This window comes from Pontibacter diazotrophicus (assembly GCF_003367245.1).
Classification (GTDB): domain Bacteria; phylum Bacteroidota; class Bacteroidia; order Cytophagales; family Hymenobacteraceae; genus Pontibacter; species Pontibacter diazotrophicus.
Genome location: NZ_QRGR01000043.1, coordinates 1 through 43,577, shown reverse-complemented (window position 1 = coordinate 43,577; position 43,577 = coordinate 1). Strand labels below are relative to the sequence as shown.

Annotated in this window: 40 protein-coding genes and 2 riboswitches; of the genes, 11 read left to right on the top strand and 29 right to left on the bottom strand. The window is 47.0% G+C overall.

Going from position 1 to position 43,577, the window contains the following annotated elements; translation table 11 throughout:
* Positions 1 to 92 precede the first annotated feature (92 nt).
* The 6 genes from DXT99_RS24960 to DXT99_RS24935 all read right to left on the bottom strand — a co-directional run bounded on the left by DXT99_RS24960 (position 93) and on the right by DXT99_RS24935 (position 5,016).
* On the bottom strand, positions 93 to 308 hold the full coding sequence (locus tag DXT99_RS24960) for a hypothetical protein (protein WP_147294306.1): 216 nt from the start codon (positions 306 to 308) through the stop codon (positions 93 to 95).
* Between the two features lie 139 nt (positions 309 to 447).
* On the bottom strand, positions 448 to 1,284 hold the full coding sequence (locus DXT99_RS24955; protein WP_115568319.1) for a hypothetical protein: 837 nt from the start codon (positions 1,282 to 1,284) through the stop codon (positions 448 to 450).
* 142 nt (positions 1,285 to 1,426) lie between these two features.
* Positions 1,427 to 1,984, bottom strand: a complete 558-nt coding sequence (gene cobC / locus DXT99_RS24950) for an alpha-ribazole phosphatase (protein WP_115568318.1) — start codon at positions 1,982 to 1,984, stop codon at positions 1,427 to 1,429.
* The gene (locus DXT99_RS24945) at positions 1,969 to 2,757 is read right to left on the bottom strand and encodes an adenosylcobinamide-GDP ribazoletransferase (RefSeq protein WP_115568317.1); all 789 of its coding nucleotides are present in this window, start codon (positions 2,755 to 2,757) and stop codon (positions 1,969 to 1,971) included. The genes cobC and DXT99_RS24945 overlap by 16 nt, the downstream gene beginning before the upstream one ends.
* 1 nt (position 2,758) lies before the next feature.
* The gene (cobT, locus tag DXT99_RS27900) at positions 2,759 to 4,453 is read right to left on the bottom strand and encodes a nicotinate-nucleotide--dimethylbenzimidazole phosphoribosyltransferase (RefSeq protein WP_220273450.1); all 1,695 of its coding nucleotides are present in this window, start codon (positions 4,451 to 4,453) and stop codon (positions 2,759 to 2,761) included.
* A 50-nt stretch (positions 4,454 to 4,503) separates the two neighbouring features.
* Entirely contained in the window at positions 4,504 to 5,016 is a 513-nt protein-coding gene (locus DXT99_RS24935; protein WP_115568323.1) for a bifunctional adenosylcobinamide kinase/adenosylcobinamide-phosphate guanylyltransferase, read from the bottom strand.
* 259 nt (positions 5,017 to 5,275) lie between these two features.
* Positions 5,276 to 5,462, top strand: a riboswitch (cobalamin riboswitch).
* A 148-nt stretch (positions 5,463 to 5,610) separates the two neighbouring features.
* Between DXT99_RS24935 and DXT99_RS24930 the strand changes: the two genes are divergently transcribed.
* The 6 genes from DXT99_RS24930 to DXT99_RS24905 all read left to right on the top strand — a co-directional run bounded on the left by DXT99_RS24930 (position 5,611) and on the right by DXT99_RS24905 (position 14,993).
* The gene (locus DXT99_RS24930) at positions 5,611 to 5,964 is read left to right on the top strand and encodes a (2Fe-2S) ferredoxin domain-containing protein (protein WP_115568316.1); all 354 of its coding nucleotides are present in this window, start codon (positions 5,611 to 5,613) and stop codon (positions 5,962 to 5,964) included.
* Between the two features lie 3 nt (positions 5,965 to 5,967).
* Complete coding sequence (locus tag DXT99_RS24925) at positions 5,968 to 6,621, top strand: hypothetical protein (RefSeq protein ID WP_115568315.1); 654 nt, start codon at positions 5,968 to 5,970, stop codon at positions 6,619 to 6,621.
* A 130-nt stretch (positions 6,622 to 6,751) separates the two neighbouring features.
* Positions 6,752 to 11,047, top strand: coding sequence for a cobaltochelatase subunit CobN (cobN, locus tag DXT99_RS24920; protein WP_115568314.1), 4,296 nt, complete (start codon positions 6,752 to 6,754; stop codon positions 11,045 to 11,047).
* A gap of 59 nt (positions 11,048 to 11,106) precedes the next feature.
* The gene (locus tag DXT99_RS24915) at positions 11,107 to 13,092 is read left to right on the top strand and encodes a putative cobaltochelatase (protein WP_115568313.1); all 1,986 of its coding nucleotides are present in this window, start codon (positions 11,107 to 11,109) and stop codon (positions 13,090 to 13,092) included.
* Positions 13,093 to 13,241: 149 nt separating this feature from the next.
* A complete protein-coding gene (cobA, locus tag DXT99_RS24910) occupies positions 13,242 to 14,006 on the top strand; it encodes a uroporphyrinogen-III C-methyltransferase (RefSeq protein WP_115568312.1) in 765 nt (254 codons plus the stop codon).
* A 45-nt stretch (positions 14,007 to 14,051) separates the two neighbouring features.
* Positions 14,052 to 14,993: a sirohydrochlorin chelatase gene (locus tag DXT99_RS24905; protein WP_115568311.1), complete on the top strand. Its 942-nt coding sequence runs from the start codon at positions 14,052 to 14,054 to the stop codon at positions 14,991 to 14,993.
* Positions 14,994 to 15,024: 31 nt separating this feature from the next.
* On the opposite strand, the gene DXT99_RS24900 is transcribed toward DXT99_RS24905, so the two are convergent.
* The 16 genes from DXT99_RS24900 to DXT99_RS24820 form a co-directional block, all read right to left on the bottom strand.
* Complete coding sequence (locus tag DXT99_RS24900) at positions 15,025 to 16,323, bottom strand: cobyrinate a,c-diamide synthase (protein WP_115568310.1); 1,299 nt, start codon at positions 16,321 to 16,323, stop codon at positions 15,025 to 15,027.
* Positions 16,324 to 16,366: 43 nt separating this feature from the next.
* The gene (locus DXT99_RS24895; RefSeq protein ID WP_115568309.1) at positions 16,367 to 17,077 is read right to left on the bottom strand and encodes a cytochrome c biogenesis protein CcdA; all 711 of its coding nucleotides are present in this window, start codon (positions 17,075 to 17,077) and stop codon (positions 16,367 to 16,369) included.
* On the bottom strand, positions 17,074 to 18,168 hold the full coding sequence (locus DXT99_RS24890) for a cobalt-precorrin-5B (C(1))-methyltransferase (protein ID WP_115568308.1): 1,095 nt from the start codon (positions 18,166 to 18,168) through the stop codon (positions 17,074 to 17,076). The genes DXT99_RS24895 and DXT99_RS24890 overlap by 4 nt, the downstream gene beginning before the upstream one ends.
* Positions 18,161 to 18,898, bottom strand: coding sequence for a precorrin-6A/cobalt-precorrin-6A reductase (locus DXT99_RS24885; RefSeq protein WP_115568307.1), 738 nt, complete (start codon positions 18,896 to 18,898; stop codon positions 18,161 to 18,163). Before DXT99_RS24885 ends, DXT99_RS24890 begins: the two co-directional genes overlap by 8 nt.
* Complete coding sequence (gene cobM, locus DXT99_RS24880; protein WP_220273449.1) at positions 18,895 to 20,751, bottom strand: precorrin-4 C(11)-methyltransferase; 1,857 nt, start codon at positions 20,749 to 20,751, stop codon at positions 18,895 to 18,897. Before cobM ends, DXT99_RS24885 begins: the two co-directional genes overlap by 4 nt.
* 3 nt (positions 20,752 to 20,754) lie before the next feature.
* Positions 20,755 to 21,939 (bottom strand): precorrin-6y C5,15-methyltransferase (decarboxylating) subunit CbiE, encoded by a 1,185-nt coding sequence (gene cbiE / locus DXT99_RS24875; RefSeq protein WP_115568306.1) that lies wholly within the window; start codon positions 21,937 to 21,939, stop codon positions 20,755 to 20,757.
* The gene (cobJ, locus tag DXT99_RS24870) at positions 21,936 to 23,330 is read right to left on the bottom strand and encodes a precorrin-3B C(17)-methyltransferase (protein ID WP_181885256.1); all 1,395 of its coding nucleotides are present in this window, start codon (positions 23,328 to 23,330) and stop codon (positions 21,936 to 21,938) included. The genes cbiE and cobJ overlap by 4 nt, the downstream gene beginning before the upstream one ends.
* A complete protein-coding gene (gene cobI / locus DXT99_RS24865; RefSeq protein WP_115568304.1) occupies positions 23,327 to 24,022 on the bottom strand; it encodes a precorrin-2 C(20)-methyltransferase in 696 nt (231 codons plus the stop codon). Before cobI ends, cobJ begins: the two co-directional genes overlap by 4 nt.
* A gap of 3 nt (positions 24,023 to 24,025) precedes the next feature.
* The gene (locus DXT99_RS24860; protein WP_115568303.1) at positions 24,026 to 24,616 is read right to left on the bottom strand and encodes a cob(I)yrinic acid a,c-diamide adenosyltransferase; all 591 of its coding nucleotides are present in this window, start codon (positions 24,614 to 24,616) and stop codon (positions 24,026 to 24,028) included.
* Positions 24,617 to 24,785: 169 nt separating this feature from the next.
* Complete coding sequence (locus tag DXT99_RS24855) at positions 24,786 to 25,646, bottom strand: Rossmann-fold NAD(P)-binding domain-containing protein (RefSeq protein WP_115568302.1); 861 nt, start codon at positions 25,644 to 25,646, stop codon at positions 24,786 to 24,788.
* Positions 25,643 to 27,886 carry a TonB-dependent receptor gene (locus tag DXT99_RS24850; protein WP_181885255.1) on the bottom strand — a complete coding sequence of 748 codons (2,244 nt, stop codon included), beginning with the start codon at positions 27,884 to 27,886 and terminating at the stop codon, positions 25,643 to 25,645. The genes DXT99_RS24855 and DXT99_RS24850 overlap by 4 nt, the downstream gene beginning before the upstream one ends.
* Before the next feature lie 160 nt (positions 27,887 to 28,046).
* Positions 28,047 to 28,227: riboswitch (cobalamin riboswitch) on the bottom strand.
* 103 nt (positions 28,228 to 28,330) lie between these two features.
* Positions 28,331 to 28,858 (bottom strand): AAA family ATPase, encoded by a 528-nt coding sequence (locus tag DXT99_RS24845; RefSeq protein WP_115568300.1) that lies wholly within the window; start codon positions 28,856 to 28,858, stop codon positions 28,331 to 28,333.
* A gap of 25 nt (positions 28,859 to 28,883) precedes the next feature.
* Entirely contained in the window at positions 28,884 to 29,822 is a 939-nt protein-coding gene (cbiB, locus tag DXT99_RS24840) for an adenosylcobinamide-phosphate synthase CbiB (protein WP_115568299.1), read from the bottom strand.
* A complete protein-coding gene (locus tag DXT99_RS24835; RefSeq protein ID WP_115568298.1) occupies positions 29,801 to 30,820 on the bottom strand; it encodes a pyridoxal phosphate-dependent aminotransferase in 1,020 nt (339 codons plus the stop codon). The genes cbiB and DXT99_RS24835 overlap by 22 nt, the downstream gene beginning before the upstream one ends.
* A gap of 4 nt (positions 30,821 to 30,824) precedes the next feature.
* The gene (locus DXT99_RS24830) at positions 30,825 to 32,312 is read right to left on the bottom strand and encodes a cobyric acid synthase (RefSeq protein ID WP_220273448.1); all 1,488 of its coding nucleotides are present in this window, start codon (positions 32,310 to 32,312) and stop codon (positions 30,825 to 30,827) included.
* A 692-nt stretch (positions 32,313 to 33,004) separates the two neighbouring features.
* Positions 33,005 to 33,793 (bottom strand): SDR family NAD(P)-dependent oxidoreductase, encoded by a 789-nt coding sequence (locus tag DXT99_RS24820; protein ID WP_115568297.1) that lies wholly within the window; start codon positions 33,791 to 33,793, stop codon positions 33,005 to 33,007.
* 211 nt (positions 33,794 to 34,004) lie between these two features.
* Between DXT99_RS24820 and DXT99_RS24815 the strand changes: the two genes are divergently transcribed.
* Together DXT99_RS24815 and DXT99_RS24810 are read left to right on the top strand one after the other, a co-directional pair.
* Positions 34,005 to 35,120, top strand: coding sequence for an oxidoreductase (locus tag DXT99_RS24815; protein WP_115568296.1), 1,116 nt, complete (start codon positions 34,005 to 34,007; stop codon positions 35,118 to 35,120).
* Positions 35,121 to 35,444: 324 nt separating this feature from the next.
* A complete protein-coding gene (locus DXT99_RS24810) occupies positions 35,445 to 35,711 on the top strand; it encodes a transposase (RefSeq protein ID WP_394851348.1) in 267 nt (88 codons plus the stop codon).
* A 66-nt stretch (positions 35,712 to 35,777) separates the two neighbouring features.
* On the opposite strand, the gene DXT99_RS24805 is transcribed toward DXT99_RS24810, so the two are convergent.
* A complete protein-coding gene (locus DXT99_RS24805) occupies positions 35,778 to 36,467 on the bottom strand; it encodes a recombinase family protein (protein WP_115568294.1) in 690 nt (229 codons plus the stop codon).
* A gap of 207 nt (positions 36,468 to 36,674) precedes the next feature.
* Between DXT99_RS24805 and DXT99_RS27230 the strand changes: the two genes are divergently transcribed.
* Both DXT99_RS27230 and DXT99_RS24795 read left to right on the top strand, forming a co-directional pair.
* A complete protein-coding gene (locus tag DXT99_RS27230) occupies positions 36,675 to 36,899 on the top strand; it encodes a hypothetical protein (RefSeq protein ID WP_181885254.1) in 225 nt (74 codons plus the stop codon).
* A gap of 6 nt (positions 36,900 to 36,905) precedes the next feature.
* Entirely contained in the window at positions 36,906 to 37,268 is a 363-nt protein-coding gene (locus tag DXT99_RS24795) for a hypothetical protein (RefSeq protein ID WP_115568292.1), read from the top strand.
* 111 nt (positions 37,269 to 37,379) lie between these two features.
* On the opposite strand, the gene istB is transcribed toward DXT99_RS24795, so the two are convergent.
* From istB to DXT99_RS24775, 4 genes are all read right to left on the bottom strand, one after another.
* The gene (gene istB, locus DXT99_RS24790) at positions 37,380 to 38,114 is read right to left on the bottom strand and encodes an IS21-like element helper ATPase IstB (RefSeq protein ID WP_115568291.1); all 735 of its coding nucleotides are present in this window, start codon (positions 38,112 to 38,114) and stop codon (positions 37,380 to 37,382) included.
* A gap of 44 nt (positions 38,115 to 38,158) precedes the next feature.
* Complete coding sequence (gene istA / locus DXT99_RS24785; protein ID WP_246001028.1) at positions 38,159 to 39,721, bottom strand: IS21 family transposase; 1,563 nt, start codon at positions 39,719 to 39,721, stop codon at positions 38,159 to 38,161.
* A gap of 504 nt (positions 39,722 to 40,225) precedes the next feature.
* Complete coding sequence (locus tag DXT99_RS24780) at positions 40,226 to 41,104, bottom strand: hypothetical protein (RefSeq protein ID WP_115568289.1); 879 nt, start codon at positions 41,102 to 41,104, stop codon at positions 40,226 to 40,228.
* A 3-nt stretch (positions 41,105 to 41,107) separates the two neighbouring features.
* Positions 41,108 to 41,929, bottom strand: a complete 822-nt coding sequence (locus tag DXT99_RS24775) for a HipA family kinase (protein WP_115568288.1) — start codon at positions 41,927 to 41,929, stop codon at positions 41,108 to 41,110.
* A gap of 146 nt (positions 41,930 to 42,075) precedes the next feature.
* On the opposite strand from DXT99_RS24775, the gene DXT99_RS27805 reads away from it, so the two are divergent.
* Complete coding sequence (locus tag DXT99_RS27805) at positions 42,076 to 42,198, top strand: hypothetical protein (RefSeq protein WP_262511383.1); 123 nt, start codon at positions 42,076 to 42,078, stop codon at positions 42,196 to 42,198.
* Positions 42,199 to 42,310: 112 nt separating this feature from the next.
* Here DXT99_RS27805 and DXT99_RS24770 read toward each other — a convergent pair whose 3' ends face one another.
* Both DXT99_RS24770 and DXT99_RS24765 read right to left on the bottom strand, forming a co-directional pair.
* The gene (locus DXT99_RS24770) at positions 42,311 to 42,955 is read right to left on the bottom strand and encodes a uracil phosphoribosyltransferase (protein WP_115568287.1); all 645 of its coding nucleotides are present in this window, start codon (positions 42,953 to 42,955) and stop codon (positions 42,311 to 42,313) included.
* Positions 42,955 to 43,464 carry a DUF4062 domain-containing protein gene (locus DXT99_RS24765; protein ID WP_115568286.1) on the bottom strand — a complete coding sequence of 170 codons (510 nt, stop codon included), beginning with the start codon at positions 43,462 to 43,464 and terminating at the stop codon, positions 42,955 to 42,957. The genes DXT99_RS24770 and DXT99_RS24765 overlap by 1 nt, the downstream gene beginning before the upstream one ends.
* Between the last annotated feature and the right edge of the window lie 113 nt (positions 43,465 to 43,577).

The following is a 43,577-nucleotide window of genomic DNA, read 5'->3' as shown; positions in this document are numbered from 1 at the left end:
CATCGAGATCTTCTACAACAGAGAAAGACTCCATTCAAGTCTGGGATACCGTACACCCAAACAAATGGAAGAAATGTTAAACATTTAGCAGCTTAATCCTTTGTCCAATTTATTGTTGCAAGTTCAGTAATAGCATCATCGCGGTAACCGACAGTGGCATAGGGCTGCCCGATAGTTTGTTGAACCAGTATCCCATCGGCGAGGATATGGTTGCCGGCACTCCCAATGCCCTGCCTTTGCAGTGTCTGGGCTTTGCTCTGGCTGCTGAAAGCAACAAAAGCGATCACAAGGGCAAGGCAGAGTTTCATTATGGGTAACTCTTTAATCATATGTTATTCGGTTAGGAGGAGGTAGTTGAAAGCATGTGTTGGGGAGTTCCTTGGCAGGCTTTCATAGCGCTAGCAGGAGCTCCCCTTGAAACACATCAGGTTACATGGTGGTAGTGGTTTATCTTCCACCTGGAGCCGGAACAGAAACTCCGACAGAGCCTGCTGTATGGCCGCTCCTGTTTCTGGAGCTGTTCATGAAGTTCTCTATGGCAGTGTTGAGTCCTGTCATAGCCTGCTCAGGGGTAAGTGCCTGGGAGTACTCCAGGGCGGCACCGCCTGACCTTCCGTCAAATACACCGTCGGAGAAATCCTCTGACATGTCCTGCACCAGCGTCAGAAGCTGCTCGGCAGAAATGTTGCTTTCCTTGATTGCCTGCGACAGGCCTGCCTGCACGGCACCGTATTTAACCTGTGCCATGGCCTTGCCAGTAGCGGCCTGGGAAAGGTCGGCAGGTATGTCACTGGCAATGTCAATGCCTGTAAGGCCGAAGGCCGCTGCCACCTCCTGGTTTGCGTTCGCGATGGCAGTCTCGATGCCTGCGGCCGCGTGTGCGTCCACGTGCTGTGCGGCGATGGTCGTCAGGGCCGTAACGGCAGCGGTTCTGTCATTTTTATCCAGTGTGATAACTGCTCTCAGCTCCCTGTTCTCCAGAGAGACTGCGGTTCCTGTCGCCTCATCGCTGTAGCTGCCCTGGGTTACGACAATTTCAGCAGGCCCTCTGTAACTGGTCTCAACGCTGAAGCTTCCTTTGGCGTCCGTGGCAGTGGAGGCTACCAAAGTGCCCCGCTCTCCATTGGCGCTGTACTCGTAGATGTCCACTCTGGCAGAGCCTACATAGCCCTTCACGGCCGCGCCGCTGACGGTGGAGCTTTCCATTGTTGCGTCAGACTCCTTGTCGCAGGAAACCAGTGCGCACATCCCGAGGGCAATGGCCAAAAGTTGAATGTTCTTCATAATACTTACCTGTTTATAATTATAGATTAATTTAAATATAGAGGTAATTGTATTATTCTTTTATGAAGAAATCATGAAGAATGGTGGAAAAGGATTAACTTTAATAGGATAATTAAAAGAACTTGTGTAAATCGTATCGATGCTATAACACCGTTATTTCCTCTTTCCTGCCGGATAGGTGCGGGCGCACTAAAATTACATCACTCAAACCTACCTTGATTTCGAAGGAAGATTGCAGTGCCATATTTCTGACAGCAGCAAGGATGATGCGGATCACCCCTCCATGCGTCACAACAGCTGCTTTGGCGGGGGAAAGCCGGAGCAACCCTTCCCAGAAGTGCATGACCCGCTTCTGCATTGCCAGCATGCTTTCTCCCTCCGGAGGGCAAACATGTACAAAGTCCTGCATCCAGGGGGCCGACTCTTGCTGATCAACTGTGTCCCATGTTTTACCCTCCCAGCGGCCAAAGTTGACCTCATAAAGCCGCTCGTCAGTTCTATAGTTTTTTGAAATATGGTCAGCCAACTGTGTGCAGCGGGTAGAAGGGCTGGAGTATACAACATCTAATTCTGATGGGAGCTTTTTCAGAATCTTTTCTCTCTCCTCTACAAATGTATCGGCTAAGGCCACATCCGTTCGCCCATAGATCATGCCTATGGCTACAGCCGGTGTTGTATGGCGAATCAGGTAAATTTCCATAGCACGATGAATGTCAGGTAAATAAGGACTTCGCAAACCTGTTGTGTGGCTCCAAGGCTGTCCCCGGTGTACCCGCCAATCCACTTGGTGAAATAGCGGCCCAGGTATAGCTTTAGGAGGTACAGTGGTAGCAGGACTGTGATCAGGAGTGGTTTACCCGTAAAATACAGAAGGGTAAGAAGTGGTATAAAAGCCAGTGCAGCCCCAATGAAAAAGTTGTGTTTCTCTCCCCCCTGGGCAACAGGTTTTACTTTACTGTCTTCGGAAAGGCGAACGTAGGTGTGCGTAAAAAGGAAGGTAGATGCCACAAAGCGGCTGAGTGCGTGGGCCGTCATGAATAAAAGAAGGAGCACAAGCGGCTGCATGCTGTTGCTGACCATCTGCTGCAGCGAAAAAAATTTAACGGCAAGTATGAGTATCAGCCCGACCACACCATAGGTGCCGACGCGGCTGTCTTTCATGATTTCCAGAATCCGTTCTTTTGTCCACCCACCGCCGAAGCCGTCGCAGGCATCGGCAAAACCATCCTCATGAAAAGCGCCTGTCAGCAGAATGGAACCAGCCATGGACAGTATAATGCCCAGTGCAGTGCCAAACAGGTAGGAGGCAGCAAGAAAAAGGAGGCCTGCAAAAAAACCTATTAACCAGCCTATAAAAGGGAAGTAACGTGTTGCCTGGTGAAGATAGCTCTCCTGATAAACTACCCAGCCGGGGCAGGGGATACGGGTATAGTACATTAGCGCTGTAAAGAATATGCTTATCTCCCGTTTCATGTCAGGCTTTGTTGCTTACACCGGCACGCTCAAAGCTGGCCATTTCATTTAAAAAAGCAGTCGCGCTTTTCAGGAGAGGGAAAGCTACGGCACATCCTGTCCCTTCCCCTAAGCGCATGCCCAGTTGAAGTAGTGGATTAACCCCTAACGTCTGAAGCAAGAGCCTGTGTCCTGCTTCATCGGACTGATGACAGAAAACAGCATTTTCTTTCACTTTCGGTTCAATTTTATAGGCACACAGAAAAGCGACACTGGAAATGAAACCATCTATCAGCAGCAGCATATCCTTTCTTTTTGCCTGCAGCATAGCGCCAGCCATCTGTAAAATTTCGAAGCCTCCAAAATGCGCCAGGATAGCGAAACTATCCTGCTCCCCCTGATAATTTTCGATCGCCTGTTTCAGTAGCTGCTGCTTTTTCTCAAGCTTCTCCTTTACGACACCGGTACCTTTGCCGATACACTGCTCAATAGGGATGTGGCACAGCAGGCTCATTAAAACGGCTGCGGTAGAGGTGTTCCCGATGCCCATCTCGCCAAACCCTATGGTGTTACACCCGGTCTGGTAGATGCTGGTTGTGACTTCACTGCCTTTCTGCAGGCAGGTGTGCACCTGGTTTCGTGTCATGGCCGGGCCATGTAAAAAGGAATGGGTACCCCTTCCCATTTTATGATGGAGGATGGGCAGGTTGGGGGGGAAGTCATAATTAACACCTGCATCCACTATGCTGAGTGTAATGTGGTGTTGCTGACAGAAGGCATTGATAGCAGCGCCGCCTTCAATGAAGTTCTTCACCATCTGGCTGGTCACTTCCTGGGGGTAGGCACTTACCCCATGTTGTGCAATGCCATGGTCAGCAGCGAACACCACCAGGTGGGGGTGTTTTACTTCAGGAGCAGTCGTGTTGAAGACTTTTCCTATTTGCAGGGCGAGGTCTTCCAATACTCCCAATGCCCCTGTCGGCTTTGTTTTATGGTCGATGATGTACTGCAGCCGTTCAGCCAGGAGTTCATTTTGCGGTGCATGAAGGTGTGGCGGTTCAAAGGCAGGAGTGACGGGTAGGTGCACTTTTTCTACTTCCATGACAGATGGGGCAGCGGACTTTTGTTTCCAGCCTTGCTGCTGGAGCATAGGTTGCTTGTCGTAGTCTGTAGCTGGCTTGCCAACACAGAAATAACTCAGCGGCTCAATGTCCTCGGGTAGCCCCAGCAAGTTTTTGAACTCGTAGTAGTCCAATATAGATACCCACCCCATCGAATAGCCCTGCTCCGTTAACGACAGCCATATATTCTGCACGGCACATACGGCGCTGAACCTGATGGTATCGTTACTGGCAACGGTGCCGATGGTAAAGGAATTCAGCACAGAGCGGTCATAGCAGACCACCAGCCCAAGGGGAGCGTCCACAATGGCTTCCAGTTTCAAAACGGCATAGGCCGTTTTCTGTGCCTCATCCTCGATTTGGTCAGCGGCTTTCCGGTTATACTTTTGGAATAGTTTCTTTATCTCCTGCTTTACCTCCTTACTTTTAACAACATAATACCTCGTAGCATCAGTCAGTCCAACTGAAGGAGCCATATGGCCAGCCCGTAGGGCTCTCTCTAACACCTCATCCGGTACAACCTCATCTGTGAAATGGCGTGTATCACGCCTAGCGGCTAATATTTCTTCTAGTTGTATAAGTTGTGGTGTCTGCACAGTAATGCTGGTAAAAGATAATAAAAATGGGCGGTAAAGCCGGTAAAAATTCAAAGTTGTTTCTTAAGATACAAAGGCAGTCCGGAAACTATAAAGATCGCTTCTTCTGCCACCGAGGCTACGTATTGGTTGGCCCAGCCTTGTAAGTCTGTGAACTTGCGGCCAACAGCCGTGTCGGCATGCAAACCCATTCCAAGTTCGTTGGAAATAATAATAAAAGTAGCATCTAAGTTGATAAGGTTACTTATTTCCTGTTGAAACATATGTAATGACTTTTCTAAATCATTGTCACAGTCCATAAAGAAATTGGTGAGCCATAAAGTGACGCAATCTATTACTACTACACGTCCCTGCAGGGGAAGTTGGTGCAAGTCTTTATATGCTTCGTAATTTGTCCATTCGGATCCCCTTTCTGCCTTGTGCCTGTTTACCCGCTCCTGAAAATCCTGATCCCAAATTTTTGCTGTGGCAAGATATACAGGCGCAGTACTTAATTTAAGAGCCATGTCCTGGGCAAAACGACTTTTCCCGCTGCGGGCTCCTCCGGTTATAAATACAATCATCTTTATAATTGATGGGGTAAATAAACCAGTTTCCTGGCCGAAAACGTCACAATTTACAACTTTATACCCGCTGAACAGGAATCTATAATCCTTGAGGTGAAAAAATTTGATCCCTCTGGTTTCCAAACCGGGATGATTGCACCTGAAATCTAAATTAATTGTGAATTTCAGATGCAACTTTTTGGTGCACTACGTTCTGACTAATAAACTTTTTGCTTTACTATTCCATCTGTAGTTAGTATGCCTCCGGTTTTATTTTATATTTTTGCAATGTATTGGTTTCCCGGGAGGGAATTAATAGGGAATCCGGTGTGAGTCCGGAACAGTTCCCGCTGCTGTAATCTCTTTAGTGCTTTGTTATTCCTCTAGCCACTGTCTGTACACCGGACGGGAAGGCCCGACAAAGTAGAGTAAGTCAGAAGACCTGCCCATACATACAATATCCAACACCTTCGGGTAAAAGGTTTGGGATAGTTAAACCGTGTTCCCTTTAACTATTTTATTGTATTAAATCTTCTTTCTGCGTCTACAGAAGGCGAATGCTTTCTATAGGATGTGGAAGGGATACTGTGTTTACTAACAATAATAAAAGCTATGGGTAAGGATCTGGCCAAAGTAGAGAAGATAATTTTTATGTGTAGCGGTTCTGCGTGCACGAAAAGGGGAGGAGCAGAGAGTATCTTATCTTTGAGAAGTTGTATCAAGGCCCTTGGCTTAAAGGAGCAGGTGCATACTATCAAAGCTGTATGTACCGACCAGTGTGAAAGTGGCCCCATCATGTTTGTTTACCCTGATGGCGTTTGGTATAAGGATGTAGATGTAAGCAGGGCTGTGCACCTTGTCTCCAACCACATTCTAAAGGGCCAGGTCCTGGATGGTATTCTTTATAGAGAAGGAGATGCTGCAATACAGCCCGTGCATATCTCTGCTGACAATATACAGGATTAAGCTATGGTTGCTCCTATACTAATCCAGTCTTTTGTGCTTGGCATGCAGCATTCCTTTGAGCCGGACCACGTGGCTGCTGTATCAGTGCTTACTTCTGAGAAAGACAGTAATGCAAAGCTGCGTAACGTGATGTGGAAGTCAAGCCAGTGGGCATTGGGGCACTCTATTACCCTGATTTTGCTGAGCATCGGGGCATTGCTTCTTAAGTCAGCCCTGCCCTTCAGCATCAGTACTGTAGCAGAATGGGCTATAGGGCCAATGATGATTTGGATTGGCATAAGTTCCTTGCTTCTTGCTTATAAACCGAATGTGCCTCGGGTAATACCTCTGGTAAATGCTGAAAAAAAGAAATCTATAATAAGCCGTTCTTTGGGAATAGGTATGTTACATGGCATGGCAGGAACAGGTGGTGCCTGTACGGTGGCGCTTACTGTGGCTGCTGATAATAGCTACACTGCCATATGGATTATCATCCTTCAGTCCGCAGGAATTTTACTGACCATGACGGCTTATGGTTACCTCCTTTCCTTGTCGTTCTCCCATATTGTGAAGCGAAGCAGGTTCTTTTTCAGGTATATTATTTCCGGAGCCGGTGTTTTCTCGATTTCTATTGGGTTGTGGGTACTGGCAGAGCAGGTTATGGCGATACGGTATTAGACTTTCTGATATTCAGGGATGTTGCTGATAGTTCCATAGTTCTTTATAAGAATTGATGGCTAAAGCGATAATGACTGTTAATCAGTCATGCAAATTTTATAGATCTTAAAAGGGAGGCAATAGAGGCCAAATGAGAGAGATAAAGCGCCAGCGGGTAATCAGAGCCGATGGGAAAGCCATTAACCTGGTGCAACGCCGGGGACATCTGTCATACTGCTACAATGCTTGCTGCTGTGGCAGAGTTGACAGGGGCTATGCTCCTGTACCAGTAGATTTATATAAAAGTGAATGGCTGCAACGCAAGCTTCGGAATGTGGTGCACATGACCAAAGGCGGCTGCCTGGGGCCATGCACGCTGGCTAACGTTGTTACCTTACTCTTTGACGGTAATTCTGTCTGGTTCCACTCTATAAACAGTGAATGGCAGGTAAAAGCCATATTTGACTACATTGAAATCATGATTGCGGCTGATGGCTTTCTGGTGCCACCAGCAGAGCTGAGCGAGTATGTTTTTCAGTTCTATACCTGGAAAGGTTCTGAAACTGCAACTCTATCAGGAGAGGTTGCTGCACCAGATGGCGGGATTGTCTTTCTCACACACGCCGATACAGATCTGCTTACGCTTCACAACACCCTGAAGCTGTTGCCCGAAGATTTCCCCAAAACAATGGGTATTAATCTGCTGGCTGTAAAAAGCGAGGCCCACATGGCGCAGTTACTGGATAGGGAAATTGCAGCTGCTCAGATTATCATTCTCCGTATTCTGGGGCGCCCAAGCAGCATACCAGGTTTCAGTGAATTAGTGCGCCGTGCTAAAGCTCAGGGGCAGCACTTGATCGTGTTAAGCGGTTCCGGGGAATTGAATCCTGAATTTGCAGCCACTTCTACGGTGTCACCCGCCATACTGCACGAGACATTAGCCTACCTGCAGGCCAGTGGCCACATCAATTTAGTGTCCCTCCTGCACTTTCTGTCTGATCATCTGCTCATGACAGGTTTTGGGTATGAGGCACCCATTATTTTACCGGATCATGGTATTTATCATCCTGACCTGCCTGAAAACGCAAGCATACAGGACTGGGTAAAAAGGCATAACCCTGCTTATCCCACAGTGGGTATGACCTTTTACCGCGCCCACTGGATCAGTGGCAATACTGCTTTTGTAGATTCCCTGGTCAGGGCTTTAGAAGATAAAGAGCTGAATGTACTGCCTGTTTATACGGCCTCCCTGAAAGCAACAGACCCTGATTCCGGGTGGCCTTATGCTTTTCGGTTCTTCAGAGAAGAAGAGGAAGGGATTAGAATAGATACGCTGGTCAATACGGTTTCTTTTTCTATGCGTGATGGGAGTGTGGATAGCACAGGTATGTCAGGAGATAAGGTGTTAAGCCAATTGGATGTTCCCATTCTCCAGGCTATAACAAGTGGCATGGGGCGGGGGCCCTGGGAATCATCCAGCAGGGGATTAAATCCGCTGGACACTGCCATGAACGTAGCAATTCCTGAATTTGACGGACGCATTATCACAGTGCCTGTTTCTTTTAAAGAGAAAGGCCGGGAAGCGAAAGGATACGAACCGCAGGAAGACCGGATTGAACGCGTTGCCGGCCTGGCTGCTCGCTTTGCCCGATTACGACATTTGCCCAACCCTGAAAAGCGGATTGCTTTTATTTTTACCAACTCCAGTAGCAAAGCTTCTCAGATAGGGAATGCCGTAGGCCTGGATGCACCAGCCTCTTTGTTAACTATACTGCATGCTATGCAGGCGGAGGGTTATCATATAGAGGATCTTCCTATTTCAGGTACTGAGCTTATTCATACCCTGATCAATCGTTGTTCCTACGATGAAACATACCTGACACCGGAACAGCTGGATAATGCCGTAGGCAGAGTGGCCTTCGACAAGTACGTGGACTGGTTTTCTCAGCTTCCGGAAGCTTTACAGCAAAAAATGCAGAAGCAATGGGGGCCACCGCCGGGAGAAACATACGTACACAACGGGCACATTTCACTTGCTGGGCTTGAATTAGGGAACGTAATGGTAGTCCTGCAACCGCCCCGTGGCTATGGCATGGATCCTGATGCCATTTACCACCAGCCTGACTTACCACCCACGCATCATTATTACGCCTTGTACCGCTGGCTTCGCGATGACTGGGGTGCCGACGCCATTGTGCATGTAGGAAAACACGGCACGTTGGAATGGTTGCCGGGAAAAGGTATTGGACTTTCAAAGAACTGTTTCCCGGATGCTTTTCTTGGAGACATGCCTTTGTTTTACCCCTTTATCATCAATGATCCCGGTGAAGGTTCTCAGGCTAAGCGCCGGGCGCATGCTGTGGTGGTTGACCATCTTACGCCGCCTATGACCTCTGCGGACAGTTACGGTGAGCTGGCGCAGCTTACACAGCTGGTGGATGAGTATTACCAGGTAGAAACTTTGGATCCCACTAAGCTTCCGTTGCTGCAAAGGCAGATATGGGACCTGATCAAGCAAACGAATTTAGATAAAGACCTTGCTGTTATGCTGCAGCGTGACCACGGGGACCACAAGCACGACTGGGACGAAGAAATGACACCCGAGGGTGTTCCTGTGAGTTTGGCCGAAATGGATGGTAAGGACATAGCGCATTTAATTGAAGATATTGACGGATATCTGTGTGAACTGGGAGCGGCTCAGATACGGCATGGACTGCATATATTAGGAGAGGCACCAGCCGGAGATGCTTTAATCGATATGCTCCAGTCACTGACCAGGCTTGCCAATATAGATGTGCCGGGCCTGCAGACAGCCATAGCTTCTCTGTTCGGATTTGATATAAATGAGTTGCTGAGTTACAAAGGGCAGCGTCTTGATGTCTTGCCTGCCCATTTCATTACATTAGCCGGACGACCTTTGGTAACAGGAGCGGATGTTCTGGAAGTAATAGATGAACTGAGTAATCATTTATTTCGTGTTCTGCAAAAGTATAACTACAGCACAGACGCCATTCCTGAAGTACTACAGGAAACATTTGACATGGAATTGACCACACCCGGTCTTGACGCTGTACGGCAGGTGCTGGAATTTGTGTCTGGTAAAGTCTTGCCTAATCTGGCGCATACGTACGATGAGATAACAAATCTTTTGCATGGGTTATCAGGTGGTTACGTACCGGCCGGACCTAGTGGGGCACCTACCCGTGGGATGGCCCACATATTACCTACCGGGCGTAATTTCTATACGGTTGATCCCCGCGCCTTACCTTCGCAGGCAGCCTGGGAGGTAGGCCAACAACTCGCCCGTGAAGTACTGGAACGTCATTTAAAAGAAACAGGGCTTTACCCTGAAAACGTCGGCATCAGCATCTGGGGAACAAGTGCCATGCGAACGCATGGTGATGACGTGGCTGAAATTCTGGCTTTATTAGGAGTACGGCCCATCTGGCAAACAGAAAGCCGACGTGTGGTAAAGCTTGACGTAATTCCGTTGCAGGAGCTGGGAAGGCCCCGTATAGATGTCACCACGCGCATCAGCGGTTTTTTCAGGGATGCCTTTCCTCATTTGATAGAGCTGATAGATAATGCAGTACAATTAATTATTTCCCTGGATGAACCGGAAGAGGAGAACTTCGTTCGCAAGCATTATCTGAGAGATCTGGCTGAATTGCAGTCACAGGAAGACATGCCTATTGAAGAAGCTGAACAGCGGGCTGGGTTCAGGATCTTTGGGTCCCCTCCCGGCAGTTACGGAGCAGGCATATTACCACTGATACAGGAAAAGAACTGGCACTCAGATGCCGATTTTGCCCAAACTTACATTAACTGGGGTGGCTACGCTTACACAGGAAGTGTGAGTGGCGTAGAAGCGCGTAGCGAGTTTGCGCAGAGGCTGTCAGTAGTGGAAGTCGCGCTTCATAACCAGGACAACCGCGAGCACGATATCTTTGACAGTGACGATTACCTGCAATACCATGGCGGCATGATTGCCACCATCCGCAGCCTGACAGGGCAACAACCCAAAAATTATTTTGGTGATACACAGGATCCGTCGAGACCAATTGTGCGTGACCTGAAAGAAGAGGTTAACCGTGTATTCCGTACCAGGGTGGTGAACCCAAAATGGCTGGACGGCATTAAACGACATGGCTATAAAGGTGGGTTAGAGTTAACGGCTACTGTCGATTATATTTTCGGATATGACGCAACGGCGCATGTGGTGGACGATTGGATGTATGAAAAAGTAGCTGAAACCTATGCGCTGGATAAAGGAATGCAGGAGTTCTTTGCTGACAATAATCCCTGGGCCTTGCATGCTGTTGCCGAGCGTCTGTTAGAGGCTGCCCAACGGGGCATGTGGGAAACACCATCCCCTGCAATGCTTCAGGCATTGCAAGACGTTTACCTGAGCAGCGAAACAATGTTAGAAGCAAGAAATGAAGTTTAAGAGCCGGAGTGATTTAAATCATCAGCAGTAAGATTCCGGTTGTGTTTACATCTATCCATATGAACTATCCCTTTACAGCCATAGTAGGGCAGGAAAAACTAAAGGTAGCTTTGCTTCTATGTGCCATCAATCCCGGTATAGGAGGTGTGCTCATCCGGGGAGACAAGGGTACGGCAAAAAGTACGGCTGCGCGCGCTTTAGCAGAGGTAGCGCCCTCTATACCAAAAGTGGCTGATTGCCCTTTCAACTGTCCACCAGGCTCACCTTTACAAACATGTGAGGCTTGTCAGCAACCTGATTTACAGGTAATAGATACACAGGTCCCATTCATCAATCTCCCCTTGGGTGCTACGGAAGACCGTGTAATCGGAAGCCTTGATCTGGAAGGCGTATTGGCAGAACGGAAAAAGAAATTACAGCCAGGCCTTTTAGCTGCTGCGCACCAGGGTATTCTTTACATCGATGAAGTGAATTTATTATCCGATCATTTAGTAGATGTGCTTTTGGATGTGTCTGCTATGGGGTTAAACACCATACAGCGGGAAGGACTATCTGTGAGCCATCCTGCCAGGTTTACGTTGATTGGAACAATGAACCCGGAGGAAGGAAACCTTCGCCCGCAGTTTCTGGATAGGTTTGGAATGATGGTCGATGTTGAAGCGCCGCGGGATGTAAAAGAGAGGACAGAGGTCGTGCGCCGCCGGATTGCCTTTGAAACCAATCCGCAAAATTTCGTGGCAGAATGGACGGCGCAACAGGAGGCCTTGCAGCGGCAACTTATAGCTGCTAAAGAGTTGCTGCCTTCTGTTACCATGCCTGAAGGCTTGCTTACGCTTATCAGTCAGCTTTGTACAGAATTAGGAGTCACTAGCCTGCGGGCAGATATTGTGATGTATAAAACGGCGCTTACCCTGGCCGCTTTATACAAACGTTCCGAGGTTACTGCAGAAGACATTCGCCAGTCTGCCGAATTGGTTTTAGCACATCGGAAACGTAAAAGCCCATTTTCAGAGAGTAAAATAAAGGAAGATAGGCTGGAGGAGTTGATGCAACAGGCGACCTCAGATTCAAAAGATAAGCCTGAAAATACACCTGCCCCTCCATCAGAGAATAACAAGTCCTCTCAACCGGAAAGTAGCCCAGGGGCATCATCAGACGCAGAACCCTCTTCGCCTGACAAGGCCCAGGAGGAAGAGGAAAAACCACAGCAGGACGCGCCGGTAGAAGAGCAGGTCTTTGGAGCTGCTCCGGCAATGGCTTTACCCCATTTAGAGGTGGAGTCCATCAAAAAGCAAACATTGCAGGCATCTGCTGGCCGTAGAAGCCAGTCCAATAATTCTCAGCGAGGCTTGTATGTCCGTGCTGAACCAAACAAAGATGCGACGGACATAGCCATAGATGCGACCGTTTACCATGCCTTGTTGCGTGACCCAGAACAGTTAACTGTATCTCGGGACGACCTTCATCAGAAGGTACGTAAGGGCAAAGTGGGTAACCTTATCTTGTTTGTGGTGGATGCTTCCGGATCGATGGCGGCAAGCCGCCGCATGGAAGCCGTTAAAGGTACCGTACTTAGTCTTCTGACGGATGCTTACCAAAGACGGGATACGGTGGGTGTGATTTCTTTTAGAGGTATAGAAGCACAGGTGCTGCTCTACCCAACGAACAGTGTAGAGCTGGCTGAACAGGCCATGAGAAATTTACCAACGGGAGGGCGTACACCGCTTCCGCATGCAATGCAAACTACTATTCAGGTGTTAAGCAAGCTCAACCCAGAAGAAGATTTACAACCCTTGCTGGTCATCCTCAGCGATGGTAAAGCGAATGTAGCGCTGCCGGGTGGAGGAGATGCCTGGAGTCAAATCCGTCTTTTAGCCACACAGCTAAAAGATATGAACGTTTCCTCTTTGGTCTTGAACACAGAAAATGACTATCTGCAATTAGGTAAGGCCGGGGAGTTGGCTAAGCTATTGGGAGGACAGTACATATCTATTAATGAGCTTACTTCTGAAAGTTTAACCCCGCTGGTCAATAAATTGTTGTAGGGCCTTCTGTCAACAGTGGTAAGATAGGTACGCTTCATTAATCAAACCAGGTTGTATGTTTACTACACACGCTAACTCACTTTAAAAGGAGTTGAGATAGAGGGCAGTTTTGCAGTATAATACGCTTGTTTCTGTAATTTTAGGTCATCATGAATGCAAATAAAGTATTAATCATAGGAGCAGGACCTGGCGACGTAGAGCTTCTCACTATAAAAGCCTACAACTGCATCAAAAATGCAGAGGTGATTCTCTATGATAACCTTATTTCGGACGAAATATTAAGCCTGAATACAGAGGCTGAAAAAGTATATGCCGGAAGGAAATATGGGGATGCCACAAACCAGACAGACAGGCAGGAGCACATCAATCAATTGCTGGAGCAGTATTGGAGAAAAGGGAAAAATGTGGTACGGCTTAAGTCTGGGGACCCTTATATCTACGGCCGTGCTGCAGAGGAAGCCCGCTACCTACTGCAGAAGAATATCCCTTTCGAGGTAGTGCCTGGAATTTCCGCGGCCTTGGGGGCTGCCGGTTTGCTGAACATCCCGTTGACAGAGCGGCATAGATCGAATGCTGTGCTCATCTGTACGGCACATACTGCAGATTATTCATTTGAACAGTTGAATGGAATTGCGGCCATGTTAAAGGCGGGAAATACCATAGCATTATACATGGGCCTGAAAAGCCTAGAGAAGATAGTGGAAAAACTCATTGAAGTTTGTGAAGACGGTTCTATTCCGGTCAGTGCAGTGTCCAACGTGTCCAGATCAAACCAAATGATCATCAGTGCAACACTGGCTACTATACAGAAGAAAATAGAGCAAAGCGCTATTCAGATGCCGGTTGTGTTTTTGATCGGAGCTGCGCCCATAACAAATGATTCGGTTTTATCAGCAAAAAGCTCCCAAGTATAAGAACTACGCTACTATTTATAATTAAGAGGCATTTAAGAAGATACAATGATGAAGAAAGGAGTTTTGCTTTGCGGCCATGGCAGTAGAAAAACCGCGGCAGTAGATTCATTTAAAACGCTGGTTGAAATCCTGAAAGACCGCTACAAAAATGACTATGAAGTAGATTACGGTTTTCTGGAATTTAATCACCCCCTTTATGATGCAGCCGTTGAACGCATGTATGCGAAGGGTGTACGGACTATCTATGCCTTACCTGTTATTCTTTTTGCAGGAGCACACGCCAAGAATGATATTCCCTACGAACTGAATACGATCCAGACCTACTATGATGACCTGAACATCAAAATGGGAAGCCCTATAGGAGTTAACGCTTTTCTCCTGGACCTGGCTAAAAAGCGAATAGAGGAAACGGAAGCGTCCTTATCGCCCCTTGACCGCAAAGAAACATGCCTTGTTGTAGTAGGAAGAGGCACAACAGACCCTGATGCGAACAGCGATGTACAAAAGCTGATGAGCATGCTCTGGGAAGGCATGGGATTTGGATTTGCTACCACCGCTTACAGTGGCACTGCTTATCCTTCTGTCCGGGAATCTTTGCAGTTAGTTGATAAATTAGGCTTTAAAAGAACGATCGTCATTCCGTTCTTTTTCTTCACCGGCATTCTGCTTGACAGGATATACGCAACAGTAGATGAACAGAACAACACATCATCCGCTGAGTATGTTTATACCGCTCCGTTCGGAACAGACGAGTTGATGTTGAAGGCTTTTGATGAACGCTTGGAGCAGGCGATTAACGGAGTGGGGAATATGAACTGCCAACTCTGTAAATACCGTAAGCAGATCATCGGTTTTGAGCAGGAGCAGGGGCAGGAGCAGGTGGGCCATCACCTGAATGTAAAAGGTATCCTTTTCGAGGAAGATGAAAAAGTAGGAGAGAAGAAGAACACGCTGGGTAGTAAGTTGAAGAAGGTATTGGGTATCTGAAAACGCAGAGCCTTGTATCTCTCAGGGGAGGTTATGCCAGGTGATCCAAGATTTGCTCTAACTGATTGCCTTCAGCCCAATAAAAATGTATGTAGCTGGCTATGACATTTTTATAGCGGTACAATCTGGTGTTTACTTCTATGCCACTTGCTGAATATACTTGAGCTACAGCAGGTGGTTCCTGATGATGTATAAGGGAAGAATAGCGAAATTCATGACCTGAGAGATTGAGCTTGTCAAAGGAAACCATCCGGTATCCTAAAGTAAGCTTCTTGTTTTCCATAGACGTACTGAAATCAAAGACTCCAGTCATTGCATAAGTGCCTCCCTGCTCGTTAGTTATGCTTTTGCCCAGATACATCATACCGCCGCACTCGGCTATTATCTTTCCTCCCTTTGCTGCGAAGGCCGCGATCGCTTCCTTCATGACTTTGTTACCGGAAAGAGCCTCTAGGTGCAGCTCCGGATAGCCACCGGCAAGGTACAGGATATCAGCTTCGGGCAAAGTGGTATCACGAAGCGGGCTAAACCATATAATCTCACCTAAGTCTTCGAATTTCTTTAAGTTCTGAAAATAAGTGAAGGAAAAGACTTCGTCTCGGGCAACTGCTATCCTGTATTTTTTTTGCAGAGTTGTTTTACGAGGCTTTGTTGCTACTGCTATATCTTTTCCACAGCTCAAGAGCTGTTCAACAGCAATATGAGCTTCCACATGCTTGGCAGCCCTATCAATTGTATGTTCAAAGCTGTCTTCTATAAACAAGCCCAGGTGCCGCGATGGTATTTTAATTTCCTCGTTGGGAGGCAGATACCCTAGCGCTTTAAGGCCCACATCCTCACATGCTTCTTTCAAAAAAGTATAGTGTGATTCGGTTCTGACGAAGTTGAAGACAACACCGGCAATCTTCACCTTTGGGTCGAACGTTTTCAGGCCGTGGAGGATGGGTGCAACGGAATAGGCCATAGAGCTGGCATTCATGACGAGGATAACAGGCAGGTCCAGTAATTTTGCTATTTCAGCCGAGCTTCCCTTCCCTTTGACAGCCCCATCAAACAAGCCCATCACACCCTCTACTATAGCCACATCAGCCCTTGAGGTATAGTCAGTAAAAAGCTCCTGGACATGTTCTTCCGACATCATGACGGTATCCAGGTTGATACTGGGAGTCCCAGCTGCCCTGCTGTGGTGCAGGGTGTCTATATAGTCAGGACCGCATTTGAAAGGCTGAACATTTAAACCCTGGCCTTTAAACAGGCGGCACAAAGCCAGGGTAAAGGTTGTTTTACCTGAGTTGCTCCAAGGTGCTGCTATCACAAACGCTTTTGCCATTTGTCTCGGGAAAACTGGTTCAGAATATTTAGGCAGTACTTAGTTAGAATGCACTATAAATCCACACCAGCCCAACAAGGATAGAAGCCAGTCCCGCCAGTCCGTTCATCCATTTAAAGATGATCATGTTACGCTCTATAAATCTGCTCATTGTGGAAATCAGCACATAGCTATAAACACCCATGGCCAGAATAATTCCGGCAGACTCTATTACCAGTATCATGATAGCTTCACTGATGGTGGAGGCACTAATCACCAGGGCAGAGGTTAGCACACCGCCTGTACCGGCTAGTCCATGGAGCATACCGATCCAAAAGGAGCGGTTCAGAGGGTTCATAGCAATTTCTTCTCCACCTTTGCCATGAAGGTGGATGGGGTTGCTGTTTAAATGATCATGTTCCTCTAGCTTCTTATGGTCACGCATCATTTCATTTAGCTTATGGTTTCTTTTTATTGCCTGCATTCCCAACAAGATCATAATAGGGCCTACAGCAAGTTCGGCCCAATAAGAAATATCTTCGACTATTGTTTGTACAGTGGATTTAAAGAGCAGGGCAATCATCCCAAAAAGCAATAGCGTGACGGAATGTCCCATAGCCCATTGAGATGCTCTGAATATAACAGAGAAGGATGTTTTTCTTTTTTTTATAGCGTTGTCGGCTGCTAATACCGACACCGCCGTAACATGATCAGGTTCGAAGGAGTGTAATACACCTGCCAATAGTGGGCGACTGATACTAATTATGTTTATCATCTTGTGTATTTTATGTAGGCTCCGTCTTTGTTGATAAGGTAAAGAACCAGGTCAACATTCGGAGCTATATGCAAGCTTTTTTCCAAGCAGGATTCCAACAGTGCCTGGTAAAATTTCTCCGTGGAAGTAAAATTAAATAATTCCGTTAATCTTCCTGCCATGTTCAGCTCTAAAACCTGGTTTAAAACAGCTTCAGGATAATGATTTGATTTTGCCAATTGATAGATAAACTCCTTATTCCATGAATTCTTACTGCTGTGGGTGTCTAACTGGCCTTCTGCCAATTTAACAGCTTTACCAAGCATAATCCCCATGTAAACTTTTCTGACAGGGCTTTCTGCAATCTTTTGAAGGGTTTCCCCAATCCAGTTACCGTAATGGACAAAGGCAAATTCAGGAAGATGCGGAAACAAGGCTTTTAAGAATTTCTCACTTCTTGCCCCTGAGTTTATGACAAGTTCGTCTGTACCATTAGCCAGGGCTACATCGATACCCTGCCTGATGCTAGCGATGTAGGAGGAAGCTGAAAAGGGGGTGACAATGCCTGTGGTTCCTAAAATGGATATTCCCCCCACTATACCCAAGCGTTCATTAAGCGTCCTTTTAGCTATTTTAGCGCCATCTTCGACAAAAATGGTCACATCAATGCCTTTGTGCTCTAAGCCATGTTCCGATAAAACCTTTCTACAGGCATTCTTAATCATTTGGCGCGGAACAGGATTGATGGCCGGCTCACCCACACCTATTTCCAGGCCTGGTAAGGTTACCACCCCAACTCCTTCACCCTGAAGGAATCTTATTTCCCCTGATTCATTCAGTCTCACAGTAGCGCCTATGATGGCGCCATGTGTCACATCAGGATCATCTCCCGCATCCTTTTTGATCGTACAGCTGCTTTCGCTCAGGCTTATGTGGCAGGAAACTATATCAAACTCTACGCTCGTGCCAGCAGGTAGCATAATAGACACTTGCTTCACTTCTTTTTGTGTGATCAAGGCTTGCAAGGCGGCTTTACTACAGGCTGTGGCACATGCACCTGTGGTGAATCCCGTCCTAAGAGGCCCGTCCGGTATTTCCTGAAGCTCACTCATGTTGGAACAAGTGAAGTAATTCCTGCTGGCTGTGTACAAGCTTGTAAGCCCGGGGAAGTTCGGGCTTCTCTATAACCAGAATGGGAATATGACAGGCGATGGCTGCCTCTATCTTGGAATCGAGCTTACCATTCAAACCACTTTCCTTTGTCAGGATCAAATCCGGGTTAAGCTTCTGGAAGAGCGTGACTTCTTCCTCTTTTTCCTGCGGCAGACCAAAAAGTAAATAGTCGGCAGGGAAACTGTGGCGGCTGGCAAAATCCTTTGAATACTGCCTGTCCAGTATTCTGAACCAGCAGCGATGCTTTTGCCAGAAGCTTCTCAGGTGGGGTATAGACTGTACGCCACTTAGGGCCAGCATAGAGGTGAAGCCACTGTTTTCTGTCCATGCTAGAGCCTCTGAATAATCTTTTATATAATGGACCAGCTCATGCTGTGCTCTTTCCGGAAATCCTCTTTCATAGCGGATTTTGGGGATATTCAGAGAAGCAGCGGCAACAGTATGGTGCAGTTCATGCGCAAAAGGGTGGCAGGCATTGATGATGCAGGAAATCCGGTTGGTAAAACAAAAGCACTCTAAGCCTTCCTTGTTAAGGGCACCAAACCGGGATACTCCTTTACCTTCAAACTTAACTTCCGTTCTGGTAGAGTAGATATAAGGCATGCCTGCTGCTTCGAGGCAGCAGGCAACCTCTTTCGCCTCTGTTGTACCACCTAAGAGCAGAATCATTTTCCAGCTACCATTGATTTTCCTTTCTTCCGGAAGATATGATACCAGTTATCACCATAAAGCCAGGAACGGTTCTTGCGTGCACCTACCGCTTCACCCACTATAATCAGAACCGTTCTGGTTAACTTGTTCTGGTCGATGATGCTGCTAAGCTCACTCAATTTACCTGTCCATACTTTTTCGTCTTTCCAACTGACCCTGTACAGGACAGCAAGAGGGGTGTCTTCCGGGTAGTGTTGCAGCAGTTGGCCTTCTACCTTTTTCGCTATCCCTGCGCTTAGGAAAATGCACATCGTAGCGCGAAGTTTAGCCATGTCCTCAATCTTCTCATGTTCCGGCATAGGTGTGTTGCCTTCCCCGCGGGTGAGAATGATGGTTTGTGCTACCTCAGGTACAGTAAACTCTGATTTAAGGTAAGCGGCCGCAGCCTGGAAAGAGGAAATGCCAGGAACAATAAAGTAATCATAGTTCTTTTCGTCAAACAGGGTCATTTGCTCCTGTATGGCCCCATAAATGGCAGGATCTCCAGAATGAAGTCTTACTATTAATTTACCCTGCTCATAAAATTCATCAATGATTTCAATTTGCTCTTCCAGTGTCATTGAAGCTGAATTTCGGACAAGGGCACCTGGCTTAGCGAAATGTGTGAGTTCTTCAGGTACAAGGCTACCTGCATACAAAATACAGTCTGCCGTTTCCAAGAGTTCTTTTCCCTGCAGCGTAATGTATTCCGGTGCTCCGGGTCCTGCACCCACAATGGCAATCTGCCCTTTACGCTCAAACTTGTTTATAAGGCTGATGGCATAGGTGAACTTCTTGCCGGAAGAGACTTCTGCTTTGGTTTTCTCAATCAGCCAGAAAGGGTTTTTTGCCTGTAATGCCGCAGCACTCTCAGACACTCCTTCAATTCCGATTTTATCTAGTACCACAGCTGAAGGATTCGCCAGATGTACCTGGCTCAGTTCTTCGGTAGTGAAGGTGTTGAATTCCCACCCGTACTTCTCCGCTACTGCCAGATAAGCTTTCTCCTCTCGCTTTATATCAACTGAAGCCAACGCCGCAATGCTTTGATAAGAGATACCCTCTTGTTTCAGGTGCAGCAGTAAGGCCTCCTCAAAAAGCGCAGGTTCAATCTCTTTCGAGCAACCGCTGCCCACCACAAGGCATCTAGGGTGAAAAGAAAGATTCGGAACAGTGGTAGCAAGCAACTCATAGCCAACATAAATGATAAGTTCATAGCTGTCCTGAACCACATCCTGCAGGTTATAATAAATGTCTACAAAATGAGGTTTGGTTTTCTCAAGATAGGCAGTGCCGGCAACTTTTACCTTTAGCACAAGTGCTGTAGGCCTATTATTTATAAAAAGCGAGATAAGCTGGTTGAGAGGAAAATCTGAAACTGCTGTCCAGTTAAACTTCTCTGCCAATAAGTCCAGCGCCCAAATGTTCTGCAGATCACTGGCCGTGGTGATAACAGCTTGTGCCTGAAAGATACGGCTTAACTTTTCTGCCACGGCATTTGCTCCGCCTACATGGCCGCTCAACACAGCTTGTGCAAATTTTCCTTGCTCATCCATGTTTACAACTGCCGGGTCTGACTTTTTATCCTGAATAAAGGGGGCAATGCTGCGTACGCAGATGCCAAGGGCACCCACAAAGATCCATGTATCGTAGGTATGGAATTTCTTTTCCAATAAATCAGCTACATTCCCGATTTTGAGAATATCTTTTGTAAACTCCGTTTCCCGGGTCGTAAATAACTTACTACGGTAAAATTCTTTCTGAATGGTTCTACCAATAGATAAACCATTATCTGTAAAGGCCACAATGGCTACTTTCTGTATCTCTGACATTTTTCAGGTGTGTTTTACCGCCTTCATAATGGTAATATCGTTGTGCGAGTTTACCTTTAATTTCAATGGTTCTTCTAATTTCCAGCCGAGGGTTTTTGCTGTTGCTGTAAATTCGCTGACAGAGCTTTCCTGTACAGCGTTAATGACTATGTTACCGCCTGGTACTACATAGTTGTTTAACTTCTGTAACAGCTCTTCTAATCTGCCTCCGTGCCCTCCCACAAAAACTGCATCAGGTGCAGCAGGTTGTGATAGATCTTCCTCAAAAATGTCACCGATGTAAGATGTTATTCCCATGGCTCCAAGTTTATGCTGGTTTTGCTTCATTATTTGCAGGCACTCTGTTCTTTTCTCGAAGGCGTGTACGGCAAGATGAGGAAATCTTATTTTTGCCTCAATGCTTAAAGAGCCTGTACAAAAGCCAATGTCCCACAATACGTTTTTGTTGTCAAGTTCCAGTGCATGGAGGGAGCAGAGCCGGACAGGCATTTTTGTGATCATGTTTGGGCGTCCCTCCAGCCCCTCAAAAAGGTGATCCGGAATTCCAAAAGGAATCATCCGATGTATCTCCTTTTTTAAAATCACACAATTCAAAATATGGAATGCTTCCCGGGCAGCATGCTCTAATGGCAAATGCCGTACCAGCTCCTGTTCCCCTTCCAGGTCTTCCCCCACATACATAGTATAGTTAGAGTACCCATAGCCTAGCATCCTCTCTGCGATAGCGGCAGGGGAGTGTGCTTGATCCGTTAAAACACCGATTAGAGCATCCTGCTTCAGCACAGCCTCATCCAGAGCATGCCAGGACCTTCCGTGTACACTTACCGTTCTGAGATCATTACTGCTAATGCTAGCACGGCTAGCCAGTAACTGAATAGAGTTAAAGTAAGGATAAGTTTGAATGCTTGCTGCCGGGAATTTGTTTCGTAATGTGTTGGAGAAGCCATAAAAAAAAGGATCTCCGGAAGCAAACACCACAACAGGTTGCCTGGCTTTTACATAGCTTTCGAACACGGCTTCCAGAGGCGCTTTTATCATAATCCACTGGTGCTCTGCCGGCAATAAATGCTTGACTAAGGCATGATGGCGCTCCCCTCCGCTAAAGAGGGTGCCTTTAGATATCAGGTCCTGTAGGTGTTGAGATAAACTAAACTCTCTGTTACCTATACCTATCACATGGAAGTTCATGAAGCCTCCTGTTTCTCAGTTTGAATCACTTCCCCAACGTAAGCTTTTGCTTCATTTAGCGTGAAGGCGGCATTCACAATGGCCGCTGCGAAATTGCTGCCCCCGCGCTGCCCCTCAATGAGAGCATAGGGAGTAGATAGAAGTTTTAAGCGCTCCTTAGACTCCACTACATTCACAAAGCCTACCGGAGCACCCACAATACCGGCTGGCTTTATGGTGCCTTCTTTAGTCTGATCTGCGATCTCTATCAAAGCGGTAGGCGCATTGCCAATCACAAAGAGTGCCCCCGGGTGTCGCTGCGCAGCCAGTTTTATTCCAGCCTGCGAACGTGTCAGATTTTCTCTCTCGGCCAGCGCCAGTGTTTCCTCGTCATTAAGCAGGCATACCACCTTATTCCCATATTTACTTGTAAAAGCTTTGGTGATACCTGCCTGTACCATGGTGACATCTGTCACAATAGTGCCTCCTCCGAGCAGGTACTCGTGCCAGCCTGCTATAGCGTTCGCAGATGTAGTCAGGTGATGGATATAATCGAAATCACCGGACGTGTGTATGCAGCGAACAGCGGCCCATAGAAAGTCCTGTGGGTATTTGTTTACCTCCAGCTGTGCCAGGATTTCCTGAAAACTGGCCTGCTGTATCTCACTGCCGGTATGGGGCTTCCTGTTCAGGTAGCCCCTTGGCGTGATCAGGTTATTTTTATGCCTGAACGTCTGGCTGTTGCCGATCACTACCAGGCTGAACATGTCGATCAATTCAATATCAAGGTCAGCCAGTGTGGTGAGTGTGATATTCTCTTCCGCTCTGCCTAACTGCTTGCAGATGGCAACAGGGGTTTTGGGGTTGCGGTGCTCCAGGAAAACGGACTTCAGCTTATTTATCTGCCAATACCTTTTTTTGCTTTTGGGGTTGTAGATAGAGGTCACAAAATCTCCCCAGGCTGCTGCCTCAATGCGCTTTTGGATCGTCTTCCAGGGGGTCATCAGATCAGAAAGGGATATACAGCAGAAATCGTGACCCAATACAGCACCTAACTTACTTCCCGCTGCAACAAAAGCAGAAATACCCGGTATGGTTTCCACCTCGATATCGTCCTCAGATTGGGCCACTTTCTCATATACAATGGAGGCCATGGCATAGATGCCCGCGTCACCAGACCCAATCACCACCACTCTGTTACCTTCAAGAGCTTTCTCAATGGCAATGTCGGCTCTTGTCTCTTCCTCGCTCAGTTCTTTGCCAATACATTCTGTACCTTCCTGTATATAGTCTTCTATAAACTGGAAGTAATAATGATACCCTATGATAACCTCAGCCTCTTCTATGGCCTTTCTGGCTATCGGCAGTAAATAATCAGTTCTTCCGGGGCCAAGCCCAACAACCTGAATCATCTTTTGATAATTAATAAGGAGAAATAAGGAATTTCCCTATCCTGTAGTGCTGAGATATCTGAAGTGATAAATTCCTTTTCTGTACCCAGTCGCTCACAGTAGTAGTAGCTCCAGTTTTTGTTTAGCAAGTGTTCTCGAAGGCTGTTCCATCCTGACCGTATCTTCATCAGAATAAGCGTGTCATGATGCTGCAGGGCCTGCTCAATACTTTCAATACTTTCTTCGCGCGGCAGAATAGTTACCTTCTGATTCTGCAGGCATAAGGGAACCTGATGTTTGGCAGCTCCCAGAGAAAAAGAATTAATGCCCGGAACCAGTTCTACTGGCATGCTATATCGATGCAACTTCTCCAGTAAGTAAGAAAATGAAGCATAAAAGCTAAGGTCCCCCTCGCAAACGATGCTTATTTTCTTTCCCTGCTGAAACGCTTTGAAAACTTCCAAGGCTGTCTCTGTGTAAGTTTCTTCCGCTTTAGATCTGTTTGTAGACATCTTCAGAAAAAAGCCCTGTAGTCTTGATTCTTCTAATCCATAATGCTTCAGGATCGGAAGCACATAACTCTCTTTCCTGCCATCCGAAAGAAGGGAGCCGGGATAGAAAATAACATCCGACTCTTTAAGTATCCTTAGACCCTTTATCGTGATGAGCTCCGGATCCCCCGGGCCTAATGAAATTCCATGTATTTTATGCAAACCCTATTCTGCTGATGGTTTCTTTTTTCTTTTATATAAAAACAGCTGCCACTTTTCTTCTGCCACTCCGGCTTTGTCCATCTCGGCTCTTGCCAGGGTAAAGAACAGATCTGACAGGCGATTGACGTAGGCTATGATATATTCTTCCACGCAGATCGGATCTTCCTTCATTAGTGCAACCAACCGGCGTTCGCCCCTGCGGATCTGCGTTCTGCATACATGGCAGAGGGCTGAAATCTCATTGCCTCCGGGAAGCAGGAAATAATCAGAGGGAGAACTGATGCTCTCTTCCAGCTCATCCAGCCATTGCTCGCAGAATTCAGCCCCATCCACAGGTTTGGGGTTAGGATTTTCCTTGTTCGAGTCTGATGGACGAGCCAGGTGCGACATCATATCCATCAGGTCCTTCTGAATGCGGTGTAAGTTCGGCTGCCATTCATGTTCTGGATTTAGCTTTGCTCTTAACAAACCAATGGTGGAGTTGGCTTCATCCAGCGCACCGTTACACTCGATGCGTGCTGAATCCTTGTCCTCCCTTTTGCCTCCAAAAACTCCGGTGGTTCCTTTGTCGCCTTTACGTGTATATATTTTCATCAAGCTGTTGCTATGGTTAATGCTTCATCCCTTGCTTTGCCACTCCTTTGTTCAGTTATCCTCCCGTTTTACTGTATTGGCAGGCTAGCTTTCTTCCACATCTTTTCTAAACATGAATCAAGCATTTTGCTCTTAGTTATCTACCGGGGAGACAGGTATTCCGGTCCTTTTACACAGGGTTTTGCTGCAGTTCCTTTTCACAAGTTACATCATTCATCAGCATTTTGATAGGGTCCGGGTATTTAAAGGTGTAACCTAAGCTGAGTTTTAGCTTCTCTGAGTTTACAATCTTGTAAGTGCTTGTACCATGGTTGCTAAAAACAGGTGCCTCAAGACCTTCCTGAAGGGCAGCGTGAAGGTAATAGTCGCTCCTAAGAGGATGTTCGTCTGCACAGGCGTTAAACACCTCACCCCATATGCCCTGTGTGATGATTTGATAGATGATCTCGATACAATCGTCCCGGTGTATCAGATTAACGGGAACATCAGCATTCGACACATCTTTCTTGGAGGCAAGGTACTTGCCCGGTAACCTGTCATATCCCACCAATCCACCAAAACGGAGGACAGTGGTGGCAAAATTCTTTTGTTCCAGCAGAATGTCTTCTACTGCTTTGAGTGCTCTTCCACTACCTTTTGCTGGTATCATGCCTTCATGCTCAAACACCTCCCGGTTTAGGTCAGGATATACAGAGGTAGAGCTCACAAAGAGTACTTTGCGCACCCTGTTTTTATGCAGGTGTTCTATAAGAGACTGAATCTGAGCAGGGAGGTATTCCTCAATGTCTGCCCTTCTTTCAGGAGGGAAATTCACGATCAGCACATCGCATGAAAAGAAGCTTTCTGTATTCTCCCCTGCAAGATCGGGAGACAGCAAAAGGAACGAGGGGCTTATTCCAGCTTGCTCCAGCGCTGGAAACATTTGTTTTGAAATAACAGAGCCTTTTACCATGTGCCCCCTTTGGCTCAAATAGTTACCTAAAGGCAAGCCCAACCAGCCGCAGCCAAGTATACTAATGGTCAATTTCATCTTCTAAAAAAGAAAGTCAAGGCTGCTTTTATAAACAGAGGAGTGCCAGGGGTAAAGTGAAAATCATTTACAGGCTCTGCCTCATGAGATAGCCTGGAACCTGACCAATACACCACTTCCTGCCATTCACTGTTCAGTAAATTCAGGAATGACAAGCCGAATTCGTATTTTGGCCTCGTATAGTTCAGTTGGGCATCCACCAGAAAATAGGGGGCTGTCAGCATGCTGTTGTCATCGTTTGCAGCTCTTTTACCCATATAGCGATAGCGCAGCGTGCCATTTAAACTGTTGATACTCTTATAGGTTAGGCCTCCGGTGGATGTCAGTACAGGAGCCAGCGCAATATAATTTTGTCCTTCCGGCTCATCAAGCAGCCTGCCCCGGCTATAATTTACATCCAGGTCGGCCCATAGGCCGGAAGCGATGTTGTACCTTAAGGAAGCATCGACTCCTATTCTTCCTGAAGCTCCGCTGTTCTCATACACAAGTTCATCTCCAACAAAAACCAGTTCGTCCTGCAAGTGTAAAGACCATAAGGCCGCATTGGCAACAGCTCTTTGGCCTATTTTAAAATTAGCACCAACATCTGCCCCTACTGCCTTCGGAATAGCATTCTGCGGCATTCTGCTAACCGCTACAAAAGCATGGTTAGAGTGCATGCCCACACCGGTTCTCACGTAAAGCTGGAGGTTAGGGGAAGCATCGTACTGAAAATTTAGCTTTGGGCTGATGCGTAGAATTCTATTCTGTCCGTTGTTTGAAGATTCGGCCCTGTCTTCAACTGCGTAATTAAAAATATCTGTCCTGATACCGGCATTAACAGTGAGTTGCTCAGATAATTTTATAGTTTCATTTACGTAACTGTAGTAGTTTGCTTCTTCAATTTTAGCATCCGAGCGGGTAGACAGAACCCTTCTCCTGATACTTCCATCAAAGCCGCTGTGAACAAAGTCTGCTCTGATGCCGGCACCGGCTTCGAATAATGCGGCTTTTGAGAGGAGAGAGCCGGTGCTTGTGAAGACTACCTTATACCCCGTCATGTGCCTCTTTTCTCTTTGTCTTATTTGGTCTCCCTGCACTGAGTCATTCAGGAAAAAGGTGAAGTTTGAGTATAAATCAAACTCGTTGTAAGTGTAATACAGGTTGTGCCTGATAGACTTATCTGAACCGATGTCTCTGGTGTAGGAGGCATTCACGTTATAGCGGGAGGTAGCTCCTCCTTCTGTGTCGTCAATGGCACCAAACCTGGAGAGCTTTCCTGCTGTTACTTCTCGCAAAGGAATCTGGCCGGAAGCATACCAGGGGCTGTGAAAGCCGGATAAGGAAAAGCTTACAAAAGACCTGTTGTTTAAAACAGCACTATATTTTGTGAAAAGGTTGGTTCTCCGGTAATGCTGTGGACTCTCAAAGTAACCATCTGTGTAAACGTGCTCTGCCGCTACATAGGCACTTTCAAAACCGGATGTGAAGAGTTTTTTCTCTCCTATCAAATCAATTACAGTTAATAGGCGGCTGCTGTTAAACCTACCATACTCTGTCTTCAGGAAGCTTCTGTCTGGCTTGGTCATGGTTGTGAAGGAGGCGTTTCCTGCGACAGCCATGTTACCCATCCTGGTGTTGTATGGGCCCTTGTTGTAAGAGGCATCCGCTATAAGCTCCGGAATCACAAAATGAAGGTCTGCATATCCCTGTCCATGTGCATGAGACACCATGTTTACAGGCATTTCATCTACAAAAACGGCATAGTCTGTACCATGGTCAATGTCAAAGCCTCTGAGAAACAGTTGCTCCGCTTTGCCTCCACCGGCATGCTGCCCAATAAACAGCCCGGGTACATTTTTAAGTAAATCCTGGGCAGAGTTTACTGGACGCAGACGCAGGTCTAACTTATCGATTCTGTTTGTCCCTGTTTCCTGTAACGCCGGGCTTGTCACCTCAAACTCCTGCAGGTTCAGTATATTCTCCGAAAGGACAACAGACAGGTGCTTTTTTTGATGTGGCCCTACTTTTACAAGCTGGGATTTTTTCTCGTATCCAACCAGCGAAAAGCTTACCTCATGCGTTCCGGAAGCAACAGACTGCATGGAGAACGCCCCCTCTTCATTGGATAAGGCTCCTTTTTCTAAGCCTGGAAGGAAGATGCTCACTCCCTGTAATGGTTTTTGATGAATATCGTAGATGACACCGCTAATCTGGCCGGATTGTGCCAGGGCAGAAAAACGGGTACAAATCAGGAGCAATACAGCTATGAGTAGGAGCTTGCCTGAATTACTTAGTCGCCGATTAAAGCAATACATCTTATGAATGATTTTAAAAACAAAAATCATTCATAGCTATAGGGGTGAACGGAGGAGATACAATATGGCTAGTATATATCCACCAGCTTTTTACCCGAAAGCTATGAATCTCATGTTATTGGCAGGTCTTCTGGCTAACTCAGCTTTGTCGCCTTCCCATCTTGTCAGACAGTGGCCATGGTTAACAAAGCAAATAATGAGCTTACAGCAGCGGGAACTGCTCCGGATTCACACCGGATTCCCTATTAATTCCCTTCCGGGAAACCAATACGGGGCAAAAGTAGGCAATTATTTGAGAGACCACTCATATTTTTTGCGCCATGCCTGATTTAAGTCAAATTTAAAGGAGTAGTCAAAGGTCCTTTGTTATGAGGTTCTCAGGTGCAATCAAATATGGGATATAACAAAATTCACCCTTTCCTCTACCGAGGCAATGGGCAACTCTAATATGGTATAACGGAGCGACTGATACATGTCTTTAATGGCGTGAAACAAAGTAATGGCCTCCTCGAAAGTTTGCCAGCGTTCGCTGTCATTCACGTAGATTTCCTGCCATGGAGGTGTAAGAAAGGCAAGCGGGCTATACCGGTATTGCTTTACAGCATGAAAATATGTTTCATCTACAGGCTGCTGTGCCACCTTCAGGTAAGCAATAATATCTGGTATACCTCTGTCGAAGAATGTTGTAGACGAAGCAGTATGGGCGTGCTCGTAATTTTGTATCATCCGCTCCAATACTTTGCGAGCAAAACAGGGAAGGTCCACCCACGGCAGGCAGTTACTCCCCTTTGCTGTTTCCTGAATTATCATTTCTCGGGATGCCTCTTCGGAGACGGTGTATCCTTTTTGGTGCAATGCCTGCAGGAGCGTGCTTTTACCTGCTCCGGGGCCTCCTGTAATAATGTATTTATGCATGCCTGCTAAGCCGGGTAATTCTGTTTTATAGCACAAGCAAAGAAAGCAGCATGATGCCTGCCACCATCACAAAGCAGGTGCTGTGGTTTATCCTGCTGACGCGGTAGATTTCCTGGTGCTCAATTAATCTGTTTCGCTCGCCAATATAGGGTTTATCTACCAACACGCCGTGGTATACATTCGGTCCTCCGAACCGGCAGTTCAGGATGCCTGCCAATGCTGCTTCAGGGTAACCGGCATTGGGGCTCTTATGCTTTTTGCCGTACTTCAAGACAAAGACCAGGGCCTGCCGGCACATGCTTACCAGTGCCATGAGCAAGGCTGTGATACGGGCAGGTACAAAATTAGCGACATCATCCAGGCGGGCGGCAAACTTACCGAACTGTTCATATCGCGCGTTTCGGTAGCCCAGCATGGAGTCCATCGTGTTGATCATCTTGTATGTCATTATGCCCGGGACGCCAGCCAGAGCGTAATAGAACAGGGGAGCAATCACGCCATCGCTTAAATTCTCAGACATGGTTTCGAGCACAGCAATCCTGATTTGCTGGGGACTTAGCTGAGAGGTGTCGCGGCCAACAATACGGGAAAGTTGCTTTCTCCCTGCTTCCAGCCCCTGGGTGTGCAATACCTGGAAAACCGCTCGTCCTTCGTCTATCAACCCTTTATTGGCCAAGCCATAAAAGATAAAAACGCCGGCAAATAATACGTAAAGGTAGGGGTGGAGCGAAAGCAACAAATCAACCACTGCGTTGAAGGTAAAGAAAGTCAGCAGGCACAGCACCAGCGCCAGCAGCATACCTTTCAGGAACCGGTGTTTCGGTTTATTCAGTAGCTGCTCCCCCTTGTAAATGAGGTTGCCAAAAACCCGCACCGGGTGTGGCAGTTTCTCCGGGTCGCCGATAAACAGGTCCAGCAGGTATCCCAGGGCGAGCGGGATAATCAGGAGCAGTGTTTGTTCCATGTCGTCAGGGCCTGAATAAGTACTTGATTTTGGGCTGGAGCAAGCGTGGCTACTCTGAAATGCGTCTCATTTAAATCTCTGAAGTTACTCGCATCGCGTATTAGAATCCCATGCTGTTCCACCAGGTATTGCTTCAGTTCTGCGGCGGTGCCCTGTGCTGTTTCAGCCAGGAAAAAATGGGTGTGGCTGTCGTGTACTTTAACACCTGTCAGTTGCAGTTGGGTCGCAAAGGCCTCTTTGTCCTTTAACAGTTGCCAGACAGGTAATTGCAGGAGCTCGTAATTATCAAATATAAATTTCCCTGCTTCTATCGCCAGGGCGTTTACGGACCATGGGAATTTGTGGTCTCTTAGCCGGTCAATCCGTTTCTCATGCGCCGCGATGTATCCCAGGCGCAGGCCAGGTATGGTAAATGCCTTGGTCATGGAGCGCAGTATAAGTAAATTCTCATAGCGGCTAAGCAGGGGAACAGCTGTTTCTATGGACAGTGTGAACTCAATGAAAGCCTCATCCAGCACAAACAGTGTCTGTGGGTTTCCGGCGATAAGCGCTTCTAAAGGAAAAAATACGCTGCCCGTGGGATTGTTGGGGTTGCAGATAAACAGCAGGTCTGTTTCTAATTTTGGAATGTTATAAAGCTCGTCCCAGGGCATAAACGCTACCTGGTGCTGATGCATCCGGCAGGCGTCTTCATACTCGGCAAAAGCAGGTGTGGCGATCGTAGTCCTCTTGCCTCTAAAGGCCTGCGCTACTAAATAGATGCTCTCCGTGGTGCCGTTGCTGATGAGTACCTGCGCTGGCTTTAAATGATAATGCTGTGCCACCTGCTCACTTAAGCTCTCTGCCAGAACTTCCGGGTACTTTTGTACCAGGTGCCACTGGCTAAACAGGTGCTCTTTCAAGCCGGCGGGCTCACCGCCATACCATACGTTGGTGCTGAAATCTGCTCTAATCTCATGCTTGTAACGGTAGGCATCGTCTCCGTGTCCGTGTAACATGTACTTAGTTCTCTATTTGTAGGCTGCGGTAGATCAGGTCCATATCAACATGTTCCCGGATAACAGCAGCCAGCTTATCATACTGGGCCTCCTTGTACTGCTGGTAATCAAAGGCTTCACCAGCCACAGATGTATAATCAGATACTATATCATTCACCACGGCTGTGTTATCCAGCACCCCATGCAGGTAAGTGCCCCAGCATTTCCTGTTCAGGAAAAAGCCGTCGGTGCGGCCATCCGTGAAAAAGTTAACAGGGCTTGCTGCCGTGGTGGGCGTGCTGAGGCCCATATGTATTTCATAGCCTTTGCACTTCTCCGCAAAGTTCCGGTAGGTAAAGGTACATTGCTGGGTGGTTTTCTTTGATTGAAGAACGGTACGAACCGGTAAAAGCCCTAGTCCGGAAGTGTGTGTGATGCTGCTCTCTACCTGATGCGGGTCTTCCACCACTTCCCCCATCATCTGGTATCCACCGCAAATACCGATGATTGTTTTCTCTTTTTTATGGGCCTCGTAAATGGCCTGTGCCACGCCATTGTTCTTGATATGTATCAGATCCTCAATAGTATTCTTGCTGCCCGGCAGCACTACAATGTCCGCTTTGGCTATTTCTGCGGGCTGGTCGGTATAGTAGAGGTTGACACGGGGGTCTTTTTCCAACCGGTCGAAATCAGTGAAGTTTGACATTCTGTTCACAAGGACCACCGCAATGTTCACCTTACTTGCTACTGCCGACCTGTACTTCTTTTCCAGCGAGACAGAATCCTCTTCTTCTATGAAGATATCTTTGTAAAAGGGGAGGACACCGACTACAGGCACCCTGCATAGCTCCTCGATCATCTGCCTTCCCTCCTCAAACAGCCTGCTGTCGCCCCTGAACTTGTTGATGATGATTCCTTTGATGCATTGCTTCTCCTCGGGTGTGAGTAGCGCTATGGTGCCGTACAGGCTGCCAAATACACCGCCACGGTCAATGTCGCCGATGAGGTAAGTAGCGGCTCCGGCATGCATGGCCATACGCATGTTGGTGATGTCCCGGTGCTTCAGATTTAGCTCCGAGATACTTCCGGCTCCTTCCATCACAACAGGGGAATACCGTCTGGAGAGTCTGTCATAGGCTTGTTTTACTTCTGCAAACAGTTCCTGACGGTTATTTCCCATGAAATAGTCGTAGGCAGATTGTGTGCCCACAGGCTTGCCATGTAGTACTACCTGTGAGGCTTTATCGGTGGTAGGCTTGAGGAGCACCGGGTTCATATCAGTGTGGCAGGGTATGCCGGCTGCTTCGGCCTGAACAGCCTGTGCCCTGCCTATTTCCAATCCCTCCGGCGTGGCATAGCTGTTCAACGACATGTTCTGCGCTTTGAAGGGGGCAGGGGTGTAGCCATCCTGCCGGAATATTCTGCAGAAACCTGCCGTAATCACGCTTTTACCAACATCGGAGGCGGTTCCGACAAACATAATGGGACGTAAAGAGGGTGTTTCCTTTTCCATTGCGGCTGCAAGCTTGCAATTTTGGCGGTCAATCCATAGTAGTGATGCAGAAATTGTTCAGAGGGCTCTTTCTATAAAAGCAGAACACGTCTGGCTGTTTGCACCCTTGTTATGTTGCACACTAAAAATACAAGCAGTACTTGAATCGGCTGCTACCGTCCGTATATTCCGAGTAAATTAAAAATGCCTCTCTACAGGATGTAAAGAGGCGTTTGTGTGGCCTTGCCAGGTGGGTTAAAGCAACAGCGGGACTGATGTTCATTTGGTTTTTTCACCTGCAGGGCAGGAGCAGGCGGAACCGGCTTACAGGGATGATCCCTTCACTTGCCGTGTTTGCGAACCTCAAGGGCTTCTATAACCGGAAGAGGAGCCATGCAGCACTTGGCTAACTGACTCCTTGCCAAGATGAAGGCCTGCTGTGCAACCAGACAGTGGCTGCCTGAAAAAGGCACCAGTAAAACATTGCAATTCCAATCTTACATTTCATTAAATAAAAGACTGTTATGGATAGTTCTACTATTCATCTTAAGAGTTTAAAAGGCAGAGTTAGGCCTCTCCCCTGGCGGGGTAGTCGCTTTGCTTGAAGAACTGAAGCCCCTGAAGCAGCTCCCTCAGGTTTGGCCTTGCAAACAGCATGGTCTGGATGGCTGCGGCTATAAAGTGTTCTCATCATTCAAAAGCTACAGCAGGTGCTACATGGAACGGTGGTTTTTGGCCATCTCGCTCATGCCCTCGTAGTTGGCGATAGCGTACTCATCAAACTTCCTCGGCTCCAGGAAATTGAGCTTTATATGCTCCTCTCTTTCCTTGCCGCCCACGATGACGTTTATCTCCCTGTTGAGCAGACCTTCAACAGAGACACGGGCCACCTCTTCAGCAGTGTCCATCTCTCCGACCTTGGCTGTCTCCATCATGTCTGTGTCCGTGGCGGAGGGGTAGACCGTCATCACGTGCAGCGGGTACTGGTGCAGTTCCCTTCTCATGGCATCTGAGAACTGGCCTACGGCCGCCTTTGTGGCTGCATACACGCTATAGAACGGCATGGCGATGTACCCGAAGCCGGAGGACAGGTTCATGATGGCCCCTTCCTTGCTCTTCTGCAGCAGAGGGAGCGCCTTCTTGGTCAGCAGTATCAGCCCTGTCACGTTGATGTTTATCTGGTTGATGATATCTTCGTCCTTCTGCTCGGCAAGCAAACCGGCACTTACCACGCCCGCATTGTTGATGAGGATGTCCAGCGCGTCCCACTGCTGAGATACAGCGGAAACCGCTCTGTCCAAATCCTCAGCCTTTCCAACGTTTCCCTGGATAGAGAGAAAGTTAACGGAGGGAAAGTCTGATTTCAGCGCTTCCAGCGGCTCTTTTCTTCTGCCCATGACCGCGATGTCCTGCACACCCCGGTTCACCAGCTCTTTAATGATTGCTTTGCCTATACCGGCGCTGCCACCGGTAATCAGCACTTTCTTATTTTTAAGGTCCATCGTTATTCATTTGGTTTGTTTCAACAGTAACGGGGCCCGGGGCAGGGGGTTTTCTGCCTGTAGTGGAGGTAAACATTTCTTGCACGTTGCTTTACCAGTGCCAACCTTTTGCAGGTGTTCCAGTTATAAAACCTGGAGCAACTGGGAAGGATGACTGCCCCATTAGAGGAGGCAGCGCAAGTTGCAACGCTTACATCAAAACAATCATCATATGAGTAATCAAGAAACAGGAAAAGATAAGTACCCTTTGCTCTTCTCTGAGGGTCGGCTTGGGAACCTGCAGCTCAAGAACCGCATCGGCCTTGCCCCCATGACCAGAACATCGGCGGAGGAGAACGGGGTGCCCAACGAGACGATGAGGAGGTACTACACCCGGTATGCAAAAGGAGGCTTCAGCCTTCTGATCACCGAGGGAACCTACCCGGATGAAAAGCACAGCCAGGGGTACCTGAACCAGCCTGGCATTGCTAACGAAAAGCACGTGGCCGGCTGGAAAGAAGTTGTCCAAAGCGTGCATGAGGCAGGGGCAAAGATTATCTGCCAGCTCATGCATGCCGGTGCCCTGTCACAGGGTAACTTTTACAACAGGGAAACCATTGGCCCCTCTGCCGTTCAGCCAAAGGGGGAGCAGCTGGGGTTCTATGGCGGCGAGGGGGCTTACCCTGTTCCAAGGGAGATGAGCAGAGAAGACATCGCCGATGTGGTCAAAGGATTTGCTCAGGCGGCACGGAACGCCAGGGAGGCTGGCTTTGACGGCATAGAAATCCACGGCGCCAACGGCTATGTCCTTGACCAGTTCCTCACCGACTACACCAATCAGCGTCAGGACGAGTATGGCGGGGACACAGAGGGAAGGGTAAGGCTGCTGGTGGAGACGGTGCAGGCCTGCCGGGAGGCAGTGGGCGAAGGCTTTCCGGTGGGGATAAGAATCTCCCAGGGCAAAGTCAACGACTACACGCACAAGTGGGCCGGCGAGGAAAGGGATGCCGAGACCATTTTTTCGGCCTTGAGCGAGGCGGGCCTGGACTTCATCCATGTGACCGAGTTTAATGCTGATAAGCCCGCTTTCAAAGAGGGAGGCCCAACGCTTGCCGCACTGGCGAAAAGGCACGGAGACCTGCCGGTGGTGGTGAACGGCAACCTGAACAACCCTGAGCAGGGTGAGTCGATGCTGCAGCGGGGTGAGGTGGATGTGATTACCCTGGGCAAGGCGGCACTGGCCAACAAGGACTGGGTCAGCAGAGTGGCAGAAGGCAGAGTTCTGGAGGAATTTGAGCCTCAGCGGTTCTTTGTCCCGGATGCGAAGGTGAAGGAGTTTGAGCAGTAAGCCTGCTTCTAAAGAAGCACTGTGGCTGAATAAATTTAGTTAGATTTACTATGAAAAAGGCTGTCTGAAGAGGCAGCCTTTCATTTTTGCCTAAGCTTAAAATTCACCTATGGGAACATCAAATTATCTGCACTAATGCATTAGAGGCTTATTTGTGGTTTCAACTTATTGGTGCGCAGTCAGAGAAAGCCTAAAGCCCTGCGAACGATGAGAGGAATCGTTAACTTTAAAACCTACAGGCAAATTCAATGTCCGTCAGTTTCGTCTGACCTTTGTCTGAGATGCTTCAATACATACCGACAGTCGCTTTGCTTAACTTAGCAAATCAAGAAAGGAAAAGCTAGTCGTCGCAAGTACGATGCATCCTTCAAAGAAGAGGTGCTGCAGATGGTGTTCAACGGCCGTGCAGTCAGCGAACTGGCCCGTTCCCTGGGTATAGGGGAGAAAACATCATTTACCGCTGGAAAAGCCGCCACAAGCCCAAAGAAAACAAAGGGGAAGAGCAAGCCCTGCCTGCAGAGAAAGGATGTTATCATCGTAGAAGAAATTATAATAGCTTTTGCTATTGCGGTACAGCAACTGCGCTTCTAGCCCCACCTTGTGTACCTCAATAGATGGAGTATGTACATCTATGTATATGGCGTAGGATGGGTAAAATCACGGCGGGCTCTGCCCTTTGGAGGCAGGGGCCAAATCTTTGGTATAGAGGTAGTGCACCGTCCCTTTCCGGAAGGACTTCCCGTTGCGCGTCAAATACCCCTCCCCGTTTAGTTCATCGGCAATCTGCTGAAAGGTATAACCCTGCTCCCGGTAAATATTCACCAACCTCGAGGCCTGCCGGTTGGCTTTGTTGGAGAGGGCGTTCTGCCGGCGGACCTCCAGCCCCTTCTGCCGGGCGGCCATGCTGAGGTTCTGCGGGGAGCCCAGTTGGAAACCCTGCGCTTTCTTGGCCTGTAGGGCGGCGCGGGTGCGCTGGGAGATAAGCTCGCGCTCGTGCTGGGCGAGCACGGCGAAGATGCCGATGGTGAGGGTGTTGGCCTCGGGCATGTCGGCGCAGACGAAGTCCACGCCGCTGTCGCGCAGGGTGAAGATAAAGCCGGCGTTGCGGCTGAGGCGGTCGAGCTTGGCGATGAGGAGCGTGGCCTGCCGGGTCTTTGAGAGGGCGATGGCCGCCTGCAGCTGCTCGCGGCTGTCGCGCTTGCCGCTCTCCACCTCGGTGAACTCCTCGAGGATTTCCTCCCCGGTCTTGATGAAGCGGCGCACGGCGACGCGCTGCGCCTCCAGGCCGAGGCCGCTCTGGCCCTGCCCCTTGGTGGAGACCCGGTAATAGGCTACGTAGTTTCGCATCTTTTTCTCCCTTTTGTGTAAAGCATGACAAAGTTACAGGAAAAATCCGCAGGGTCAAGGTTTTCAAACGGACGATTAAAAACCTTGACAAAGCTAATAAAACTAATTTGTTTAGCAAAACAAAAGATAATTGTCAACAGTATTAGTATCTTAAAGACAGCAGCCGGGACAGCGCTTCCGGCATCACGGTCACAAAAAAACTACGCTGTGGCAAAAACAGGTTTTGTCTCGGAGGCCGGGGCACACGGCTTTTCCTTCGACGGTCCCGGCAGCACGCACTTCTCCATCACCGTCGTGCTCGTGGAAGAAGAAAACAGAAGGGAAGTAGAGGAGGGGTTCCGCCGCCTCCGCGAGCGACACTTTCCCAATGGGAAAACTTCTCCAGGAGAGGAGAACGGTAAAGTACAACAAAAACGTTTTATGAAGGAATGAAAGGAATTGGACTTTTCCTTTCACGCCCTTCTGGTGGACAAGCGCAAGCTGCACCAGAAGTCGCCGCTCCAGTACAAGGGTACCTTCTACAAATTCCTCTCCGGCCTTATCTACAACAACCTTTACCGCACCGTCCCGGACCTGAGCATCGTGGCGAGCATGCTGGGCACGCCGGAGTTCATGGAGAGCATCCGCAGCGACATTCACGAAGACCACCAGATGGACCTCTTCTCCCAGGCCACCTTTAATTTCTCGACAGGGAAGGAGGCAGAACTGCTGCAGTTGGCTTACTTCCTGGGCGAAAGCCTTAACGCGTCTCAAGCCGGACTGTCGGAAGTGGGTGTGGAACAGGAATTGGCAGGGGGGTAATCTGCTGGCCGGAGGGAAACGTGCCCTACTGGCTATTTCGGAGATATAGTGCCAGTCGTTTCGGAGGATATAGTGCCACTTTCCAAGGGCAAGAATAGAGATATAATCTGATTAGTTCAAGCTTTTATTCTTTCTCATAGAGTCTCCTTTTAAATCCACCCTGTGAGAAGAATGAACCACTCTGTCCAGAATGGCATCTGCGATGGTTCCCTCCCCAATCAGGCTGTGCCATTTGCTTACCGGAATCTGCGAACAAAAGACGGTAGAAGCTCTCTGATGCCTTTCTTCTATCAGGTCCAGAAGTATTTGCCGGTCATGCTGCTCCATGGCATGCAAGCCAAAGTCATCCAGAATGAGTAACGGTGTCTTATGCAGCTTTTTAATAAACTTCAGGTAGCTGCCATCCAGCTTGGCCAGCTTGGCCTCATCGAAGAGCCTGGCGGCAATATAATACTTGGTCTTGATGAGCATCTGGCAGGCCTGATTGCCAAAAACCTGGGCCAGGTAGCTTTTGCCTACTCCTGTGGGACCGGTAACAATGATGTTCTCTGCATTTTTTATAAAGGCAAGGCTCAGCAGGCGCTGCAGGGAAGTCTTATCCAGATTCCTCTGGCTTTGGTAGTCAATGTTATGGGCTGAGGCTTCGACTCTGAAAGAGGCTGCCCTTAGCAGATTGTTGATCTTCCTTCGCTGGCGCTCTTCCCATTCGTTGTCCACGAGTAAGGTCATAAAATCATCCAGGCTCATATCCTGGTAGATGTTTTCTGTAATGGCCTGGTGGTATAGGGCAGCCATGGCTTTGAGCTGCATCAGGCGCATCTTCTCAACGGTGTTGTGTGCATTCATGCTGGTTTGGGTTAGACGGTGTGAAGTTAGACGGTGTTAAGGATTTACTGATAGTATGCCGCTCCCCGGATATTCTCATGCACGGGGATAGTTTCCGTTGCGATATTGGAAGCATCCTCCTGCTGGTCAAGATTATTCTTGAGGATCCTCTCAATGGTGCGGTAACTTGAATAACGGTACTGCCAGGCTCTTTTGCAGGCCTTTTCCAGGCGCTCGGCAGCGTAGCACTTCAGGAGAGAAAGGATGCCCTGTGCCTGCTTGTAGGCCACTTCCGGATAGCTGTACTGGCTGATCAGGCGACTGATGTACCGGGCGGTGAAGTCCCCCACTTTTCCGGCTCTCTTCTCAAAGTACTCCGGGCTCCAGTCGCTGTACGCCTGGTGAGAGGATGGCATATGCTCCTTTGCGGTGCTGTAACAGCCCGGCCTGAGGCTTCTCCTATGGGAGGCGATGCGCTCTGCGTTGAAGAACACCTCCACCATGTCAGCGGTGTACTGCACCTCCACATACTGGCCGATATAGCGATGCGGCACGCTGTAATAGCTCTTGCCCTCACTTAAAAAGACATGGCTGACCTTCTGCACCTTAGCCCTTTTGTAATAGCGCAACTGATAAGGGCCGCCTGGCAGTGCATCCAGGTAAGCCTGCTCTGTCTCCAGGAATCTTTGCTTGCGGCTTGCCTTGCTGGTCTGGAAGCAGTGATTGTTGTAGGTGATGAGTTGCTCCCGGATAGCAGCGTTGAGCTGTTGAAGGCTAAAGAAGGTGTGTTTGGATAAGGGATAGTAAATTCTTTGGTAGACCAGCTTTACGGCTCCTTCTACCAGGGCTTTATCCCGGGGGTGATAAGGCCTTGCCGGGTCTATCACACAGCGGTAATGCAGGGCAAAGGACTTGAGGGTCTTGTTGATAAGGGGGGCATATTTATGGCCTTTGCTCACAGCTGAGCGCAGGTTATCAGAGACGATGGCTTTAGGCACACCGCCCAGCCATTGAAGAGCTCCATTCATGCAGGCAATAAAATCTTCCCGCTTCTGGCTGGTGACTGCCTGCACATAAGTGTACTGGCTGCAGGGAAGCAGGGCTACGAATACTTCTACCGGATGAACTTCTCCTGTGTCCCGGTCTACATAGCTGAGCTTTTTGCCGGCGAAGTCCACAAACAGCTTTTCTCCTGCTTTATGGTTGAGGATGCCACTGGCTTTAACAGGCTTGCCCCACTGATTGTAATAGGTGACGAATTGGGTATAGCGATATCCTCCGGGATGCTTTTCAAGGTATTCCTGCCAAAGAGTTTGCAGGGTGCAACCTGGTTTTTGAAGCTCCTTTCTGAAATAAGGAAAGTATGCGGTGAGCTGCTCATAACGTTGCGTGTCTTTATAGTCAGCCTGGGGGAAGAGCTCTGCAAGCTCTGTGGAGGTGAGCTTCTCCAACTCAGAGAAGTCTAACTGCTGCTGCTCAAAGGTCTTTACATAGTTGTTTACTGTATTGCGGCTGATGCCAAGGGCAGAGGCAACCTGGCGGTTGCTCATGCCTTTTTGCTTTAGCTGAATAAGCTGTAGTAGTTCCATAATGTCCAGTCGTTGGCCCGCCATATCTTTTTTTGGCAAGGCTAATTAGCATTATGGAAAGTGGCACAATGAACTCCGAAATAAAATCAGGGGCAGTCCATCAAAATGGCACAATGATGTCCGAAATCACTGGCACAGCATCACCGAAATGGGTGGCACAATGAACCCCGGCTTATCCAGCCCTACACTGTGAATGCTTGGCATAGCTCTTATTCTTCTCCCTTTTGTTGGAAATTTATTTATATAACTTACAGCATTACTTTGCTATTGTTTTATCCAGCTATCATATACTTATCTGATAACTCTGTGTATATTATGAGGTGGCGTCAACTGTGCAGGGGATAGATAACATCTGTTACGACAGCAAAATAATTGTGGAACAACGCAGTGATGAAGCTGACGGAAGTGTGGCTAGCTCACCTCTCTTGCTCTGCTTTTTAAGAGCTAAACTGAGACTGTACCAGGCAACCAGGCTTAAACAACAAACCCCACCAGATACTGATAGGGTTTGCTGTTTAGTTGACTTAGATGCACTTATGAATTCTACTGTGTAGGGTCCATTAAATAGTCAGAGAACTTTTCAAAACTCCTGCTTTCTAAAAGCTTTGCTATCTCATTTAACTCCTCAGGTTCTATGATTTTGAAGGGAGCTTCATCCTTTTTGCGATAAATGTCATTGAATATTTTTTCCTGTTCAGAGCGAGCTTGAGGTCTTCCATATATCAAATTGTAGCTGCCCTTATCAATTTTTTTAACATTAGAGAATTTTTCCAAATTATAGACTAAATTCTCAAACTCATTGAAGCGTTTAGCTATTGTCTTAGGTTGAGAATTAAAATCAATGGCTTGCCCAACTAGAAGTTGACCATTCTTTGCTATAAAATCTACTTCTACCGGAAAGAATAAACCTGGTATATTATCTGGTTGAACTCTGTAGTTAAGGTCTGCTCTTTGATGAAAAACCTTATTCTGATAGTAGTGCTTTAGCTTAATTTCAAACCTTTTCTTCGAGAGGTCTGGATGAGGTTTGGTCAGTTCTTCACCAACTAATTTTTTAAAGTATAGATAAAAGCTGTCTTTATCAAACTTCATGTTGATAGATTCTGGCTTTGTAATCTGGAAAACCCCATTTTGATAGTTGGACAATCTTGAAAAGTAGCTTTTATCAAGAGAGCTTGAAAAGATCTTGTATTGTTCTTTGTAAAGCAGATCATTATCCTCCTCCAGAAAGGAATTGAACTTGCTAAGAGAGAAATCAAATAACCGCCAAGACTTTGGATTCAATTTTTTTGTGAAGGCAAGCTTTGTTTGAGAAATGTTATAGTAGAGTTTCTCACCTGACATAACAATTAAACCAACAACAATATTTTCGTTGCTATCATTGTTATTTACGAACTTGATTAAACTGAAATAGCTATCCATAACTTAAGCTAATAATTGTTTACTTCGCTCCCAAAGAGCAGCATTTCTCTTATCATTAAACAAAAATTCTTCTAAATGTTTACTCGCCTTTTTACTGAATCCTAAATCCTTAGGAATACTAGCCAAAACATCGTTGAAATTTTCCTTACATAAATTGATAATACGTAATATATTATCATTCCCAAATGCATCAATTTCACTTCCTATTACTTCCTTAGCTATTATTTTAGCCATTGGAGTAGTTAAAATAGAAAAAGAAGGATTGAGCCAAAGTCTTACATCACTTACTTCCCGGTGAGCCATATAACAGAATGCTGCGCCATGATCAATAGGATGAAGTTCGAACTTCTTGGCTTCATTCTCAGAAATTATAACATTAGCATTAGAAGGCTTTCTATCCTTGTTACCTACCCAAAGATCAAAGAAACCGATTTTGATAATATCTTCTGGAACAGCAAAAAGACTTAAATCTCTTCTGTTAAATAGCCTAAAATATGTTTCAATCTCAATATGACCGCTAATACTTTTAGAACCAAAAAACGGTTTATCGAAATACTCTTTTCTATACCTGTTGCTAAGGTTCTTCCCTTCTGTTAAGTCATAATCTATTTTTATTAAACGAATCTCTGGAGTTTTTAGTCCCAGACGGTCTAACAAATTGCTGCATAAAAACTCATTTATAATTTCAATGCAAGGTGCTGGAGTTCTTATTGGCTTAGCATAGTAATCTGCAAAATCATTTCCAGTGACAAGCAATGGAGCGCTACCTTCAGTACCTATTTCTCTGATGATTTTTATTGCCTCAATTACCTGTGGAGCTTGCATTGATTACTAGTTAATCTTTTTTGTTACCCCGAAAGTTAGTTTTACTTTTATTATGAAACAATTTTATTCATATAATACCAAGTTGATTTACTATATGTGTTAGCAATAAAGCTATATTCACTGAACGAAAGCCGCTCCGCGACGAGGTGCTGGACATGCTCCCTTCCAGGCCGAAACTGCTGGAGCGCAAGCCTCTTGCCGAACGCATCACAGCAAAGGTGGTTGGCTTTGTGGAAACGTTTATCAGTGGGATGGGGGCGGGGCTATAGGAAAGCCTAAAATAATCTAGTTTTGCAAAGAGACTAAAAAAGACAGGACGTAATATAGGCCATATTATGTCCTGTTTGATTCGTTGAGCATGAATCTTAAGTAATCATAGCATCAAGCTATTAATCTTTTATCTAAGTTACCAACACCGGGAAGAAGCATGCCGTCATCATTTAATTCATCTTCCTCAACCAGAAGAAAATTTGAATGAGGAAATTCATTAATTAATTCCTCAACGCCGATTTGAGTATAAAATACAGACGCAATTATAACAGTTCTTGGTTTATACTTCTGCATTGCATTTTGTGTGATTGAAATTGCTGTACAACCAGTAGCTAATACTGTTTTCGCAACTACTAATACATCTACATAAGGCTTATTTATTTCTGGTAGGTGTAAAGTTCTAAACTCTTCTATAAGGGCGTCTTTTCCTCTTTTCCCAGCATAATCAATATAGCCTCGATAACAGTTTCTAAAGTTGCTTGCAATACCTTTTGCATAATTATCGTAATCAGCATCTGTGCTAATGATTACAATTGATTTTTCTATTTTTAATATGCCCCTATAAGATTGGGACATGGGAGTGGTGACATTAGCTTCTTGGGTAAAGAAGGTGTTAAATATTTTTCTACCGATACTTTGACCAACTATAGTTAAGCTTTCTATTAACTGTTCTGTGGATGTATCCTTGTTTCTTACATTAGTTAGATGAAACTTATCAGTTACATCAATATCAAGGAGTTTTAAATTAGGATTCATTAGCTTAAGTTTTGAAGCTTAGTTTGGAGCTTGCTTACTTGACCCCAAAAGTTTTCATAGATACTCTTTCTAGTAATATGTATTATTATTGTTTCTCCAAAGTAAGTATACTCTAATTCGACATCAGTTGGAGTAATACGGTAAATCAACTGAGTATTAGGTTCTGGTTTATGCTTATTCGCCAACCTTATAAAATGATCAATATAAGTAAGCTCCTTGCCGATACTAGACTTTTCGATTAACCAATTATAAAAGGATTTACTTACTAACTCCTGTAGTACAGTAATGTCGGTAAAAGTTGTTCTCCAGAATCCGGAGTAATAATCTGTTACTTTACTAATAAATTCATTTTGACTTTTATCATTCTGTTCATCAAACTCCTTCTGAAAGACTAGGACTTTAGTTGGGTCTTGTTTATAAGCTTGATCATATTCTATCTCTGTAGCTGATTTGCCACTTTCTGTTGGCCAACCAAATCTGTTGCCTAAGACGAGGATGAACTGTGTCAAAAAGCAAGTGTTTTCGTCTGTTTTTTAGCAGTTACATTCAACTATTTGCACAGTAAACCTCCCCTGAATTTACGATACCAAACACCTGCTTAAGTAGTTTATTAATCACCGCT

Coding starts and splice junctions, on each gene's coding strand:
- DXT99_RS24915 (WP_115568313.1), top strand. CDS start 11,107: ATGAACTATCCCTTTACAGCCATAGTAGGGCAGGAAAAACTAAAGGTA.
- DXT99_RS24895 (WP_115568309.1), bottom strand. CDS start 17,077: ATGATAAACATAATTAGTATCAGTCGCCCACTATTGGCAGGTGTATTA.
- DXT99_RS24960 (WP_147294306.1), bottom strand. CDS start 308: ATGAAACTCTGCCTTGCCCTTGTGATCGCTTTTGTTGCTTTCAGCAGC.
- cobJ (WP_181885256.1), bottom strand. CDS start 23,330: ATGATTCAGGTTGTTGGGCTTGGCCCCGGAAGAACTGATTATTTACTG.
- cobN (WP_115568314.1), top strand. CDS start 6,752: ATGAGAGAGATAAAGCGCCAGCGGGTAATCAGAGCCGATGGGAAAGCC.
- cbiE (WP_115568306.1), bottom strand. CDS start 21,939: ATGAACTTCCATGTGATAGGTATAGGTAACAGAGAGTTTAGTTTATCT.
- DXT99_RS24855 (WP_115568302.1), bottom strand. CDS start 25,646: ATGAAATTGACCATTAGTATACTTGGCTGCGGCTGGTTGGGCTTGCCT.
- DXT99_RS24835 (WP_115568298.1), bottom strand. CDS start 30,820: ATGTTACACGGACACGGAGACGATGCCTACCGTTACAAGCATGAGATT.
- DXT99_RS24815 (WP_115568296.1), top strand. CDS start 34,005: ATGAGTAATCAAGAAACAGGAAAAGATAAGTACCCTTTGCTCTTCTCT.
- DXT99_RS24805 (WP_115568294.1), bottom strand. CDS start 36,467: ATGCGAAACTACGTAGCCTATTACCGGGTCTCCACCAAGGGGCAGGGC.
- DXT99_RS24900 (WP_115568310.1), bottom strand. CDS start 16,323: ATGGCAAAAGCGTTTGTGATAGCAGCACCTTGGAGCAACTCAGGTAAA.
- DXT99_RS24930 (WP_115568316.1), top strand. CDS start 5,611: ATGGGTAAGGATCTGGCCAAAGTAGAGAAGATAATTTTTATGTGTAGC.
- cobC (WP_115568318.1), bottom strand. CDS start 1,984: ATGGAAATTTACCTGATTCGCCATACAACACCGGCTGTAGCCATAGGC.
- DXT99_RS24945 (WP_115568317.1), bottom strand. CDS start 2,757: ATGAAACGGGAGATAAGCATATTCTTTACAGCGCTAATGTACTATACC.
- DXT99_RS24830 (WP_220273448.1), bottom strand. CDS start 32,312: ATGGAAAAGGAAACACCCTCTTTACGTCCCATTATGTTTGTCGGAACC.
- DXT99_RS24845 (WP_115568300.1), bottom strand. CDS start 28,858: ATGCATAAATACATTATTACAGGAGGCCCCGGAGCAGGTAAAAGCACG.
- cobM (WP_220273449.1), bottom strand. CDS start 20,751: ATGTCAGAGATACAGAAAGTAGCCATTGTGGCCTTTACAGATAATGGT.
- DXT99_RS24925 (WP_115568315.1), top strand. CDS start 5,968: ATGGTTGCTCCTATACTAATCCAGTCTTTTGTGCTTGGCATGCAGCAT.
- DXT99_RS24935 (WP_115568323.1), bottom strand. CDS start 5,016: ATGATTGTATTTATAACCGGAGGAGCCCGCAGCGGGAAAAGTCGTTTT.
- DXT99_RS24770 (WP_115568287.1), bottom strand. CDS start 42,955: ATGAATCCTAATTTAAAACTCCTTGATATTGATGTAACTGATAAGTTT.
- DXT99_RS24820 (WP_115568297.1), bottom strand. CDS start 33,793: ATGGACCTTAAAAATAAGAAAGTGCTGATTACCGGTGGCAGCGCCGGT.
- DXT99_RS24860 (WP_115568303.1), bottom strand. CDS start 24,616: ATGAAAATATATACACGTAAAGGCGACAAAGGAACCACCGGAGTTTTT.
- DXT99_RS24955 (WP_115568319.1), bottom strand. CDS start 1,284: ATGAAGAACATTCAACTTTTGGCCATTGCCCTCGGGATGTGCGCACTG.
- DXT99_RS24775 (WP_115568288.1), bottom strand. CDS start 41,929: ATGCAAGCTCCACAGGTAATTGAGGCAATAAAAATCATCAGAGAAATA.
- cobA (WP_115568312.1), top strand. CDS start 13,242: ATGAATGCAAATAAAGTATTAATCATAGGAGCAGGACCTGGCGACGTA.
- DXT99_RS24780 (WP_115568289.1), bottom strand. CDS start 41,104: ATGGATAGCTATTTCAGTTTAATCAAGTTCGTAAATAACAATGATAGC.
- DXT99_RS24905 (WP_115568311.1), top strand. CDS start 14,052: ATGATGAAGAAAGGAGTTTTGCTTTGCGGCCATGGCAGTAGAAAAACC.
- DXT99_RS24890 (WP_115568308.1), bottom strand. CDS start 18,168: ATGAGTGAGCTTCAGGAAATACCGGACGGGCCTCTTAGGACGGGATTC.
- cbiB (WP_115568299.1), bottom strand. CDS start 29,822: ATGGAACAAACACTGCTCCTGATTATCCCGCTCGCCCTGGGATACCTG.
- istB (WP_115568291.1), bottom strand. CDS start 38,114: ATGAATGCACACAACACCGTTGAGAAGATGCGCCTGATGCAGCTCAAA.
- DXT99_RS24885 (WP_115568307.1), bottom strand. CDS start 18,898: ATGATTCTGCTCTTAGGTGGTACAACAGAGGCGAAAGAGGTTGCCTGC.